This window comes from Desulfurobacterium indicum (assembly GCF_001968985.1).
Classification (GTDB): Bacteria; Aquificota; Aquificia; order Desulfurobacteriales; family Desulfurobacteriaceae; genus Desulfurobacterium_A; species Desulfurobacterium_A indicum.
Genome location: NZ_MOEN01000009.1, coordinates 1 through 57,671, shown reverse-complemented (window position 1 = coordinate 57,671; position 57,671 = coordinate 1). Strand labels below are relative to the sequence as shown.

Below are 57,671 nucleotides of genomic sequence, written 5' to 3'. Positions count from 1 at the left end.
CTCAAGGGCTATAGCCCTTGCTATTCCAACCTTTTGACGCATACCGCCGGAAAGTTCACGGGGATACGCTGTCTCAAAACCATCAAGTCCCACTCTATCAATCAACTCAAGGGCAATTGGAACTCTTATCTTTTTCGGAATACCGCGAGCTTTAAGGGCAATTTCAACATTTTCAAGAACTGTTAACCAGGGAAACAGGGCAAACGTCTGGAAAACAATTGTAGCATCAGGATTAACACCTTTAAGCGGCTTTCCCTTATATAAAACCTCACCTTCGGTAGGTTTCTGAAGGCCTGTTATAATCCTTAAAAGGGTACTTTTCCCACTACCAGAAGCCCCTACCAGACAAACAAATTCATCTTCATAAAGCTTAAGATTTATATTTTTTAATGCATAGAAAGATTTCTCCCTTCCTTTATACATATGGCTTATGTTTTTTAAATCTACCAGAACTCTTTTTTCTTTCTGCTTTTCCATATTCTTACTCCATTGAAAACTTTTCGTGTGCAAGGTCATACAGCTTTTTCCAGAACAACCTGTTTATCAAAACAACCGTAACGATCATAACCACAGTAGATGTTAAAAGAAGAGGATAGTTACCGTTAGCTGTTGAAAGGGCAATCAATTCTCCAAGACCATTTATTTTCAAAACCTTACCACCAAACTTAATATATTCGGCAACTATACTGGCATTCCAGGCTCCACCGGCAGCTGTTATCCCACCTGTAACAACATAGGGAAAAATTGCAGGAAGAATAAGAACTTTCCACTTTTCCCACTTTGATAGATGAAGTAGCTGCGTTGTATATTCCAGATCCTTAGGAATGGAAGAGGCTCCAGCTATAACATTAAACAAGATATACCACTGAGTTCCTGCCATCATTAGAACAATAGAAGCTACATTTAAACCTCCTGGAAGATTCAAAAAGATGAGAACAAAAACCGGGAAAAGGGCAGTTGCTGGAATAGAAGCTATGATCTGGACAAGCGGCTGAAGCCATCCGGCAAGCTTTTCATTTCTTCCAATAGCAACACCGACCGGAATAGTCCAGACAAGCGACAAAACTAAAGCTATGAAAACTCGCAAAGTTGTCGCCCCAAGAGCCCTAAATATCTCTTCCCATTCATAAGAAGGAATATCCATCATAACGCCAACAGCTTTAACAGCTTCATAAACAACAAAAATCACAAAAACATAAAATACGATTTTTGAAAAAAGACTCTCCTTCTCCTCTTCAGATCTGTCTCTAAAAGGCCACTTCTTTATTGACCACATATCTATCTTTTCAGAAATCATCTGCCACATTGCATCAAGTTTTTCAAGAATACCCGATGATTGAAGAAAGTTATAAAACCAGGAAGATGGTTCTTTATCAGATTCAACATACTCTATTTTGAACTTCACAGACCAGGCAAGAAGTGGCCTCCAAACAAGCTGATCAAGAATAACAATAATAAGAATCAAAGCGAAAAGTCCCATAAGAATTGCATGTATATCTTTTTTATCTGCCGCCGTTTGAAGATAAGAACCAAGCCCCGGGAGGCGAAAGTCTTTGTTCCCAACAGTAAACATCTCCGCTGCCATGAGGAAAAACCATCCCCCCGCCCAGCTCATCATGCTGTTCCATATAAGATTAATAGCCGCAAAGGGAAGCTCCAGAGTTTTTAAACGCAACAGCCTGTTAAATCTGAATACTCTGCTGGCTTCATCAAGATCTTTCGGAATCGTTATAAGAGATTGATACCAGGCAAAAGTGATGTTCCATGCCTGGCTTGTAAATATAAGGACAACAGATGCAAGCTCTGCTGCAATATTCTGAGACAAAAAAGTGCTGAAAGCTAGCAAAGTAACAGGCAAAAAAGAAAGTATAGGAACACTTTGAAGAACATCAAGAAGAGGCATAAGAATCATTTCGGCTTTCTTATTGTAAGCCGCAAAATATCCATAAACAAGGCTAAATATCAAAGACAACAAATACGCAGCTCCCATTCTTGAAAGGGAAAAGAAAGAATATTTAAAAAGAGCTGATGGTGACAAAGATATAGTTAAGGTTTCTCCCGAACTACCACCTTTACGGGCAAGCAAAAGCGCAAAATAAAGAAAAGCAAGTATGATGATAATTCCTATAACAAACCTGAAATCTTTTTTATTAAAGGATATTTTGAGTAATTTTCTCACTGTTGCCTCCAGCCCCTCTATAAATGGCCAGGCTTATTGTAAAACAAAGAAACTTAATTTCAAAATTACGCCAGAGGCAAAGATAAGATTTTAAGAGGAAATTTCAAGGGGAAATCCACCACAAGGGTGGAAAAAATCAAAGACCAAGGTATGCTTTTTTAACTTTCTCATTGTTGAGAAGATTTTCTGCTTTATCTTCCATCGTTATTCTGCCGCTTTCCATAACATAAGCCCTATCGGCAATTCTAAGAGCCTGATGAGCATTCTGCTCAACAAGAAGAATCGTAGTTTTATGCTCTCTGTTGATTTTAACTATGATTTCAAAAATCTGTTTTATAATCAAAGGGGCAAGGCCAAGGCTAGGCTCATCAAGCAACAACAGTTTGGGCCTTGCCATCAATGCTCGTGAAATAGCCAACATCTGCTGTTCTCCACCAGAAAGTGTACCGCCAAGTTGATTCTTCCTCTCTGCCAATCTCGGGAAAAGTTCGAAAATATACTCTAAATCTTTCTTAATTCCTTCTTTATCCTTCCTCAGATAGGCACCCATATCAAGGTTTTCCATTACTGTAAGTTCAGGAAAAATCATACGTCCTTCGGGAACCTGCACTATTCCTTTTGCTACTATCTTATGAGGAGGAAGCCTGTGAATCGGCTCGCTGTTAAAAATTATCTCTCCCGACCGGGGAGGAACAACACCACATATAGACATAAGCGTGGTTGTTTTACCTGCACCGTTAGCTCCGATAAGCGTTACAATTTCTCCTTCGTTAACCTTTAAAGAAACATTATGAAGAGCCTGTATATTACCGTAAAATGTATTTATATTTCTAACCTCAAGCATTGTGTTCCTCTCCAAGGTAAGCTTTTATAACCGCTGGATTATGCCTTATCTCTTCAGGTGTTCCTTCGGCAAGGAGCTTTCCGTATTCCATGACATAAACTTTCTCTGAAATATTCATGACAAGTTTCATATCATGTTCTATCAGCAGGATAGAGATATTTTCGTTATCTCTAATGTGATATATTAAATCCATAAGCTCGGTTGTCTCCTTAGGATTCATACCAGCAGCAGGCTCATCAAGCAAGAGAACAGACGGTTCTGTAGCAAGCGCCCTTGCAATCTCAAGACGTCTCTGAGCACCATAAGGAAGATTTTTTGCAAGCTCATTAACATACTTTTCAAGTCCAACAAGTTTAAGAAGCTCATAACTTTTCTCTATTGTTTCCTCTTCTTCTTTCCTTGTTCTTGGCCCTTTAAAGATTGCTCCCAATATCCAGGATTTTGTCCTACAATGCCTTCCAACCATAACATTTTCAAGTGCAGTCATATTAGGAAAAAGACGTATGTTCTGAAACGTTCTTGCAAGTCCCAGCTCTGTAATTTTATTTGGCTTCATACCATTTATTCTTACCTTTTTTCCATCTTTCGTTCTCAAATAGATATCACCGGCAGTAGGTTTATAAATACCCGTAACACAGTTAAAAAACGTAGTCTTTCCAGCACCGTTTGGTCCTATAAGAGCAACTATCTGCTCCGGATAAACCTGCAAACTTACATTATCTACTGCTTTAAGTCCTCCAAATTGCATCGTAAGATTTCTAACATCAAGAATAGGCTCACTCATTGCCACCCTCAGCCGACTCTTTTTTCTTGTAAACGAATCTACCACCTCTAAACGGAATCAAACCCTCCGGTTTAAACACCATTACCAGAACCAGCGCAAGTGCAAAAATCAACATTCTATAATCAGAAAACGCCCTCAAATATTCTGGAAGAAGGATCATAACAAGTGCTGCAAGAATAACACCAACGATAGAACCCATACCACCGAGAACAACAATGGAAAGGATAACAACAGATTCAAAGAACGTAAAACTTGCTGGGCTGACATAAGTTGTTTTTGCCGCAAAAATCACACCGGCAAATCCAGCCCAGGTCGCGCCAAGAGCAAAAGCTGTAAGTTTTGCAGTAACTCTATCTATTCCCATTGCCTGACAGGCTATATCATCTTCTTTCAACGCTAACCAGGCACGGCCAAGTCTGGAATTTTGTAATCTGTTAACAACAAAAATTGTGAAAATAACAAACGCCAGAGTTATGTAATAAATATAAATAAGAGATTGATTCACATTCATCTTAATGCCAAAGAGAGGTGGCCTTGGAACACCGGAAATACCACTTGGACCGAAAGTAACACTATCCCAGTTTTCAAGAACTATTCTGATAATTTCGCCAAATCCCAAAGTGACTATGGCAAGATAATCACCACGAAGTCTTAAAACCGGAAAACCTAAAAGAATACCGGCAAATGCTGCAAGAATACCGGCAATAGGTAGAACTTCCCAGAAATTAAGCCCAAAATGGTAATTCAGCAGTGCGTAAGCATAAGCACCTACGGCATAAAAAGCCACATATCCAAGATCAAGAAGACCTGCAAGCCCTACAACTATATTAAGTCCGAGTCCCAGCATAACATATATCAGTGCAGTTGCCATTATGTTTGTTTGATACGTTGAAAAAAGCCAAGGGAAAGCAATAGCAAAAGGTAAAACAGCCGCATAGAAGGGCCTGCTATACTTGGGATTAGAGAGAACCTTGTAAATTATTGAATCTTCATCACTACTTCCTTTTCTTTCTTTTCTTTCCAGAAAGTATCTCCATAGATAAGAAAGAATAAAAGCTGCAATCGCAACATATAAGATGTTTTTCCACCGAAAGATTATCTTATTATCGGCAGTATCCACCTTCATTACCATTATTGGAAATGTTAAAAACACAAACCAGAGAGCTGCTACTAGCGACTTTTTTGTCTCTTCTATAACTCCTTTCATCTCCTACCACCTGCTTAAACTTTTTCGGTATCAGTTTTGCCAAGAATGCCTGCAGGGCGGAAAATAAGGATCAAGACAAGAAGAATAAACGCAAAAACATCCTGATAATCACTTGATATATATCCCGCACCAAAACTTTCTGTTAAACCTAAGATAATTCCTCCAAGAGCCGCACCTGGAATACTTCCAATTCCACCTAAAACAGCAGCGGTAAATGCTTTAAGTCCAGCCATAAAACCTATGAAAAAGTTTATCTGGCCTACATAAGAACCGATTAAAACACCACCTATCGCAGCAAGAGCTGAACCTATAATAAACGTCATGGAAATTGTTTTATCAACATCAACACCACAGAGCATCGCCATCGTTTTATTCTGAGCAGTTGCTCTCATGGCTTTTCCTATTTTTGTCTTCTTAATAAAGAAATGGAGAGCAATCATAACAATGAAGGTAACAATGATTATTATCAAACCTACAGGGTCTATATAATCGCTTATTTTATCAAGAATACCTATATGGGGAATAAGATCTGGAAACGGAACGAAATCCGGTGTCTGTGCAAGCATAACATAGTTCTGTAAAAAGAGAGACATACCGATAGCACTGATAAGAGGCGAAAGCCTCGGAGCGTTCCTTAAAGGTTTGTAAGCTATTTTCTCAACAGTGTAACCATAAGCCGAAGCATAAATCACCGCTATCACAGTAACTATGAGAAAAATAAATCCCGTGCTCAAACCAAATTTCCCGAGCAGAACGGCAAATATAAGTGCAGTAAAAGCACCTATCATATAAATTTCGCCATGTGCAAAATTAATCAACTGGATAATACCGTAAACCATGGTGTAACCAAGAGCTATAAGGGCATAGATACTTCCCTTTGTCAGGCCACTAACGAAGAGGTCTGTAAAGTATCCCCAATCAATCATCTCACACACCTCTACTCATAGAATAGCGGCGGATAACTGAAAAAGCTACCCGCCGCCCTATAAAATTTACGAATAAATTATAAACCAATTACTGAACCTGGACAAACTTTCCGTTTCTAACCTGATAAATGGCAAAACCTACACCTTCAGCTTCGCCATTCTTATCAAACTTAATTTTACCAAGTGGAGTTTCAACATACTGCGTATGAAGAACTTTAACTATCTTATCGAAATCTGTTGAACCTGCTTTTTGAATAGCATTGAAAAGTGCCTGAGCAGCCGCATATCCGTTGAAGTAGAAAGCTCCAGGCTCTGTTCCGTATTTCTTTTTATGCTCTTCAAGAGCTACTTTGTAAAGGGGATTTCCTGAAATATCTTTAGGACCTGATGCATAAACACCTTCTGCATACTTTCCAGCAACCTGAATAAATTTATCGTTTTTAATACCATCACCTGAAATAAACGGAACTTTAACTCTCATTCTTCTCATAGCCATAACGATTTTGGATGCCTCAGGATGGTAGCCTCCAAACATTACAACATCCGGATGAACCCTTTTAATCCTCTGAACAATAGCAGAATAATCCATTGCACCTCTTGTAACACCAGCAAAAAGGACTACCTTTGCCTTTCCGCTCTTTTCTATGTAATCCTTAACATAAGTTGCAAGACCTTTTCCGTAATCCTCTTTGTCGTGAATAATTGCCACTCTTTTAGCGTGAAGTTTATTGATAATAAAATCAGCATCAAGCTTAGCCTGAGCATTATCTGGTGCAATAGTTCTAAAGAAAACAGGAGCACCAAGTTTTGTAAGAGATGGGTTTGTTGCAGACGGAGAAATAACAGGAATTCTGGCTTGCTTGTAAATAGGAAGCGCTGCTTTTGTAGCACCACTACAAATATGACCGATAACTCCAACAACTCCCTGTGTTACAAGGTTTGTAGCAACGTTTGTCGCTATTTCTGGCTTGCATTGATCATCAAGAACAATAACTTCAATCTTTTTGCCAAGAAGGCCACCTTTAGCATTATATTTTTCAGCAACTATTTTGACAGCATGGACAGTCGGAACCCCAAACGGTGCCAGATCTCCGGTGTGAGGACCGGCCACACCTATCTTGATAACATCTTCCGCGTGTGCAGGCGCAAAAATAGCCATCAACGCAAAAAGAGCCACGGAAAAGAAACTTAATACTCTCTTCATTCCTTCTACCTCCCTTTCCAGGATACTGAATTTAATCCTGTATTTTATCGCAAACCGAGTAACCTGTCCAGAACTATGGAGGCAGCGGAACGAACAGAAAGATGATTATAATCGGTAGGACCACATATAGGTTCAAGAATATAATCAGAAGAATGGATAAACTCTTCCGTCAACCCCCAACCTGTGCCAAAACATATCAAATAAGGATGCTCATTTTTAGTTATTTCTCTCCTTAAAAAATCAAAAGAAACTGTATGTTCATATCTTTTAGCCGAAGTCGAAACAATTTTAGGCTTTTTACCTTCTTTTTTTTCAATATCTGAAATCGCATCTTCTATATAAGGAACAGCCTTAACAAGTTTTAATGCTTCCCATCTTTTCGGATTATATTCTCTTCCGTGTCCCCCCTGCCAGAAAGAAAGCAACTTATTGGCAAGCCACAAATGATTCTCTATAGGTTGAACGATGTAATAGCCTTTAACTCCATAAGTTCGTGAAGATCTGGCAATATCGTGAATATCAAGTGTAGTAATAGATGTAGCAACAACTTTTTTCTCCTTGTTGTAAACAGGATAGTGAATCAGAGAAACATAAACACTCATTTAATCGTTTCCTCCCTTCAAAAACGGATAAAGAGCAGCAAGCAAAAGATAAACCGGCACCATTATGGGTTTTGTAGCAAGAATGATACTAAATCCCAGAATAAATGAGGATTCCAGAACAGGAATTTCCCTCTTTTCGTTTCTATTTTTTTTCAAGTTTTTTTCCAGAAGTTCTGGAAGATTCTCTATTAAAGACGCATAAGCTGCGGCTGCCCTCATTGTTCTGCGACGGAAATCCTCCAGCATAAATTTTGGTATCAATTTCTTTAAGTAAGGTTGAAGGACGGGAGGAAGCGTAAAGTCCGGACAGATTATTCTTGCAACGGATTCTGTGTGCGTCACCGTCTTTAATAAAACCAGTAACTCTTCTGGAAGAACAACATTGAACTGCCTTGTTATTGCAAGTTCCTCGTAAAAAAATTTTTCAGCATCTATTTTTGAAAGAGGTCTGTTGTAATATTTATCAAGAAAAATAAGAAGTTCCCTTTTTAAAAGCTGTTCATTAACATTATCGCCAACCGCTCCAACTTTTTTCAAAGCCTCGACTATCATATCAACATCTTTTTTCATAACGGCATACGAAAACATAAAAAACGCTGAAAATGTATCCGGTGAAAGCCTTCCAATAATTCCAAAATCAACAAAAGCAAGCCTTCCATCATCAAGGACAAAAATATTTCCTGGATGAAGATCCCCGTGAAAAACAGAAAGTTCAAAAATCTGCCTATTTACAAGAATCACGAAATCTTTGGCAAGCTTTCTTCTATCAAATTTTTCCAGGTTTTTAAGATCAGTAAGTTTCGTTCCATTTATAAACTCGGAAACCAAAACATTCCTGTTGGTGTATTCCCAGTAAACTGCAGGAACAACAAGCCTCGGCTCCTTTTCTTCTGCAAATTTTCTAAACATTTCCATATAAGAAGCCTCTTTTGTAAGATCAAACTCATCAAGCAACACCCTCTCAAATTCCTCAATAATTGAAGGAATTCGATAATCTCTTAAAGGCTTCACAAATCTCGATAATTTTTTTACCAGAAGTTTAAGAATAGCAACATCCTTTTTTATTTGACCTTCAACACCAGGCTTTATTACTTTTACGGCAACTTTTTTCCCATCTTTAAGAACAGCAGTATGAACCTGGGCTATGGATCCGGAACCTATAGGCTTTTCAGAAAATTCAATAAAAGCCTCTTTCATATTACCGAGAACTTTTAAAATATCATCAAGAGGAACGGGAGGAACATTATCCTGAAGCTTCTCAAGTTCTTTTATGTATTCCTCAGGGAAAACATCAACTCTCGTAGAAAGCATCTGCCCTATCTTTATATAGGTGGGCCCTAAAGTCTCAAGAGCAATCCTTAAACGAACAGGAGGAGGATAATCAAGCAAAAATTTCCACCTGCGAAATATCAATTTACCAAGACGTAAAAAAGAACCGGGAACCTTGGCCTTCAAATACTCATAACTACAAAAGAACAGAGCACCTGTTACATCCTTTACCCTTCTGTTTCTCTCTTTTATAGAAATCACTATTTATCACCCTTCAACTTACAAATTTCATCTTTCAACTCTTCAATTTCTTTCTCTAAACGCTTAACATCATCTTTAGTGGCAAGATTCATTTTTTTAATTATCTCTTCAATCTTCTCTTCAACCTCTTTCTTTTGATTCTCAAAAGTCTTTTTCAAATCTGCAAGAAGTTTAGTGCCTTCTTTTTCCGCAATCTTACCTTCCTCTTCCAGTTTCCTCACAAACTCTTCAACTTTCTTATTCACTACGGAAATGGCACCTATTTCTACAAGAGCAATCTTCCTTATAAAATCTGAAAGCCTTTCCATGACTCCACCTCCTCAGGAATTTACACATTTAAATCTATACCATTTTCTAAAAGAAAGAGAAACTTCCTATTTACTTTAGCTCTACTATGCCTTTCAACCAAACGATTTTAGTTTAAAATAAAAGCTAACAAAACAGGCGGAGTGTATTGGTGAAAAAATTTATAACTGCACTAATTCTTGTCATTTTCCAGATCTACAATGCTTTCGGTCAACTTCAGGGACCAATAACACTGACAGCCGACAAAATCAAAGGGAACGTTCAATCAAGAATAAAAGCGGTAGGAAATGTAACAGTGCACTTTGATAATGCAACCATTAAAGGGAATTTACTCTCCTACGACAACAAAACAAAAATTATAACTATCTCAGGAAACGTTTTTATAGAACAGCCGCCGATAAAATTGTGGTGTTCCAGCCTGAAATACAGCATTGCCACTAAAAAAGCAGAATTCTATAAGGTTGAAGGTGAAATATCTCCCACCGATTTTATAAAAGCCGAAAAACTGGTAAAAGTTTCCGACAAGCTCTGGTTTGCATATAACGGAACATATACTCCCTGTTGTTGCTGTTGTGAAAGACCGGATTGGTCAATAGAAGCAAAAGAGTTCAAGATAAAAACAGGGGAAAGCTTTAAAGGAAAGTGGGTGGCTTTTGACATCCTTTCTGTTCCCGTAATAATTTCACCTGCGATAAGTGGACCCATCGTCGAAAAAAGAACAACAGGTTTCTTAGTACCCAAATTCGGCTACATTAAAGATCAGGGTATAACGATAAAACAACCTTTTTATATAGTTCTGGGAAGAAGCGCCGATCTTACTCTAACCTACGAAAAACGCTTTAGAGACGGAAATGGTGAAAGTGCAAAGCTCAGATATGTCCTGTCACCATACAGTAAAGGTAATCTCTATTATTATCGAATAGATTCGGGAAATGAAACAAACTGGCAATTGGACTTCAAACACTCTTATTTTAAATCTGACTATTCCTACGGCAACATAAAAATAAACATCGTAAGCAGCAGAAATTTCTTTACTGAAAACGGAACCACAGACGTCGAAACAATCACTCAGCAATATACGAAATCAGACATAACTTACTCCCATCTATGGGATCACGCAATTCTAAATGCAAACCTCGTTTATCTGGATAGTCTTGACAATTCAACGGATTCTATCTTTCAAAAACTTCCAGAGGTTAACTTTTACTTAATGGACATTCCAATAATTAAAAGATTACCTCTAACCTTCAGCATTAACTCTGACTTTACATACTTTTACAGGAAAGTGGGATTTAGAGGAAGCAGATTCAACATTGAACCTTCGTTAAGATACACTATATTCACAGGAAGCCTGAAAAACAGTTTCAAGTTAAGTAACCTTATTTCTTATTACTCAATCAGTGAAAATGGAACAGAAAACATTTACAGAAGCCTGTGGAAATACGAAGAAAAGCACTTTTCCAATTACAGATTTTCAACGGACAACCTGACAGTTTCAATAAATCCCGAAATCTCCTTCAACTATGTTCAGAGTAAAAATCAAAACGATATCCCAGACTTTGACGGAACAGATGTGATAGAAAGAGAAAAGAAAATAACAGCTTCTTTGACTACTTACTTTTACAAGAAAGAAAAACAACTTGCAAAACTTAAAATTGAAAACGGATACAACTTCTACCTGGAAAAGGAACCTTGGGAAACATGGAATATGGACGTAGAAGTGACTCCAAATTCCAGATTAACATTAAGAGAGCACCTCGAATTAAACGGAAACACAAAGGAAATATCAAAAATTGATTCCTATGTAAACTTTGCTGGAAAAAAGATTTCCCTGTGGATAAATCATTATCGCTCTTTTGTAAAAGCAGAAAAAAATGACTACATTCGATGGGGAACAACCCTGCATATCAACCGCTATCTAACATTTTCATACTCTCAACGTTACGACTTACAATACAATTTTGACAGAGAAAGGCAATACACTTTGAGTATAAACAGAAACTGCTGGAAGGGCAACATCTCTTATCACTGGATAAAAAGTTTTGACGGAACAATAAGCTATCAAATTATGCTAAGAATAGATCTTCTAAAATTAGGAGGTTACCAGTATAAATACGAAGGTATAACTGCAGAATAGAGGAGGATAAAAATGGAATGCAAACGTGACAGAAACCTGGAATTCTGCGGTTGCACCTATATGGCATGCAACAAAAGAGGTGTATGCTGCGAATGCATTAAGTATCACAAAGACATGGGAGAAATCCCCGGATGCCTCTTTCCGCCGGAAGCTGAAAAGATGTATGATAGGAGCGTCGAATTTTTTGTAAAAGTCTGGGCAGAAAAGCTAGGTTATAAGCTTGTCAAAAAGAGAGGTATTGATACATGAGTGAAAGTATCAGAAGATTTAATACGTTCACCGGCGTTTTCGTTCCGACATTGCTATCAATTTTTGGCGTAATTCTATTTTTAAGAACAGGATGGGTAATAGGAAACACAGGCCTAATAGAAGGTATAATTCTTATAACTCTGGCAATGTCCATATCCTTTGTAACCGGCCTCTCTTTATCTTCTATTTCAACAAACAAAGAAGTAGGCGTTGGCGGTGTATATTACATAATTTCAAGAAGCTTAGGATTGGATGTAGGTGGAACAATAGGTATACCTTTATATATTTCTCAAGCAATTTCAGTAGCCTTCTATCTTATAGGTTTTGCTGAATCATTAAGAGGCATATTCCCAAACATCCCGATAACGATAGTAGCAACTGCCGTTCTAATCCTCTTCACCGTAATCGCTTATATCGGTGCAGATTTTGTAATGAAGCTTCAGATAGGTATATTTCTTGCTTTAATTGCCGGTATTTTATCTTTCATATTTAATCCTCACTTCTCTCTAATATCCCAAAATCTTGCTCCTCATTATATTAAGGGTCAAAACTTCTGGACAGTGTTTGCCGTCTTTTTCCCCGCTGTAACAGGAGTAACAGCAGGCATTGCCATGTCAGGAGAGCTTAAAAATCCGAAAAGAGCAATACCGATCGGAATCATATCGGCTCTCCTTGTATCCTATGTAACTTATATATTCATTGCTTATAAACTGGCATGCACCGCACCTTACACTGTTTTGCAAAAAGATACCCTTGTAATGGTTCACAACTCCATATTTCCGTTCCTGGTTTACATTGGCATCTGGATGGCAACTCTCTCCTCAGCTCTAACATTTATAGTGGGAGCACCAAGGACACTACAAGCTCTTGCATTTGACGGTGTTGTTCCTTCCTTTTTTGCAGCAACACTTGGTTCAAAGAAGGAAGAGCCCAGAGCTGGAATAATCATAACGTATATTATTGCCCAGGGCATTCTATTCCTTGGTTCACTTAACCTGGTGGCCTCTATAATTACCATGTTCTTCCTGATAACTTACGCAGTAACCAACCTGGCTGCAGCACTTTACGGACTTCTTAAACCTCCCACATACAGACCTTCTTTCAAAGTTCCCTGGTATATCTCTGCATATGGCGTTGCTGGATCATACATAGTCATGTTTTTAATCAACGCTGGAGCTACTGCTGTTGCTACAATACTTCTGCTTCTTCTATACGGATTCCTCAGACGAAAACAGTATAAACAGGCATGGGGCGATATAAAAACTGGAATTTTAATATCGATAGCAAAATTCGCACTTCTAAAGGTAAACGAAAAAGAGCAGGATCCTAAAGAGTGGAGACCAAACGTTCTTGTATTTTCAGGCAGACCGAAAGAGAGACCTTACCTTGTGGACTTTGCAAGATTTTTATCCTTCAACGATGGCTTAATAAGCCTTGTTAATATCATTTTCTCTTCAGAGGGTGAGAATATAGAAACAAAAAGGCAGGAAGAAACCAAAATTCTTGCAGATTTTATAAAGGAAAATAAGCTTGATTTCTTTCCCAAAGTCATAGTTGCAAAAAATGACAAAAATATATTCCCGATAGTTGCTCAGAGCTACGGATTCGGGACCGTAGAAGCAAATACAGCACTTTTCGGATGGGGTAAAAACTTCCAGAATCAATTAAGGCTTATCAAAAGCATAAAAGAGTTAACAAACCTGAAGAAAGATGTGCTCATTCTGAATTTCAATGAGTCAAAAGGCTGGGGCAGAAAAAGTACAATAGATATCTGGTGGGGCGGAAGAGGCGGAAATTTTGCCTTAATGACATTCATTGCCCACACTTTGAAAGAACACCATGAATGGAAAAAAGCAAACATACGTATAATGAAAGTGGTTAACTCTGAAAAAGAAGCTGCAATTTTTGAGGAAGCATATAAAAAACTTTTAAAAGCGGCAAGACTTGACACAGAGGTTAACATCATAGTTAACAAAGAGCAAGAAGACTTTCATACCTTAATAAAAGAAAATTCTATGTTTTCCGATCTGATAATACTTGGTCTTGGCATTCCTGAAGAAGGAAAAGAAGAAAAAACAGTTAAAAGGATAAACCAGATAACGGAAGACCTACCAACAACATTGTTTGTCAGAAGCATGACACCAAAAGATATATGGGATATAGGATAATAAACGTTGCAACAGGTTGTGGAAAATTATAGTTTTCCTCCAGCCAAAAATTCCTGTAACGGAGGAAAAAATGAAGAGATTACCGGTAATAGCAATTGTGGGAAGACCTAACGTTGGTAAATCTTCCCTTTTTAATAGACTTTTAGGCAAAAAAGCCGCAATCATTGACGACACCCCTGGCGTAACAAGAGATCGTATAGTTCAGGAAGCAGATATTGACGAGCATACTGTCCTATTGATAGATACAGGTGGTGTTGATACATCTGGCGAGGGATTTTCAAATTCTATAACAAAACAGGCACAAAGAGCTATGGACGAAGCCGACATCATCGTATTTGTAATAGACGGACAGGAGGGAGTTACTCCTCTTGATGAAGAGGTTGCAAGGATTTTAAGAAAATGGAAAAAACCCATAATAGTGGCAGTCAATAAAATAGATGAACCGTTTATGGACCATCTTGCCTATGATGCCTACAAGCTTGGATTTGAAGAAGTTATTCCAATGTCAACAATACATAAAATAGGTATTCCTACTTTAAAGGAAAAAATTATTGAAAAACTTCCGGAAGAATTAAAGAAAAACGCAAAGTCAAGATTCAGTGAGAAAGAAAGCGCAGAAAAAATAAACAAAATCATTACCGGAAACGATTTAGAAGGCCTTGAAAAAATAGCCGAATCTCTCGAAGAAAAAAAAGAGATTGAAATCCGGGAAAATACAGAACCACCGAAAATAGCAATAATTGGAAGACCAAATATGGGAAAATCCACCCTCTTAAATGCTCTCGTTGGAGAAGAGAGAGCTATTGTCTCTGATGTTCCCGGAACAACAAGAGACGCGATCGACAGTTACGTAAAAATAGACGGAAAGGAGTACATTTTCATAGATACAGCAGGCATCAGAAGAAGAGGAAAGATAAAAGATATCGAATACTACAGCTACCTTAGAGCTCTTGACGCTATAGATAGAGCTGACATTGTAGTTCTGCTTATAGACGCAGAAGAAGGACCTACAGAAAGGGATGCAAAAATAGCCGGTATAGCTCTTCAGAAATATAAACCGATCATCATAGCAGTTAACAAAATAGATAAGATAGAGAATCAAAAAGAATGGGAAAAAATACAGAACAAACTGGATATGGTGTTTGATTTTATTCCTTATGCACCAAAAGTTTTTATCTCAGCCAAAGAGAAGAAAAACCTGAAAGAATTACTCAAACAAATTGACGATATATATGAACAATATACCAGAAAAGTCAAAACTGGAGAATTTAACAGAGCATTAAAAGAGCTAATGGAAATTCATCAACCTCCCGTTTACAAAAACAGAATAGTTAAAATTTACTACGGAACACAAGTAAAAATAAAGCCACCAACTTTTCTTCTATTCGCAAACTATCCAGAAGGTATACCCCCAAATTTTCGTAGATTCCTTGAAAACAGAATTCGCCAACGCTTTGGTTTTACAAAAATACCTATAAGAATCGTATTTAAAAAGCGATAAACAGGAGGCGTCATGAACACAATAGAAATGACCGAGAAATATGTAATGAAAACCTACAATAGATATCCCATCTCATTTGTAAAAGGGCAGGGATGTTACCTTTACGACGAAAATGGCAGAGAGTATCTGGATATGCTAGCAGGAATTGCCGTATGCAACCTTGGACACTGCCATCCGGAAGTTTCCGAAACAATATGTAAGCAGGCCAGAGAACTTATCCATACATCAAACCTATTCCACATTAAGCCTCAGGCAGAGCTTGCAAAACTGATATGTGAAAACTCTTTCGGAGAAAAAGTATTTTTCTGCAATAGCGGAGCCGAAGCAAACGAAGGGGCAATAAAACTTGCAAGACGTTACGCTTTCGAAAAAGGCAAAAAAGGTTATGAAATCATTGCATTCAAAAATTCTTTCCACGGCAGAACATTTGCCAGCGTATCAGTAACAGGACAGGAAAAATATAACGAAGGTTTTGGCCCCATGCTATCGGATGTAAAATTTGCCGAATTTAACAACCTTGATTCAATGAAATCTCTTGTAAGCGAAAAAACCTGCGGAATTATTGTAGAACCGGTGCAGGGAGAAGGTGGAATAGTTCCTGCAACAAAAGAGTTTCTACAGGGACTACGAAAAATAGCCGATGAAATAGACGCAATTCTAATATTTGATGAAGTTCAAACAGGTATAGGAAGAACCGGTAAACTTTTTGCATACCAGCATTACAATGTTGAACCGGATGTAATGACACTTGCCAAAGCCCTCGGTAATGGTGTTCCGATAGGTGCCATTGTAACAAAAGGAAAAGCTGCCAATGTTTTAAAACCGGGACTTCACGCTTCAACGTTCGGCGGTAATTTCTTAGCAACAGCCGCCGGTAAAAAAGTAATAGAAATAGTATCTCAAAAGGCTTTTCTCGAAGAAGTAAATGATAAAGGAAACTACTTAAGAGAAAAACTTACAGTACTGCAAAATGAATTTCCTGAAGTAATAGAAAACATTAGAGGAAAAGGATTAATGATAGGTGCCGTGTGCAAAGTTACCTGTAGCGATATAGTTAAAAAAGCACTCGAAAAAGGATTAATAATAAACTGCACTGCAGGTAATGTTATCAGATTTGCTCCACCATTAATCATTGAAAAGACAGATATAGAAAAAGGGATAGAAATCCTCAGAAATGTTTTAAAAGAAATTTGATTGGGGAAATTCCCCAATCTCTTTTTAAGACAAAAACTCCTTTTTCTTTAAATTTTTATAAGCATCTAAAAATTCCTTAACTTTACCCATTGAAAATATGGATTGATAAAGAGAATACCCTGACAACAAATATCCCAGGAGCTGAACTTCCTCCACAGAAGAGAGCATAAATTCAGAACTTTTAATTCTGTATTCCATTTCTTCTGGAAAATCGCTAATTTCATCAACCTCTCTTATTACATCAAGAAACATAGTTTCAAAATCATCAATTTTAAACATCTCCTCTTTCTCTTTAGAAACTGTCTCAAAAGAAAAATCTTCAAAATCAAGCAAAAAAATAAAAATTGTTGTTCTTATAAATCTTTCTACCGGAACCTTTCCATTTTTAAAGTTAAAATCAAGCAATACCGCTTCTTTACAATCACACTCAAGAACCACAAGAGAACCATCTTTAAACGATAAAAAAAGTCTTTTCCCTTTCCTCTCATGAGTAAGACACAAATTAATCGTCATCTTCATCTGCGTTACAAGCTTTACAAGATCAAAAAACTCCTGATAGGAAGAAAATCTCCCTTTTAAAACCATCCAATCTCTCCAGCGGCGATTTAGCAAATATTATACTCTTTTTGTTTTAATATTAAAATCTCTACGGAAGAGCAAGAATAATGTATAATTACGCTTCAGAATATCCTGCGGAGGCTCCGTATGGAATTTATTTATAAAACTGCACTATCTGTGGCTGAAATGATGTGTTCTGCTGCAATCACTGCACCAAAAGGAAAAGGAATAAATCTCCTACACGTCGAAATATTTAAAGACCAAAGAAAAGATGAAGTAGCTGAATTTATGGCAACAATAGGAAGAGAAAAGAATATCTCTTTCTTTATAAGAGATGCAAAGAACGTTTACGAGTCAATATGTGTAGTATTTATAGGAACCATCGTAACTCCAAGAAAAGTTCCAAACTGTGGATTTTGCGGTGCAAAAAACTGCGAAGACGCACTTTCCAAAGGCATAAGCTGTGCCTTTGCAACAGGAGACCTAGGAATAGCTATAGGTTCTGCCATCTCCATAGCATCTTTACACCACATAGACAACAGAATCATGTTTTCATTTGGAAAAGCAGCAATAGAAGGAGGCTTCGTCCCCAACAATATAAAAATCGGATACGGTATTCCCTTATCAATAAGCGGAAAAAATATATTTTTTGATAGGAAATAATTATGGAAAAATGCTGGGCGGTATTCAAAACAAAAAACGGAATAAAAACAGAAACAATAAAAATTTCCGAACTACATATTGTAAAAGACAAAAAACCAATCTGGCTGCATTTTAGAAATCTTAACGAATCAATAGAAGATTTCCTGCTGGAGAACCTCAAGATAAATGAACTATCGTTGGAAGATGCTATACTTGAAGATAGACCAAAAGCAGAAACCTTTGAAAGCTATGTTTTTATACTCCTCATATATTTTGACGGAAGAATAAGCAGGAAAAGAAAATTCTCGATTTTCTGGACAAAAGATTTAATAATCACGGTAGGGAGTAGAAAACTTTTTGAAGAAACCAAAACAGAACTTTTTTTAGAAGAGCCAGAAACAATCACAACTGATAAAATATTCTGGCTCATATCCAGCAACATAGTGGATAAATGTAAAAAAGTGGCACTTAATCTGGAAAAACAGCTTGACGATATAGAAGTAAAAGTCTTTAGAGAACAAAATCCGGAGCTGCTTGAAGATATATCTGACCTAAGTTTTGAAATTATTTCGCTGAGAAGAACAGTAAAACAACTGAGAGATGTCTACCGCTCTTTCCTCTCTTCTCTAGCAGCTTTCGGATTCTCAAAAAGCATCCATTACTTAAGAGATCTGGTTGATGAGCTTGTCATATTGTATGACCACATAGATACACTTCATGAAATGTTACAGAACATATTCTCCGTGTTTTCATCCCTTGTTGAATTTAAACTCAATGACATCATGAAAACACTTACAATTATTATGACTGTCTTTGCCCCGATAACAATGATATCCGGCTATTACGGAATGAACATTGTTGACCTTCCGTTTGCCGATTCTCACGCAGGACTTTTAATAGTAACCGGCATGATGATACTGATGAGCATAGGCTTTATGCTATATTTCAAGAAAAAACAATGGATTTAAACCATCAGAAGGACTAAATTACCATACCATGGATATGATGATTCCCTTAGGCGGCGGAAATGAAATAGGAGCAAGTGCCTACCTTTACATGATAGGCGGTAAAAAAATACTTGTTGACTTCGGAATAAGGTTCAACCCGAAAGAATCTCATCCTGATCTTGAGTTCTTAAATGCCCTAGCTCCTGAGCTTGATGCCATAATAATAACACATGCTCACATAGACCACTGCGGCGCTTTTCACATAGTATCCGGTAAATATCCGGACACTCCTATATACACAACCTTCGAAACGGCAGAATTATTATCCGTAATGGTGGAAGACGCCATAAAAGTTAAATATATCGGAAGAGACGAAGAATCGACAACAGAATATAAACTCCTTGACGAAGCCTTTCTAAGAATAGAAAGAAAAAAATTTTTTTCCCGGATAAACATAGATAACATTGAAATTACCCTCTATCCAGCCGGACATATTCTTGGAGCAGCTTCTATCCTGATAAAGTGGAACGGAAAAACACTTTTCCACACAGGTGACATCTCTCTAAAAGATCAGATAACAGTAAAAGGAGCAGTTCTCCCTGAAGAAAAGGTTGATGTTTTAGTAATGGAAAGCACCTACTATTACACAAAGATAGAAAAAAGTCCTAAAGAAACGTTACCGGAAAGCATTAATCGGATAATTAAACGAGGTGGCAAAATACTAATTCCTGTATTCGCTCTCGGTAGAGCTCAAGAAATCATATCCATAATAAAAGAAGAGATGAAAAAGGGAAATATTCCGCCAGTCAACGTCTATGTTGATGGACTTGCAAGAGAAATATGCAACATATACGAACACAACATAGAAAAGGAGTTTTTTAACTTTTATATACAACCAGCTCCCAGATACGAAGGCCTATCTTTCGAAGAATCCTGCGAAGAAAACCTCAGAGAAGCAGACATTATCATTTCAACATCAGGAATGTTAATGGAAAACACTCCTTCTTACGCTTACGCAAAAATTATCGGTAAAAAGGCGAAAAATGGCATAATATTCAGCGGTTACCTGACAGAAGAAAGCTTCGGATTCAAACTGATCAATAATAGAAATCAGTTTAAACAATTTAAATGTGAAATATTAAAGCACCATCTTTCCGCTCATTCAAAAAGAGGAGACCTTGATAAAATTAAAGAACAATTAAATGCAGAAAAAACCGTTCTAATTCACGGCTATCCCGGCAAACATCGAAAAGAACACGCAGCCAACAGGGAGGTCATTTACCTTTGAAACTTTACATAGGTTATCCGGAATCCTGCACGGAAAACGAAAAATTTAAAATCAAAGATCTTTTCTTAAAAGAAGTAAACGTTTCTTACGACTCAATACCAATAGAAGTAAAAAAGAAACTTCTGAGTCTACTGGACTTTCTTAAAGAAAAGGACTACATATTTATCGATAATGTTCACTATGATGCTTCGGATATCTTAGAATTTGCCCTTTTCGGCATCAAAAACAGAAAAATCGAACACATAATTCTCCCAGGATACACTTATGGCAAACCTACATTTATCATAAGAGAAACACTAAAAACTATTTCAAACAATATAAAGAATAACATAAACATTTATTACGACTTTAATCTATTTTCAGAAGAAACTCTCGTAATAAATATAGGTTACAGGAAAACCTCAATATCCATTGGCGGTAAATTCTTATCTGTAATAGACATTGGAGAATTCAACTTTATAGATGTTTTTGGAAATTATCTATTCAACAGGTTCTTAAAAGATAAAGGAATGTCCAACGTCTATCTCAGAAAAACAGGAAAAAGAGGCAGATATCTTGATAGGTTCAGAGGAATAGGAGCAAGAATTTTACTTAAACGATGCAACAAAGTTATTCTAAAAGATGAAAACTACAATCGCACGGTAAATAAAGAAGAAATCAAACTTGGCCTTTCAATATTAACAGGCCAAACAAACTTCGGAGAATTCACTCTAAGCATAACAGATCTATCTTCTGCAATAGTTAATATTCTCTACAGTTACGAAGAGGTAGAAAGACAAAAACCTACCATTAAAAATATTGTAATAATAGGAAGAATTGCTCACCTTTACCAGGAACCGATAGAAAGAATTTTTGGGCTTCATACTGAAATAATAACACCTCAGGAACTCCTAAACAGATCAATTTCCAACTTTCGAAGCAGAATAATTTTCCAAAAGATCGAAACAAAATACAACACCGGGGATTATTCAGATATAGAAATGGAGATTGATGAAAAGGAAAATTTTAAAGATTACCTGTTTTCTCTCAGAAGATATTTCAGGGATAGAGATATCAAAGGTGTAAAAATCATAGAAAGATTAACAGAAACTAACCTCTCCAACTATGAAAAAGAAACTTTCATCAACGAACTGTTAACCATAGGAAGAATTACATCGTTTAAAGATACCAAAATGATTCCTTACATTGACTATATAATTTCTGCACTTTCAAAGATTAACATACCCGAACACTTACTTCCAGAAGTCGAAAACTACATTAAAAAAGTAGCTTTCCGATGGTCTTTACCATTAAAAACCCGAATGAACATAATCTATTTTTGCTATAAACACAAAGATGTCTTAAAAGACAGAGAATGGTTTAAAGTTCTTCTCCCATTAACAATAACATGGATAAGAGATAAAAAATTATCCGAGGGAGAAAGACAATTTATAAGAGCCGCCACGGGAATTAAATAAGATCAATAAGCACCTTCTCTCTTGAGAACAGCCTTTATTGTTTTAATAAGAATAATTATATCTAACCACAAAGACCAGTTTAAAACATACCACGTATCCAATCTTACACGTTTATCATAATCAGTATCACTTCTCCCACTTACCTGCCATAGACCAGTTATTCCCGGTTTCACAAGGTAGTAATATTGGGCAAATTCCTTATAGTACTTTTCTATCTCTTCCTTAATTACAGGCCTTGGACCAACAAAACTCATATCTCCTTTAAGAACATTAAAAATCTGAGGAAGCTCATCAAGAGATGTTTTTCTTAAAAATTTTCCTACTTTCGTGATTCTGGGATCATTTTTTAGTTTGAAATAGGTTTCCCATTCTTTTCTTATTTCTTCATTTTCTGTAAGCAATTTTTCCAATCTCTGCTGGGCATCTTTATACATAGTTCTAAACTTTATTACTCCTATTATCTTCCCATCTTTACCTATTCTATTGTGAACGAAAAACACTGGACCTTCAGAATCAAGCTTTATCAATATAGCAATAATGGCAATAATGGGTAGAAGAACAGGCAGTAGCAGAATGGAAAAAGTTAAGTCAAATAATCTTTTTAAAAATCTATTGGTAAAATATTTTAAATTGTTCTTTACGGACAATAGAAAGATTTCAGAAAAAAATAGAGGATAGAGCTCTGAGTTTAAAAAAGCCAGTCCCTTAATATCAGGAATAAAAAGAACATTTCTGGCAGATTTATGAATTTTAGCAAGAAACTTTTCAGTATCACCTTCAAAGCTGTCTGGAATGGCAACAATGAGTGTATCAGCTTCAAGTTCTGATAACTTCTTTTCGTACGAAAAGCTAAATGGAGGAATTTCTATCCCTCTGCTTATGTAATACCCCATAAAGTGATCTTTATCAAAAATCTCTTTAATTTTATTTATGAATTCTTTGTTACCAACAGCAATTGCTTCTTGCTTCCACAGGGAAAGTCTGTATAGTAAAGGTTTGAGAAATCTTCTACTAACAGCAAACATCGGAATAGAAATCATCCACAGAATAAGTACCGTTGTCCTGGAAACATGTTCACTTAACCTTCCAAGGGAAACTACAGAAAGTATTATTACCGTAGCAAAACTTACTGCTTTTACTATTCTTTTAACTTCCTCCCAGAAAGGCAATCTAGAAGTATAAAGGCCTTGAATCCAGAAAGAGAAGATATAGGCAACGGGAAACCACCATAAGGAAAGTAATTTCCTGAAAGTCATATAATAATGAGGAAGAATTTTATCTCCAAACCATAACCTTAAAAGATAAGCTAAAAACAAAGACACGTAAAAAATACATAAATCAGAAACCAACATAAGGAAAAACGACACATATTTACGCATCTTCAATCTCCAAACATTTTTTCTACGAATAAACCTTCTGCCAATAGAATTTTAAATAATCAAGCTTACGATTCACCCAATCTATATTTTCAATATACCATTTAACCGTTTTTTCTATACCTTCTTCGAATTTTACCTTTACCTTCCAACCAATTTCTCTTTCTATTTTTTCAGTATTCAAAGAATAGCGAAAATCATGCCCGGGTCTATCTTTCACAAAAGTTATCAAACCTTCAGGCTTGTTTAAAAGAGAAAGAATAGCCTTTACAACTTCTATATTTCTTCTCTCTTCTCCACTCCCAACATTATAAACTTCTCCGGGTTTTCCTTTCTCCAGTATGGAAAATACAGCATCTGCACAATCAGAAACGAAAAGCCATTCTCTTACATTCTGACCGGTCCCGTAAACAGGAATAGGCTCATTATTCAAGGCTTTTAGAATAACAACTGGTATAAGTTTTTCCGGATACTGCCAATAACCATAGTTATTTGAAGGACGAACAGTAACAACAGGCAATCCATATGTCCTAAAGTACGCCCTTCCAAGCATATCAGCAGAAGCCTTACTCACAGAGTATGGAGAATTTGGATTCAGAGGAGTTGTCTCAAAAAATTGACCTTCTTCTCCAAGTTCACCATACACTTCATCTGTAGCTATATTAATAAACAGTTCTACATCGTTATCTTTTGAAACATCAAGCAAAGTTTGTGTTCCCCTTACATTAGCCTCTATAAAAGGTGATGCATCCAGAATACTTCTATCAACATGACTCTCCGCCGCCCAGTGAATAACTGCTGTTGGCTTTTCCCTTTTAAATATATCTTCGAGAAATTCTCTATTATTAATATCACATTTGTAAAATGTAATTTTATCCTCAACTTCCTTTAATCTCTCAAGATCTCCGGCATAAGTAAGTTTATCAACAACAACCGTATCAATACCATACCTCACTGCTTGCCTGACAAATTCACTCCCTATAAAACCGGCTCCACCTGTTACAAGTAACTTCATAACTCCTCCTGCCACAGTTTTTTAAAGTAACTCAGCATCCTTCAGAAATGGTGCATTTTTATCCTTCTCTGAGAGAATAGGATTCCCCTGTATAGGCCATTTAATACCTATATCCGGATCATTCCATCTTATATTTCTATCATGTTCTGGAGAATATTCAGAACCAGAAACTTTATACACAATTTCTGCCTCTTCTGAAAGGGTCAAAAATCCGTGAGCAAACCCTTCTGGTATCCATAACATAAATTTGTTTTCTTCGGAAAGTTCAAAACCTATCCACTTTCCAAAAGTAGGGCTACCTTTCCTTATATCAACTGCCACATCAAAAATTTTTCCCCTTATACACCTAACCAGCTTCCCCTGCATCCTGGGTTTCGCCTGATAATGCAAGCCCCTCAAAACACCTTTTATCGATCTCGAATGATTATCCTGAACAAACTCAACATCTATACCCGCTTCAACAAAATCAGACTTTTTATAGATTTCCATAAAAAAGCCTCTATTATCTCCAAAAACTCTGGGCTTAACTAAAACAACTTCCGGTAACTCAGTTTTCAAAAATTCAAACGGCATGGATTTCCCCCACATGAAAGTTTTCATTATTAACCATTAAAGCGATAAATACATAAATAAGAAACACAGAAGACGAATACAAATATGGATTAAACCATCCTGCTACAATAAACAAGAAAAATATACTAACCGCTGTATAATCTTTTCTTGATATAAAAATTGCAAAAATAAATAAAACAACAGTTAAGAGGAAAAACATTCCTAATGTCCCAAACTTTACAAAAAAAGTAAGAATTTGCTCCTCGTAAGAAAAGCACATACTTCTAGATCGAACATATTCAAAACTAAACGCACCAATGCCATATCCAATCAGAGGTTTTTTTAAAAAAAGTTTCACAAGAGCAGGTGTCTGTTTAAATCTTATAGCATCAGAAGCTTTAACAGCTCCAGAGAAAAACCTAAGTTTTATAAAATCAACTATAAATTTTCTAAAAACAACAAAAAATGCCAGGAAAATTATACCAAAAATTTTCCAGTTTATTCCTGAAACTTTAAGCAAATAGATTAATCCAAGTGTAAAAACTAAAATAAGATACCTTGAAAATCCAAGCAAAACAATAAATATAGAAAAAAATAGCACAATAAAATCAATTTTATTCATGGAATATAGCTTGTTTCTAAGATACCACGCCAGTATCCATGGAAAAAAAGCAGGCAAAATATCTGCAGGGAAATTAATTCTATAAAGACCAAACAAAAATTTCATTGTAACAACTTTTGTGTTGAAATATTTTATAAAAAATTCTATCATCGAATCCACACCAGGATGTTTATAAACATATAACAAAGCTGCAAGTTTAACAAGAAAAACAACTGTAATGCTGATTTCCACCAAAGTAATAAAAAAACGCATCCCGAATACATTTGATAAAAGCAAATAGACCATAGAATATAAAACAAAAGTTATCAATATTAATTCACATTCTTTTAGAGAATAAACTCCGAATCTGAGGTAACCAATCAACAGATACACTAGCAAGAACCACAAAAATGCCAGCGAAAGTATGATAAAATTATTTGAAAAATAAACTTCCTTATTTGAAGAAATATATAGAAAAATACCAAAAATAGAAAAAGAAAAAAACAACTTAACAGGAATTGAAAATACATACCCCGAAGGAAGTCCTGCTACGAAAGATACAGATAATAAAAAAAGAACCTCTATCCATCTAAATTTATCTACAAAATTCACTTAAAACCTCAAAATCACGCTCTTTCTGCAAGTTCAATCAAATATTTACCGTAACCTGTCTTTCTAAGAGGCTTAGCAAGCTCAAGAAGCGTATCTTTATCTATCCAACCATTATTAAAAGCCACCTCTTCTATACATCCAACCATCAATCCTGTCTTCTTCTCTATAGTAGCCACAAATTCTCCAGCTTCAAGAAAACTATCATGTGTTCCTGCATCAAACCAGGCAAAACCCCGCCCTAAAAGCTTTACTTTCAATCTGCCATTTTTCAAATACTGTTCATTAACAGAAGTTATTTCCAGTTCTCCTCTATCAGAGGGTTTAACATTCTTCGCTATTTCAACAGCTCTATTATCGTAAAAATACATTCCTACAATAGCATAATTTGACTTAGGTTTCTGCGGTTTCTCTTCAATGGACTTAACATTCCCTTTTTCATCAAACTCCACTATTCCAAATCTCTCAGGATCTTTAACATAATACCCGAACACATAAGCTCCACCATTTATTTCTATCTCCCTTTTGGCATCTTTCATAATGTTAATTAGATCATGACCATAAAAAATGTTATCTCCCAACATATAACAAACATTATCATTACCTATAAAATCTTCCGCTAAAATAAGTCCCTCTGCCAATCCATTAGGTTTTTTCTGAATCTCATAACTAATATTCATACCAAGGTGAGAACCATCACCAAAAAGCTTTTTAAAAGAATCCATATCCTCTGGATTAACTATAAACATAACATCCTTTATTCCCAAAAGCATAACAAGAGACAGAGGATAATAAATCATCGGCTTGTTATATATAGGAAGAAAATGTTTATTAACAGAAATAGTTACAGGATAAAGTCTCGTGCCGCTTCCCCCCGCCAGAATAACCGCTTTCATAATTCCTCCTCGCGATAAAGTGAAATAAGACTTCAGATCTTAACTATTATACCAGGATAAATAAACAAAAAGGCCCGGAAAATCCGGGCCTTGAATTTTAAATTCAAAAATCAGTAAACAAGAATTTCACCGGCAACCAATTTCTTCCAGATATTTGAGATATCGGCAAGACATTCCTTTGCTATAGGTTCTATTTTATCCCTGTAAACATCTACTCTACCATCTTTAGTCCTAATCTTAACATCAAGTGCCAGTGGCTCTGTGATAGGTTTACCAATCTGGCTGACAATATAACAGTAAGCTTCTTCAATTTCTGGTATTTCTTTTACAACAGCCTCACATATCTGGTTGGCAGTAATGTTGTAAAGTTTTCCAACGTGAGTAATAGGGTTTTTCCCTGCCGCAGCTTCAAGACTCATAGGTCTGTAAGGTGTAATAAGTCCGTTTACCCTATTACCTCTTCCCACTTCACCGTCATCACCGGCTTCTGCAGATGTTCCTGTAACGGTTATATAAACATTTTCTCTCGCAACATCATCACCTGTATTTACGTGAATGACAACTTCTCTATTGGTATATTTTTTCGCTACCTCTTCAGCTATTTTCCTGACATTTTCCCTTTTCTCAACATAATCGTTAATATCTTTGATAAATCTATCTACAAAAGCACATGCTATAGTAATATCGATTGTATCTCCCTTACGAACACCCATTACTTTAATATCTTCTCCTATTTCCGGGTGTTTCTCTTTCATTTCCTTGCTGTTTAAAACTTTTTCAACATTGAAAGCAATGTTCTCCACCTCATCAAAAGGAGCAAAACCAACACCAAAAGATGTATCGTTTGCCAGAGGAACACCCGTTTCAAGCTGTCTCATGTAAATATCCACAAGATCAACAGAACCCGGCCTTACAAGACAGTGAATCCTAACATCTTTATCAGGATTTAGAGCATGTATATTTTCCTTAAGCCACTCCTTTGTGCCCTCTATGGCAAATTCTTCTACAGGAACCTTAACTCCTTTATACTCTTTTATAGCCCTACCAACAAGATAAATCTCAATAGGAGCAGTTATTTCTCCACCGCCGAAAGCCGGCGCCGCGCTTCCACCAAGAAGAAGACCTTTATCAACATTGTGATGAAGGACAAATCCGAATTTTTCTTTATAAAACTTACAAAGTTCTGCTGAAAGTTTCTCAGCGAGAGCATCACAAATAGTATCCGGGTGGCCTATACCCTTCCTTTCAACGATTTCTACGGCAAGCTCATTTGCCGGTTGAAAGTCAAGTGGAGTCACATTTAGGTTCATTTATTCTCCTCCTTAAAAAGGTAATAATTTGACAGAGTAATTATGGTATATTTTAACTCTAAAAGAAAGGGGAGGAAGGCAAATCACAATCGGAGGAAAATTGTGTGTGGAATTGTAGGATATATAGGAAAAGATAATGCTAAAAACATTGTCATAAACGGATTAAAACGATTGGAATATAGAGGATATGATTCTGCAGGAGTTGCTTTTATAGACTCCGGAGAACTCAAAATTTTCAAGAAAAGCGGAAAAATAAGAAATCTTGAATTTAAACTTAACAAAGACTTGTCTCTGCCTCACGTGGCTATAGGACACACAAGGTGGGCAACACATGGAGAACCAAATGATATCAATGCACACCCTCACACCGATTGCAGCGGAAAAATAGCCGTAGTTCACAACGGTATAATTGAAAATTTCACAGAACTTAAAAAATCTCTCGAAAACAGAGGTCATAAATTCAAGTCTCAAACCGACACAGAAGTTATAGCTCACCTTGTAGAGGAAGAAATCCAGAAGGGAAAAAATCTGCAAGAAGCGGTTCTATCTGCAGTAGCAAAACTTAAAGGCTCTTATGCTGCCGCTGTTATCTACGAAGGTGAACCCGATAAAATAGTATGTGTAAGGAAAGACAGCCCTTTAGTCATAGGAATAGGTGAAGGAGAGAATTTTATTGCCTCAGATGTACCTGCTTTTCTGTCTTATACCAACAAAGTGATTTTTCTTAACGACAATGAATGTGCCGTAGTAACTGCAGATAATGTTCAGATATTTGATTTAAACGGACACAAGGTTGAAAAGGAAATTAAAAAAATTCCCTGGTCAATAGCTCAAGCCGAAAAAGGCGGATATAAACACTTTATGTTAAAAGAAATCTACGAGCAACCTAAAGCCATTGCAGACACCATCTCAGGAAAACTGTCGATTTTTGAAAAAAAGAATGAAAAAATTTTGACAAATTTTGACAAAATCCAGATTGTAGCATGCGGAACATCTTTTCATGCAGGGCTTATAGGAAAGTTTTTCATAGAATCCATATCCCGAATACCCGTATCAGTGGATTACGCGTCTGAATACAGATATAGAAATCCAATAATAGATAAAAAAACACTAATAATTGCCATTTCTCAATCGGGAGAAACCGCCGATACGCTTGCTGCTGTTAGACTTGCCAGAAAGAAAAGTGCAAAGGTCGTTGCAATATGCAACGTAATAGGTTCAACCATAACAAGAGAGGCAGACTATACAATCTACACACACGCAGGACCGGAAATTAGCGTAGCATCTACAAAAGCTTTTACAACACAGCTGGCTGCTCTTTTTCTATTCGCCGTAGAAGTAGCAAAAGTCAGGAAAACCATCGACGAAGAAACTGAGAACAAACTATTAAACGAACTCTCAGAAATACCAAAAAAATTAAAAACTTTTCTTGACTCAGAAAACGAGAAGAAGCTGATAAGGAATATAGCCCTTGAGTTTTACAACTCACAGGATGCCCTCTATCTTGGAAGATTCGTAAACTATCCGATTGCTCTGGAAGGAGCACTGAAACTAAAAGAAATAAGTTATATACACGCAGAAGGTTACCCGGCCGGAGAGATGAAACACGGTCCCATAGCACTCATAGATGAAAAAATGCCTGTTGTTGTGATAGCTCCTAAAGATAGAGTCTACGAAAAAATAGTTTCAAACATCGAAGAAGTAAAAGCAAGAAAAGGAAAAGTCATAGCAGTAACAAATGCAAACTGTCCTGAAATCAAAAAACTTGCAGATTTCACCATAGAAATACCAACAACTGAAGAACTTTTATATCCCTTTCTTACGGTTGTGCCGCTTCAACTTTTTGCATATCATATAGCAGATTTTCTGGGATACGATGTGGACCAGCCGAGAAACCTTGCAAAAAGTGTTACTGTTGAATAAACTGGAGGACCAATGAAAGAAACTGCCACGCTTCTCATATCATGTCCTGACAGAAAAGGCATCTTAGCAGAAATAACGGGATTTATAGCCAGAAATGGTGGTAACATCATTCATGCCGATCAACATATCGATTTTCAAAAACATATTTTTTTCATGAGAATAGAGTGGGATCTTGAAAATTTTAAAATCCCAAAAGAAAAAATAGCGACTGCTTTTTCCTTTATAGCAGATAAATTTTCTATGAAATGGAATCTCAAGTTTAATACCGAAACACCAAACGTTGCCATATTTGTCTCAAAGTATGATCACTGTTTATACGACCTGCTTTACAGGTTTAAAACCGGAGAAATGAAGGGAAATCTAAAACTGGTAATAAGCAATCACCGTAACCTTGAAAATGGTGTAAAAATGTTTGGCGTGGATTTTTACCACTTCCCAAAGACAAAAGAGACCAAAAAAGAAGTCGAAGAGAAAGAGATAGAGCTACTTAAAAAAGAAAGCATTGACCTCATAATTCTTGCAAGATACATGCAGATACTCACGGACAACTTTGTCCGACAATTTCCAAATCGCATAATAAATATTCACCACTCATTCCTCCCGGCATTCGTGGGCGCTCGTCCATATCACAGAGCCTATGAAAGAGGAGTAAAAATAATCGGAGCAACCAGCCATTACGTAACAGAAGAACTTGACCAGGGCCCAATAATTGAACAGGATGTCGTTAGAGTCACCCACAGAGATACTGTTGAAGATATGATAAGAAAAGGAAGAGATCTTGAAAAAATCGTTCTTGCCAAAGCTGTAAGATGGCACCTTGAAAATAAAATACTTGTTTACGACAACAAAACGGTTATTTTTGATTAAGAGATGGCTAAGAAAAAAACTGTTTACGTTTGTCAATCGTGCGGGTATAAAAGCCCCACCTGGTCGGGAAGGTGTCCTGAATGCGGTGAATGGGGTACTTTTGTAGAAGAAGTAATATCCAAACATAGAAACAAAGTATCGGTTTCATGGATTAATGCTTCTTCTGAAAAACCAACACCTATTACAGAAATATGCGAAATAGAAAAAGAACGATATCTGTCCAGAATTGAGGAGTTTGACAGAGTTGCAGGCGGTGGTATCGTAAAAGGTTCCGTGTCCCTTCTATCCGGTGAACCTGGCATAGGTAAATCCACCTTTTTACTCCAGCTTTCCGAAAAGCTGTCAAATTACGGAAAAGTCTTTTACATTTCTTCCGAAGAATCTCCTCAACAGATATCCATGAGAGCAAGAAGACTTGAAATATCAAGTCCGAACATACTCGTTCTTGCAAATAACAACCTCGAAGAAATAAAAAATTTTATAGAGAAGGAAAAACCGGCGTTTTTAATAATAGATTCTATCCAAACGGTTTATCTTCCACACATTGAATCAGCTGCAGGGTCAGTATCTCAAGTAAGAGAAGGAACAGCCTTTATAACTAACTTATCAAAATCAAAAGGAATAACCACATTCATCGTAGGACATGTTAACAAAGAAGGCTCAATAGCAGGACCAAAGGTTCTCGAACACATTGTTGATGCAGTTTACCAGTTTGAGGGAGACAGAGGTCACAATTTTAGAATTTTAAAAGCGCTAAAAAACCGTTTTGGTTCAACGGGAGAGATAGCAGTTTTTCAAATGGAAGAAAAAGGATTGAAAGAGGTTAAGAATCCCTCCCTCTTTTTCTTATCAGAACGACCTGTCGGAAAACCCGGCTCTACTATCTACTGCGGTATAGAAGGAACAAGACCACTCCTTTTAGAAGTTCAAGCTCTCGTTTCAAGAGCTGTTTTCTCAACCCCTCAGAGAAGGGCAAAAGGAATAGATGCAAACCGACTTTCCATCATCATCGCCGTTCTTGAGAAAGAGTTGGGATATCCATTGAGAAATTTTGACATCTTTGTAAACATAGTCGGCGGTGTAAAAATAAAAGAACCAGCTGTTGACCTACCCGTAGCTCTGGCAATTGCATCAAGTTATCTCGGAAAACCTGTTAAGGAAAATATTGCCGTCTTTGGAGAAATAGGATTGTCCGGAGAGATAAGAAGTGTACGGCTTGAAGAAATGCGAATAAAAGAAATAGAAAAGAACGGATTCCAGGCTCTTTTCCCAGCTTTACAGAAAAAGAATAATAAGCTAAAATTATTAAAAGAGGCAGTTAAAATAGCTATAGAGGAACAACAAGATGGGGAATCTTACAAAAAGCCTCTTGAACCTTGATGAGCAAGCTTCTTCGATAGTTAAATCTGCAGAAGGCTCTGCTTCTCAGATTATCGAAGAAGCCAATAAAAGCTACTCCAGAATTATCAATTCCTACATAGAAAAAGCCGAAAAAGAAAAAGAGAAACTCTCTGAAAAGATCCGTCAGGAAGTTGAAAAATACAGAAGAGAAAAAGAATCTGAACTTGAAAAGATCATATTTGGATTCGAAAAGCTTTCCGAAGAAAACAGGGAAAAGTTTATTGAAAAGATATTTGAGGACCTTAGGGGGAGGATTTGTGGTTAACGAGACCTCTTAAATTTAGCTATACAAACGCCATGTGCCGGACGATAAAGTCAACGTTGCTGGAAAAAAGCACCTTTGAACAGCTAGTAACAGCAACCACAGTCGGTGATATACTCGTCACGATAAAAAGCACTCCCTATGAAAAGTTTATAAAATCCGCTCTGGAAAAATCTATGTCAAAAGGGCTTGACGCTTATTTTCAATACCTCTACAAAAAAGTTACCGACAAACTTTCAAAAAGGGAAAAAGAAGTCTTCTTTCTTTTCTTTATGGGAAGAAAAGAACTCAGAGAAAAGAAAAAGAAACTTAAAAGCAGAAAAGACGCCAGAAAGCTTTTCAGTAAAATGGACAAAGAATACGTAGAATCTCTAAAAAAAGCAATAAACAATCTTGACAGAGAAGACAGGAAAGATTTAAAAACCATTGCAGGAAGTTACTTTGACCTGATAAATATAATGACTGCTGTTCGGCTCAAATTTATCTACAAACTTGACGAAAAAAGCATACTCAACTTTATAATTCCATTTGGGAACGAAATAAATGACAAAAACATAAAAAAGCTACTGGAAGTAGATAAACTTTCAAATATAACCTATGCATTTCCGGAAATTTTTAAAAATCCGGTTAAAGATTTCACCGACTTAAGAAAAGAACTTTACAGATATCATATAAATACCGTAAACAAAGTATGGTTCGGTTATCCTTTTAAGCTTTCAATACCTTTCGCGCTGTTAAGACTAAAAGAAATTGAAATAAAAAATTTAAAAGCATGTATAGAGGGAATCTACTTCGGACTTCCAGAAAAAGAAATTAAAAGAATGTTGGTAGGTGTATAATGATTTTTCCGGAAAAGATGTATAGAGTAACAATCACAATACCAGAAGAATACCTTGACACGGAAATAGAATCTCTGGGAAAAATCGGAGCACTTCACATAGATGACAGAAACAAAAACAGAATCTTTGAAACAGAAATTAACCGTGTAGATACACTGCTTTCTCTTGCGAAAAGCAACCTTGATGCCCTTGGTGTTCAAGAAAAAATAGTAGAAGTCAGGGATATTCAGCTTGAGGAAATTCCAAGAGAAATAGACAAAATAGAGGTCATACTTAATGACATATCCAAAATCATAGATAAGTTATCTTCTGAAGGAAAAAAAGTAGAACAACGAACAAAAGATGTCCTTACAGCAGAAAAAGTAAAAGAAACACTTAGAGAAGACCTGGACATTGAAACTCTTGTCAAAAACCTGTCATTCATAAAATTAAAAGCCGTTCTTGTTCCTTCCGACACGGCAGAATCACTGCTACTAACAGCCAAAAGCTATAAAGCCTTTACTGTTCATGAACCGCTAAGCGAGGGCAGCGTCGCTGTTGCCATACTCTATACGGATGATCTAGAAGATGTTATTCAAAAAGGTATAGAAAAAACAGAAGGAAAGGTCTTAAACAATAATGACTTTCTAACCGAAACAAAAAACAAAGTTTTAGCTACAAGAGAACTATATCTAAAAGAGAAAGAAAAGGCGGTAAACGAATACGGAGAAAAACTGTTAGAAATAATAAGAAAACTAAATATCATGAAAAAAATACTTGAAACTGAAAATCTGGTTAAAAGAACGGCAGAAGGATACATCATCGAAGGATGGGTGCCGGAAGATAAAAAGGATGAAATAGTAAAAGCTTTAAAACATTCCAGAGTGATCTTCAGCGAACCTGAAGATGCCCCTGTGCTCCTTAAAACACCGAGATTACTGAAACCCTTTGAAGAACTTGTAACAGGTTTCGGATACCCTTCATACAAGGAACTTAATCCAACACCTTTTTTCGCCTTTATATTTGTTCTGCTCTTTGGCGTAATGTTCGGTGACGTTGGCCACGGAATAGTCCTTTCCATTGCGGGATACATACTCTCAAAGAAAACAGAAACCTTTAAAAGTTACGGTAAAGTTTTGATATTCTGCGGAATAAGCTCTGCAATTTTTGGTCTTCTCTATGGTTCAGTTTTCGGAGACGAACATCTGATCCATCCTCTACTCTTTAATCCAATGGAAAACATAGACAAACTTATCATATTCAGTATAGCAATAGGCATACTTGTGCTTTCAGTAGGATTTATACTTAACATAATCACACAATACAGAAAAAAAGAATTCGGAGAGATGCTAGCAGGAGAAGGTGGAATTTTGTGGTTTTTAATTTACTGGTTTTTAATAGGTATTGCCATAAAGGCAGTAGTATTTAAAGGAAATGTAAAAACCGAACTAATCATAGTTGCCGTGATGGTTATAATCACCGTAGGATATGAAATTTACAAGAAAAAGCAGGTTTTCGGCTCTTTCCTTGACGGTTTTATGTCACTACTTGAAAATATAACAGGGACTGTATCTTTCGTAAGACTTGGCGCATTTGCCCTTGCACATGCAGCTCTCATGCTTGCAATTTTCACAATTGCAAGAGCTATATCACCAGATGGACATCACGGAGCAGGATACTGGATTACCATGATAATAGGTAACATCATCGTCATTGTCCTTGAAGCTCTCGTAGTTTCAATTCAAACAATGAGACTCGAATACTACGAATTTTTCGGAAAGTTTTTCAAAGGTGGAGGAAAACCCTTCAAGCCATTCAAATTGGAGGAAGAGAAATGAGAAAAACAGCACTAAGAACGCTTCTTTTAGTAATGTTTCCGGCAATCGCTCTGGCCGGTGATGCAATGTGGGCATATCTGTCAGCTGCAATATCCGTAGCCTGCTCAACAATAGCAGCCGGAGCCGCTGTCGGTCTTGTCGGCTCAGCAGCAATGGGAGCAATAGGTGAAAAACCCGAAATTTCGGGAAAAGCAATCGTATTTTTAGGACTTGCTGAAGGTATTGCCATTTACGGACTAATCATAGCCATCTTAATACTGGGAAAAGTAGGATGAGAATCATATTTGTTGGAACGGAAGACGAATGCGTGGGTTTTAAGCTTGCAGGACTTGAAACAGCAACGGCAGAAGATGAAACTGCTTTCAAAAATGTTACTTCTGAAATCCTTTCCGATCCGGAAGTGGCAATTCTGGTAGTATCAGAAAAATTTGCCGACGCTTTCGACAAAGAGTTAAAGAAAAAACTTGGAAAGAAAGCTTTACCGGCAGTAGTATTTGTTCCGTCAATTGATGGAACAACATCTAAACAAAGCTTAAAGGAGTTTTTGGCAAGTGTTCTCGGAGTCAGACTTCAGTAAATTCAAAGATAAGGTTCTTGAAAGGGCAAAAGAGATAGCAAGGGACAGAGTAAATTCTGCGAAAGCCTTTGCTCAGGAAAAATTGATAGAAGCAGAGCGTGAAGGCAGAAGACTATATCAGGAAAAGCTAAAAGCCGCTCAAATAGAACTCGAATCATTCAAGTTCAACGCCATGGCAGAAATAGACGCAAAAATCAGAAAAGCCGTAGAAGACAAAGAAGTCCATGTCAGAGAAGAACTTGTTAAAGAGTTAAGGAAACGGCTGAAAGAACGTTTTCCCATGATGCTGGAATGCTTTATCGTCTGGATAAAGAACAATTTTAACGACGGCACGATAATAGTATCTCCCTCTTTCAAAGAACAGGTTAAAAAGGCAGTCGGCAACAAATATACCATCACAGAAAGCACCGACATAAACGGAGTCATTTTTAAACACGACAGAATGGTAATAGAGTTTTCTCTGGATAGTATTCTTGAAGAATTCAAAGGAGAAATAGATAGAGAAATCGCTTCTATTTTAGAGGGTTAATAAATGGCAAGAATAACTTACATATCAGGACCAATAGTAAAAGCAACCCTTGAAAATGAATCACCGAAACTACTTGAAGTGGCTTACGTCGGCAAAGACAAACTAATAGGTGAAATCGTTTCCGTAGAAAGAGATACTATTACCGTCCAAGTTTACGAAGCCACAGAAGGATTGAAACTCGGAGAACCGGTAATTCTCTCAGGAGAAATGCTTAAAGCAATATTAGGCCCTGGCCTTTTAGGTTCTATATACGACGGAATTGAAAGACCCCTCATGAAACTGGGAGAAAGAATAGAAAAAGGAGCTTCTGTATATCCATTATCTAAAGATAAAAAATGGCACTTTGTCCCTTTACTGAAAAAAGGAGATGAAGTAGAAGAAGGGGATATTTTTGGTTATGTCAAAGAAAGCTCGATTAAACATTTTCTTACAATTCCCAACGGCATAGAAGGAGTTATAGAAGAGATAAAAGAAGAAGGAGACTACACAATAAACGAGGAACTTCTCTGCTTTCATAATGGAAGAAAACTAACTATGATCCAGGAATGGCCGGTAAGATTCGGAAGGAAATACAGAAAAAGATTAAAGCCTGATACACCACTTATTACAGGTCAAAGAATCATTGATTTTCTCTTCCCAATAGCAAAAGGAGGAACGGCTTCCATTCCCGGTGGATTCGGAACTGGAAAAACAATTCTGCAACAGACGCTCGCAAAATGGTGTGATGCAGATATCATCGTTTACATAGGCTGTGGGGAACGCGGGAATGAAATGACAGAGGTTCTTGAAAAATTTCCGGAACTTGAAGATCCGAAAACGGGCAAAAAACTTATCGAAAGAACAATCCTTATAGCAAACACATCAAACATGCCCGTATCGGCAAGAGAAGCTTCTATATATCTCGGTATAACCATAGCCGAATATTTCAGAGACATGGGATACCACGTAGCCTTAATGGCAGATTCCACATCTCGATGGGCCGAAGCCATGAGGGAACTCTCCACGAGGATGGGGGAACTTCCTATAGAAGAAGGATTTCCTGCATACCTTTCATCCCGAATAGCCGGTGTTTATGAAAGAGCGGGCTTTGTAGAAACAATGTCAGGTAAAGTTGGCTCCCTATCAATAATAGGTGCCGTTTCACCGCCGGGAGGAGATTTCTCCGAACCTGTAACAAGACACACAAGACGTTTCACAAGTGTTTTCTGGGCACTTGACAAAGAACTTGCAAATGCAAGATTCTATCCTGCAATCAATTACACCCAAAGTTACAGTGCCTATGGTGAAACTGTAAGAGTCTGGTGGGAAGATATATACAAGGAGTGGTACGAACTCAGAAGCTGGATGATGAAACTCCTCCAGGAAGACGACAAACTTCAGCGAATTGTTAAACTTCTTGGATCCGAAGCACTTCCAGAAGAGCAAAAACTCACGGTTGAAATAGCAAATCTAGTTAAAGAAGTTTTCCTTCAGCAGAACGCATTTGACCCGATAGATGCCTACTGTCCGCCTGAAAAGCAGATAGCACTCGCGAAAGTCTTGAAAAGCCTGTATGACTGGTGGCAGGCCTGCTTAAAAGAAGCAGCAATTCCTATTAAAACGTTGAAGGGACAGAAAATCGTTGAAGAAATTGTAAAGTTAAGATTTTTAAAATCAGTGCCTGAAAACATTGAAGAAAAAATAGAATCCACCTACAAAAATCTCATAAAAATCTACGGTGAGCGGGAAAAATGATAATAGAGTATGAAGGTGCAACAGGTATAAAAGGCTCCCTTTTAGCGTTTGAAACAGTTGAAAATGTCTCCTACGGAGAAAAAGTTTATGTTCGGTGGAAGGATAAAAAACTTCCGGGAAGAGTCGTAGAACTTGGAGAAAAAGTAACACTCATAGAAATTCTCGGAGAAACTGAAGGAATAGAGGTAAATGCCATTCACGTTCGCTTCACCGGCAAACCGTTCAAAATCCCCGTCTCTGAAAGGATGTTAGGAAGGATATTCAACGCTTTCGGAGAACCTGCAGACAAACTTGGAAGTATCGTTTCTTCACGAGAAGAAGACATAAACGGAAAAGCCATAAATCCCGCCTGGAGGAACTTCCCTAATGAGTTCGTTCACACAGGCATATCAGCCATTGATGGACTTAACACACTTGTCAGAGGACAAAAACTCCCCATATTTGCCGTTTCAGGTGTCCCGACCGATAAATTGGTTGCACAGCTCGTTCGTCAGATTAAAATTCCCGGCGACAACAATAAAAATGCCATAGTTTTGGGACTTATAGGTATAAAGTATGAAATAGCAAGTAGTTTGATTGAAAATATAAAGGGAAGCGGTAATTTCTCCCAGACGGCCGTTTTTATGAGTTTGGCAAACGAATCCTGTGTTAATAATGTTCTCGTTCCGAGAGCTGCCCTTACACTTTCGGAGTTTTTAGCTTTTGAGAAGGGATATGATGTTGTAACGATCCTTTACGATATGACCAACTATTGTGATGCTCTGAGAGAAATGTCTTCAAGAAGGGATGAAATTCCCGGAAGAAAAGGATACCCCGGTTACATGTATAGCGATCTTGCAACAATATACGAAAGAGCAGGCCTTATAAAAGGGAGAAAAGGCTCTCTTACCCAAATTCCCGTCCTTACGATGCCTGACGACGACATAACCCATCCAATTCCCGACTTAACGGGATACATAACAGAGGGGCAAATAGTCCTCGACAGAGGGCTATTCAAAAAAGGAATATATCCGCCAATCAACGTTTTACCTTCCCTATCAAGGCTTATGAATCAAGGTATAACCAAACTACAGAGACGCTGGGCAAACCAGATCTATTCCGCTTACGCCCGCTCAAAGCGCGTTGAAATGTTAGCTGCAATCATAGGAGAATCTGAACTCAGCGATACCGACAGAAAATTCCTTGAATTCGGCAGAGCTTTTGAAAAGAAGTTCTTAACACAGTCCGAAACGGAGGACAGAACGCTTGAAGAAACGATAAAGATCGGCTGGCAGCTTCTTTCCATTCTTCCAAAAACCGAGCTCACACGCCTTACGGAAGAAGACATTGCGGAGCACATAAGATGAAATTTATAAAAAGCAAAACTCAACTTCTCGAACTTAAAAAAGACCTGCAGGTTATGGAAGAGGGAAAAGATATACTCCAGCACAAACGGAACGTGCTAATAAAAGAAATCTTAAAACACCTTGATAAAGTGGAAAAAGCCAGACAGGAGCTTAACATCTATGTTCAGAAAGCCTACGCAATGCTAAAAAAAGCCTACATGGAGGAGGGAAAAGACTCAGTAAAAGAAGAGGTCGAAACAACATCTTTACAGGGCACCGTAGAAGCTGTTGAAAAAAGCTTCATTGGTATTCCCGTTCCATCTATAAAATATCAACTAAACTTTGAAAAGTTTCCCATAGATGCCGTTTCCGAATCTATATTTATAGATCTTGCAAGAACCGCATTCATAGACGCAGTCAAAAAAGTTATGGAACTTTCAGAAATGGAGATAAAAGCCTGGCGATTGGCAGAAGAGCTTAAAAAAACAGTTATAAGGGTTAATGCTGTTGAGAAATACTATATCCCCATGTATAAAAAAGCTATCAAAGAGATAGAAACAGCTCTAGAAGAACAGGAGCTCGAATTTCTCTCGACAATAAAAAAACTGAAAGAGAGAAAAATAAGAACATTCTAAGCTTTTCCGTCAAATTCCATTTGCACAATCATCATGTAAAATCCATATTTATATAGCAAGGAATTCCAGGGAGAAACATGAAAGTTAACAGTTGCACTTACAGACCGATATATAAGGTTGAAACACTTTCTCAGACAAACATACTTGATGCTATCGATAATTTCATTTTCAGAACACGCAGACTCAACATAAAATTTAATGCCATCTATCCTGCTGACCCGTGTGCCTTCCCGTTTGCCATGTATATTTCGGGAAAAACCGGAACACCCATAAAGCAAGAAAAGTTTATAAAACCGGAAGAAAAGGTCCTGATGTTATTTTCCATATTTCCCGATCAGATCAAAAAACCTGGAATAAACTTTTTAACTCCGAAATACATAACAGAAAAAATAAAAGTTTTTCGAAAACAATTTCCTAAATCGCCGTCTATACTTATAGCATCGAACAAACATATAAATGATATAGACATTCAACTGATAATTCATAAAAAGCATGAGCGGGTCAACAGCTACAAATTCCTCATAGAAGCCTACAAAAACTTTTATTTTCCCGTTGAAGGAGAATTTCTGCACATAGAAGAAACTTTCTGGAAAATATCAAGACAGGAAATTGGACTTTTTGAAAAGGCAAAGAGAATAAGAGACAACGCAATGAAATTGGGCTATGATGATATCCACACAGATCTTGTTCCTCTCGAAGAAGACGTTGACATTCTATACTGGGAAAAGTTTGAAAAATTAAAACTATCCCAACCTGAAACCAGACAAAAAGAAACTGAAGAAAATTTCAAAATAAAGTATAAAAAACTACTGGACCTTAAAAATAAAGAAGACAGTTCCGTAATCGCTTCAATTCTGGAAACAATTTCACAAACGATAGAACCTCATTTCCCAGTAAGAGTTGCATACACCAATTACGAAATAGTTCACGACAGAAAAGTCCTGATCGTGCCAGTAGCAAGAGAAATTGTTGACGGCGTGGAACTTAAAATAGAAATAAGCCATATAAAAACCAAACCGTCAGAAGAAAAACTTCTAACAGAATTGGTTGAAAATGCCTTTAAAACACTTGTAAAAAATATTCTCAAACATAAAACATTTAGACCTTACGTTGAAATAGTCAAAGAAAAAGACCGTCTCTTCCTTTACATCAACTGGTTCCTTGATAGAGAGGTTTTAAACCTTCTCTCCGAAAGGATAAACAAGAAATGGCTTCTGGCAAGACTCTTTTATCGAAAAAAAGCCGTTTCAAGAAGAAACGAACTCATCAAGAATCTCCAGGATTTCAAATTTTCACTGGAAAATCTTACATATCTTTTCTCTACAATGGAATCGCTATATGCTGAAAGCCCTGTAATGTTTAAAGCCGTTGGAAACAAAACGAAAAAAATTCTTGAAGAAAAAAATCTCTGGTATCTTATAGGTATATACGCTTTAAAATGTTTTGGATATATTAAAATTGACGGCATCGCGGGGAACAAAGAGCTTCTCCAATTCTTACTTAAACTCAAAAACTATGAAAATTTTCACCAATTTTTCGCCATGGAAAACAGGTATATTTTCCCCGTAATAACAGAGAGAAAATACAGATCAAATTGGGAAAGAGTCATCAAAACTGACGAACCTATCGTTTTGACAAGAGAAGTTCTTAACCCGCAAACGCCAGTAACATACACGATAAAAGACAGTCACGGATTTCTCCTCGGAACTGTGCCAAAAGTGGTAGCTCACTACATTGCAGCAAAGGAAGAAACAGGCAAAAAGCCAACCTGTGAAAAATTTTTTCTTGACGAAACCATGTTTTCCGGAAGTTCATACTGGATAGAGGTAAAAATAGATGATTGAACTGGAAAATCTCTCCGTTCTCTATAAAAACAACACAATAGTAAAAGACGTCAACCTGACTGTAAAAAAAGGAGAAAAGGTAGGAATAGTAGGAGAGAGCGGAAGCGGAAAATCAATAACGGCACTTTCCATAGTGAAACTTTTGCCTGAAAGCTTTGAAATTCAAGGAACTGTGAAGGTTAACGATAAAAACATATACCTTTTAAGTGAAAAGGAACTTAACAAAGAGATAAGATGGAAAACCGTTTCTGTAATATTTCAGGACCCTTCATCTTCCCTGAATCCCCTTTTGAAAGTCGGTGATCAAATAGCAGAAGCCATAACTTACCATAGAGAAACCACGGGAAATATGAAAAAAACAGTAATTTCCCTGCTTAAAAAAGCTGCCATACCTGATGCAGAAATAAAATATGAAAGTTATCCCCACCAGCTTTCGGGAGGACTGAAGCAGAGAGTAATAATAGCCATGGCTATTGCATGCAATCCTGATTTTATAATAGCCGATGAACCAACGACAGCCCTCGATAAAAAAACAGAAAAGGAAATTATTTCTCTGCTTAACTCACTGGTCAACGAAAAAAACACCGGACTACTGTTCATATCACACGATTTTGATGTAATATCCAAAACAACGGACAGAGTTTACGTCATGTATGCAGGATACGTCATGGAATCAGGAAAAACAGGTGATGTTCTGAAAAATCCCTATCACCCCTACACGAAAGGACTGATAGCCTGCATTCCAAAAGTTGAAGGAAAAGGTAAAAGAAAACTCCCAGTTCTTCCCGGTAATGTTCCCGATATAAAATCAAGACCTTCAGGCTGCCCGTTTCACCCAAGATGCAAGAGAGCCAAGGAGATCTGCAAGAAGGAAATCCCCGAAATAGAAAAAATAAACGGCAGAGAAGTTCGCTGTTTTTTCCCGGTTATAAACTCATAAAAGCCTTATGGCGGACAATATTCTTTTTCCGTTTTCTCTTTTCTGTAAGAGTAAAAGCTATCGTTGTTACAAACGGTGCAGAGATTTAAATCCTCTATGAGGCTTACCCCTGCAGACTTTGCCTGAATGACATTTGCCTTTTTTAGATCAAATAGATATTTTTTACTTCCATAAGGTCTGAAAAGCCGGTCTCTCAAGTGAGGATTGAAAAGCCTGTAAACGTCCTCACCAACTTCGTAACACTTCCCGCAGATCCCGGGACCAATTACGATTTTCTGAACATTGGTAAATGTTTGAATGTATTTTAAAGTCTTAAACGTAATGCCTTTTAATGTTCCACGCCATCCGGCATGAATAGCCGCAACCATTCCCCTTGCCACAACGAGAATAGGAAGACAGTCAGCACTTAAAACGCCAACCCATACCTTTTTGTTGTCTGTAACAATTGCATCTCCCTTTCTTCCAGAATATCGCTTCCCGGCAAAAATTACTGTGCTGCTGTGGATCTGAACTGGCCTTATAACTGGAAATCTTTTTATCTCTTCTATTTCCCTTCCGTCTATCGGTTTTTCCGATATGAAAATCTCATACTTCATCACACCCCTGCTTGAAGGTTTGGTTTATAATTCTATCATTATGAAAGTTCAGCTTAAAATTAAACACGAAATAGAGATGACGCCTGTCTATGCGAAAAACCACGACGAGCTGTTTGAAGAGTTTGTCAAATTAACGGAAAGAGAAATCTCAAGCCTTGACATGAAAAAACTATCCAACCGCGTTTTCAGAAATGTATTCAGAAAAAAGAAAAAAGAACTCCTGAAAACCAGAAAAAATATAAAAAAAGCCGCAAATACCTTGAGAGAGAAAAAAATACTCTACGACATGTTTCACCACATATTCAGAAACTACCGCTGGGCTTGCGAGTCTGGAAGCGAAAGGGAAATAGAAATAAAAGTCTGGATAGCGTCTTCCATTGATAAAATTGAGATGATACTTAAAGTACTGGAGAAGAACATTGAAAGAGATTGAAAATATATGGCCGTTTCAGGAACTGTTCGTTGATCCAGAACTTGCCTTGAAAACAGAAAAAGTTAAAGCCACCGTTAACCTGAAAACGGCAGTCAGCATCAAAAAAATGGAAAACCTAACAGCGGTAATAGTTGAAATTTTCGGTTCCATAACAGAAGGAAAATGTCAGATTGCAAATATCCGGTTTGTTAACGTGACAATGGTGGAAAACCCAGTCAAAAATCGCGAAAAACTAAGAGAAAAATTCCTCAAAAAACGAGTGAAAGAATTACTTTCTTTTCTTCCAGATTATCTATCAAGAGCCGGTATAAGCATCGAAAAATATATTGAAAATGGGAACCTTACGGTTCCCGACAGAAATTAAAATTGATGATATTCTTGCAAAGGTTTAACATCAAAGCTCTTCTCTCTTACAGACTTGATGGCCATAACAACCGCTTCAGCACCTCTTATCGTTGTGTAGTAAGGGATCCCATAGTTAACGGCAAGTCTTCTTATGCTCATTGCGTCTCTCTTTGACTTTGAACCAGTCGGAGTGTTGATGATAAGGGCTATTTCGTTGTTTTTTATCATATCTGCAATGTTTGGCCTTCTTCCTTCTTGAATCTTGTAAACTATGGAAACAGGAAGCCCCTGCTCCTTTAAGAACCTGTAAGTTCCTTCGGTGGAGACAATCTCAAAACCGATGTTTATAAGCTCTCTAACAATATTCATGACCTTCGGTTTATCCTTATCCTTCACACTTACAAAAACCTTTCCTTTTGAAGGATCTATCGGAAGCCTTGAACCGGCTGCGAGCTGCGCTTTGTAAAACGCTATACCAATGTCTTCATCAATACCCATAACTTCACCGGTAGATTTCATCTCCGGCGACAGGACAGGATCAACCTTTGTGAATCTATTAAATGGGAAAACGGCCTCTTTTACGGAGTAATAAGAGGGTTCAACTTCCTTGACACCAAGCTCGTCAAGCGTTTTACCGAGGGCAACTTTTGTCGCTATCTTTGCAAGCGGAATACCGGTAGCCTTGCTAACAAACGGAACAGTTCTTGAAGCTCTAGGGTTAACTTCAATGATGTATATCTCACCATCCTTGACGGCAAACTGAATGTTTATCAAACCTTTAACTTTTAACTCAACCGCTATCTTCCTCGTTATCTCTTTCATCTTCTCAACAATCTGTTTCGTAACAGAAAAGGTCGGAAGAACACATGCACTGTCACCGGAATGAATACCGGCTTCCTCTATATGCTCCATTACACCGCCGATAACAACCCTTTCACCGTCACAAACCGCATCAACGTCAAACTCTACGGCATCCTCTAAAAACTTGTCTATAAGAACAGGCTTATCTTCTGAAACCTCAACGGCCTCATTCATGTAGTTTCTGAGTTCTTCCATGCTGTCAACAATTCTCATAGCCCTTCCGCCAAGCACATAGGAAGGTCTCATGAGAACCGGAAATCCTATCTCTTTGGCCACTCTCTCTGCCTCTTCAAGGGAGTGAGCAATACCGGAAGGAGGCTGCTTCAGTCCGAGACGATTTAAAAGCTCTCTGAATCTTTCTCTGTCTTCGGCTATGTCAATACTATCCGAGCTTGTTCCTAAAATCTTCACCCCTTCCCTTTCAAAAGGAACAGAAAGTTTAAGCGGTGTCTGTCCGCCAAATTGAACGATGACACCTTCGTGTCCCTCCTTTCTTATTATGTTTAGAGCATCTTCAAGTGTTAACGGCTCAAAGAAGAGCTTATCCGACGTGTCGTAATCTGTTGAAACTGTTTCGGGGTTACAGTTTACCATGTGGGCTTCGTAACCAAGTTCTCTTAATGCCCAGACAGAGTGAACGCAGCAATAGTCAAACTCCACCCCTTGACCTATACGGTTAGGACCTGAACCAAAAACGGCTACTTTCTTTTTATCGGAAGGCTTTGCCTCACACTCAACGCCATCATATGTTGAGTAGTAGTAAGGTGTGTAAGCCTCAAACTCACCTGCACAAGTATCAACACTTTTGTAAAGAACGGGAACAATCTTTTCTCTCTTTTCTCTTACAGCTTTCTGAGAAACGTTCCAGATTTTTGAAAGATATATATCTGAAAATCCCCACTTTTTGGCAAGTTTAAAAAGCTCTTCCGGAACGTCATCCAGCGTATAATTGCCAAGCTCTTTTTCAAGATCAACAAGCTGTTTTATATTGTGCAGAAACCATCTATCTATTTTTGAAAGTTCATATATCTCATCTATGGACATCCCCCTTCTAAATCCTTCTGCTATATACCATATTCTATCGGGAGTCGGGACGGCAATTTTTGATTCAAGCTCAGAACGGGAAACCTTATCCATATCTTTAAGGAGAAGACCGTATCTTCCATTTTCGAGGGAGCGAATAGCTTTCATGAGTGCTTCTTTAAACGTTCTACCGATAGCCATAACCTCACCAACCGACTTCATGGTGGTGGTTAAGACAGCATCGGCTTCCGGAAATTTCTCAAATGCCCATCTCGGGAACTTAACAACACAGTAATCAATTGCTGGTTCAAAAGATGCAGGTGTCTTTTTTGTAATATCATTCGGAAGCTCGTCAAGTGTATAGCCGACTGCAAGCTTTGCCGCAATTTTGGCAATAGGAAATCCTGTGGCCTTTGATGCAAGAGCCGAAGAACGGGAAACTCTCGGGTTCATCTCAATAACAATTACCCTTCCGTTTTCAGGATTCACCGCAAACTGAACGTTAGAACCACCGGTTTCAACGCCGATTTCTCTAATTATTTTGATAGCGCTGTCCCTTAAAATCTGATACTCTTTATCCGTAAGTGTCTGGGCAGGTGCAACGGTTATAGAATCACCGGTGTGAACCCCCATAGGATCAAGGTTCTCAATGGAACAGATAATAACAACATTATCGTTCAGGTCTCTCATAACTTCAAGTTCGTATTCTTTCCATCCTAAAACAGACTCTTCTATGAGGACTTCTGTAATAGGGCTTGCATCAAGTCCCTTTCTCACAATTTCTTTAAACTCTTCAACGTTGTATGCGACACCGCCGCCTTCTCCGCCGAGTGTAAAGGAAGGTCTTATAATCGCTGGAAGGCCGACCTTTTCAAGTATTTCCATTGCTTCTTCCATTGAACGGGCAAAACCGCTTTTTGGAACATCTAATCCTATTTTCAGCATTGCAGCTTTAAAAAGCTCTCTGTCTTCAGCCTTCTTGATGGCTTCCACATTCGCACCGATAAGTTCAACACCATGCTTTTCAAGGACGCCGGATTCATAAAGCTCCACGGCAAGGTTGAGGGCCGTCTGTCCGCCGACTGTAGGAAGCAGGGCGTCGGGTTTTTCTTTTCTGATTATCTTCTCAACAGCCTCAACGGTAAGTGGTTCAATGTAGGTTCTATCGGAAATGTCAGGATCGGTCATAATCGTTGCAGGATTTGAATTAACGAGAACAACTTCGTATCCTTCCTCTTTCAAAGCCTTACAGGCCTGAGTTCCAGAATAGTCAAACTCAGCAGCCTGTCCTATCACAATGGGACCAGAACCGATTATCATGATTTTTTTAAGATCCGTTCGTTTTGGCAAGGCAACCTCCGACATAGGGTGGATTTAATAGGAAATTTTACAACAATTTGGGGCTGTTTTGTTAAATGGAGGGAATTTTAGAACAAAATATTATAAGGGATTTAGATTTTTATTGATAATTTAGAACGGCAACTAACTTCAGTTTTAGAAGATATAAATAAACTTATTAAATCCTAACTGGAAGACACCACAACTGGAAGACACCACACCACTACCTTTTGGTTCATTCCCATTCATCTGGATTATCCTTTTCCTCTATATAGGAGCAATTCTGGTGTTGCAACGTTTCAAAAGGGCAAACTGTTGAAATGCACCTGACATAGATAGAGAAAAGACTATCTGAAATTGAAAACTTTTTTAGGAAGAAAAATGAAAAAAACAATTGTTGTCCCTGACAGAACCGAATGCATAGAGCCTGGAAGATGACGGGTAAATAGTTTAGTGTCTTGAAAACAGGTATAGAAGTAGGGAAAAAATGATACTCAGCAAGATGCTTGTAGTTATAGGAAAGTAAAATACAAAATTATCTCTCTTTATGTAAATATCGCCGGGGAACCTTCCGATTGGAAAACCTCCCGGTGCCTTTGAAACCAATATCAGTAAAACACCTGCTAATGCAAGAAAAAGTCCCATTACTATCAAAGATTTTCCGAATTCTTCCATCATTTTTTTGCACCCTCTTCTGGCTTTACATCTTCCGGATATTCCACTCTGTTATGATAAACACCTGATAAAACTTTTTTGAACACCTTTTCTATCAGGTTAATCTCTTTAAGGCTTAAACCACATTGATTTAACTGTCCATCCTCTATATCTTCCATTATCAATTTGTGAATCAAACTGTCAATGTCAACATCTTTTTTATCCTTAACCGACTTCACAGCGGCTTCTATAGTGTCAGCAAGCATAACAATACCGGCTTCTTTAAATTGAGGCTTTGGTCCCGGATATCTAAACTGTTTCTCATCAACATCAGGATTTTGCTCTTTCGCTTTTGCATAAAAGTATTTCATTAACTTCGTTCCGTGATGCTGACGAATTATGTCTATAATAGGCTCAGGCAGAACATACTTTCTTCCCAATTCAACACCGTATTCAACATGAGACCTCAGTATGGCAGCACTTTTTTCAGGAGGAATTGTATCATGCATGTTTATTCCGTTCTGCTGATTCTCAACAAAAGCCTGAGGATTTTTAAGCTTGCCTATATCGTGAAACAGACCTCCCGCCTTTGCAAGAAGAGAGTTTGCTCCAATAGTTTCTGCAGCAGCCTCAGCAAGAGTGCTTACCATGACTGAATGGCTGTATGTTCCTGGCGCTTTCAAAACAAGCTTTCTGAGTAACGGATGATTCAAATTTATCAATTCCATATAAACCATGTCGGTAGTGAATTTAAAGAGAGAACCAAACAGAGGAAGAAGCCCGATAACAATAATTGAAGCTATCCCCGAACCAATAATTGCAAACATAGGATAAAAAATAAATTCCTTTTTAAAATGGAATCCGTTGTAATAAAGAAGTAGCAGAATTTCGGAAACGGCAATACCGGCACCGGCAAAGAGGCTACTTTTGTATATAACGTTTCTGTCTTTATAGGTCCTCGAATCAAAACAGGAAAATACGGAACCTATAATTGTCGGAATTATGAAAAACGAAGGCTTTGAAAGGAGAAATGACGGTAGTATGGAAACGGGAATCGCATGTATTGCTGCAACTTTTTTTGTTAAAAACATTGATATAAAAATTGTCGATGTAATAACAGGAATAAAAATCAGATCTTCTCTTAGAGGAAGATTCATAGCCTCAACAACAAGTTTCGCGAAAAAGGTAAAAATTCTTATAAGAAAAACGTCAAGTGTTATTAGAAGAAAAGAAAATGTTATATTTTTTGTGACTTTTGCAGCAGATGGACTAACAAGAAAATAGAGCTTATAAATAAGATAAAACATAAGCATTGAGAGAAGGAAGACAGAAACATACTTATTAACTGTCTTGCTTTTTGCCTTCAAACTTTTAATTGCATTTATTTTCTGTATATCTTCTTTCGTAAGTTTTGTTCCTTTCTTTACTATAAGCTCACCTTTCTTTATTTCGTAAAGAACAGGCTTAACCTTCTCCTTTATCTGCTTCTGTTCTTTTAGCGTCTCTTCGCGACTATAGTATATATTCGGCTTTATTAACGGTTCTACAAACTTATAAATCTCCGTTCCCTTCTTCTTACCGTAAAAATTCAAAAGTTCTGAGCGGATCCTTTTTTTTACCTTCGAAACGGTATAAAACGTGGAAACCTCTTTCACCGTGACAGTAGAGGTAAGCGGATTTTTCACCTCAACAGCTTTACCTTTAAAATTAAGTGCTGTTTTGTCATCAATAACACCGCTGGAATAGTATCTCTCCAGTAAATCTACGATAAATCCCGGTTTTATTTCCTCCTTAGTTCCGTTAGTCGAAAAGTGTTTTTCCACAGAATTCTGAATATCCACAAAAACCTGAGGATTTACCTGAAAAACCGGCTTCAGATTTTGAAGAGCCTTTTCAACTTTAAGCCTGGTAGCTTCCTTATCCTCAATTATCAGGTTTGCAGGCGAACGAATATCAACAGGAGATATATCTCCCACCTTTAATTCAGGAATATGACTAAACCCGATAGGAAGCATTAAAAACGTAATAAATATTGAGCAAACAACTGCAAGGATAGGTAAACTTACTCTCTCAACAATCTTTTCAATATAACCTTTTAAATTTTTACTCTTCATTTTCCTCATAAGCCCTTATAATTTCCTGAACCAATCTGTGTCTTACAACATCATCTCTTTTAAATTCTACTATTTCTATTCCGTCAATATTTTTCAAGATTCTCGTAGCTTCAACAAGACCTGAATCTCTCTTTTTAGGAAGGTCTATCTGCGTAATATCACCGGTTATAACAACCTTTGAGTTAAAACCAAGTCTCGTTAAGAACATTTTCATCTGTTCTCTCGTTGTATTCTGAGCCTCATCAAGAATTATAAAAGCATCGTTAAGCGTTCTTCCTCTCATGTAAGCAAGGGGGGCTATTTCAATAATGTTTCTCTCTATCAAAAGATTAACCTTATCCGGTTCTATCATCTCAAAAAGAGCATCATAGAGAGGCTTCAAGTAAGGATCTATCTTTTCCTGTAACGTTCCCGGCAAAAATCCAAGCTTTTCCCCAGCTTCGACTGCAGGCCGTGTAAGTATAAGTCTGTTAACCTGTCCACTTTTAAAAGCCGCAACAGCAGCAGCAACGGCAAGGTAAGTTTTACCGGTCCCGGCAGGACCAACACCGAAAATAATCGTATTCTTCCTTATTGCATTGATATATCTTTTCTGTGTCGGTGTTTTAGCAACGATTTTCTTTCCTCTGTAAGTAGTGACTATGGCTTCATCCTTTACCACAACGCTATCTGAATTTCTCTGAAGCTGGTTTATATACATCTGAATGTCACTACCGGAAAGAGAATAACCAGAATGGAAAAGCTCTTCCATGTCTTTAAAGAAACGTTCTGCTTTAACTTCACTATCTCTGGTCCCTTTAACAATTATCTCCGTTCCACGGGAACCTATATCAAGGTCCAAAATTTTTGCAATTTTTTTAAGATTTTCTTCACCGTGTCCGACAAGGGTATAAAATTCTTCTGGTGTTAATTCAAGCGAAATTCTTATCAAGTTCTACAGTACCTCCTTGGATAGTCTATCCGCTAAAAAATTAGGAACTATATTTCCATTTGCAATAATATCACTTTCCGGGTATCTTTTAAGCTTGCAATTTGTTTAACCATGGAGGACAGAAATGGGCTTTAACTGCGGAATAGTAGGACTTCCTAATGTTGGAAAATCAACTCTTTTTAATGCATTAACAAACTCCGCAAAAGCGGCAGCAGCCAATTTTCCCTTTTGCACCATAGAACCAAATGTAGGTATAGTTGAAGTTCCCGATGAAAGGCTTCAAAAAATAGCCGAAATTGTCAAACCCAAAAGAATCGTCCCGACAACAATAGAATTTGTCGATATAGCAGGACTTGTGAAAGGGGCAAGCAAAGGGGAGGGCCTTGGAAACCAATTTTTAGGAAATATTAGGAGCGTTGATGCCATAGCTCACGTTGTAAGATGTTTTGAAGATCCGAACGTTGTTCACGTCGACGGTAGCGTTAATCCAGTAAGAGATATTGAAACGATAAACATGGAACTGATATTTAAAGACCTTGAAACCGTTGAAAAAAGACTCCAAAAGGTAGCAAAACAGGCAAAATCAGGTGACAAGGCTGCAAGGAAAGAAGCAGAAATACTGGAAAATCTGAAAGAGATACTGGAAAGAGGCGAAAGAATCCATCCGTATTTTGAAGAAGCAAGTGAAGATTTCAAAAAGCTCGTAAAAGAGCTTGGACTTTTAACTGCAAAACCTGTCCTTTACATAGCAAATGTTGACGAGGAAGGTCTCCTTGAAGATAACGAATTCGTAAAGCAGGTAAAAGAGCTGGCAGAAAAAGAAAAAGCTCCGGTTGTTAAAATATGCGCAAAGATAGAATCTGAACTTTCCGAACTTGAACCTGAAGAAAAAGAAGAATTCTTAAAAGAATTAGGATTAAAAGAACCGGGACTTAACAGCGTCATAAGGGAAGGCTACAGACTACTTGATCTTATAACGTTCTTTACCGCAGGAGAACAGGAAGTAAGAGCCTGGACTATTAAAAAAGGAACTAAAGCTCCGCAGGCTGCTGGGAAAATCCACTCAGATATAGAAAGGGGATTTATCCGTGCAGAAGTTGTAAGTTACGAGGATCTCATAAGAGAAGGCTCCATGCAAAAATGTAAAGAGAAAGGCCTCATTAGGCTTGAAGGAAAAGATTACGAAGTAAAAGACGGCGACATCATCTACTTCCGATTCAACGTTTAAAAGGAGAGAACTTGAAAGAGTTTGAAGTGATAGAAACGCTCTCTAAGTTTTTTATAAATCCCCCGGGGAACATAGGAATAGGTGACGATACCGCTGCAATAAAAATCGGGCATGAATACTATCTCATCACGGTTGATACGTTAGCAGAAGACACTCATTACAGAAAAAAGTGGAGAGAGGTCTTCCCGAATCTTTACAGAAGTATCGGCTGGAAACTGCTCGCTGTTTCTGTCAGCGATATAGCTTCAATGGGAGGAATACCTCACGTTGCCGTAACATCATTTACCCTTAAAAAAGGTTTTGAAGAAAAGGAAATAACTGAACTTGCTAAAGGGATGTCAGCTGCGTGCAGGCATTTTAATGTGCTTCTGGTGGGCGGCGATACGATAAGAGGAAACTGTGAAGTGTTTTCACTGACACTAACAGGAAAGACTGAAGAAATAATGACACGTAACTCTGCAAAACCCGGCGATTACATTGCTGTTACAGGTACTTGCGGCGATGCAGCCGCAGGTTTAAAGATACTTGAATCCGAGAAAATAGACACCCTGGAAAAGCGAAAACTGGTAGAAAAGTTTCTCTATCCTTATCCATCAATTGAAACAGGAGAAAAGTTAAAACTTGCGGGCGTGAAATGCTGTATGGATAATAGCGACGGCCTACTGTTTACCTGTTACGAAATAGGAAAACAAAGCAAAGTAGCGGTAAACCTTGAATCTGAAAAAATCCCCGTTTCCAAAGAAGTTAAAAAACTTTTCGGTGACAATGCCCTTAAACTTGCCCTTTCAGGAGGCGAGGATTTTAATCTTGTCTTTACATTTCCAAAATCATTAAAAGCTCTATTTGAAAAGGAGAAAAATATCTTTATAATTGGCAGAATCACGGAAGGTAGCGGAACATACATAGACGGAAAACCTGCAACCATTTCCTCGTTTGACCACTTTGGGGGCTGAAATGACAGTTATTGACTCGATAATACTCGGCATAATAGAAGGAATAACAGAGTTTCTTCCCATATCTTCAACAGGACACATGATAATAGCTTCCACATTTATGGGACTGAAACAGGATGCCTTCCAGCAAACCTTTGAAGTTGTAATCCAGCTTGGAGCAATACTGGCCGTTGTTCTTATCTACTTTGAAAAGCTCAAAGGTAATTTCACCCTCTGGAAAAAACTCATAACTGCATTTATCCCGACAGGTATTTTAGGACTTCTTCTTCACAAAATAATAGAAGAAAAACTGTTCAATCCCGTTGTAGTAAGTATTTCCCTTATCGTATGGGGTATTATCTTTATCGTCATTGAACTTCTTTATAAAGCGAAGGAACACACAATTCACAAACCGGAAGACATCAGCTATTCCAAATCTATTCTTATGGGACTCTTCCAGTCGTTAGCAATGGTTCCAGGAACATCCCGCTCAGGAGCAACAATAAGCGGCGGCCTTATACTCGGAATGGACAGAGTAACAGCAACAGAATTCTCATTCCTGCTGGCAATACCTACAATGGGAGCAGCAACGGGACTTGAGCTTTTTAAAAACTACCAGACACTCTCGTTTAACAATCTCACGACACTTATAATAGGTTTCGTTACCGCATTCATCTTCGCCTACATATCAGTAAAATGGCTATTAAAATTTATAAAAACCCACACATTTATACCATTTGGCATCTATCGTATTATTTTAGGCTTAGTTGTGCTTGCTTTGCTATTTAAAAAATAGTTGTTTTAACTTTCCAACTAATTTAAAATGTTAAGGCTAAAACTGAAAGTAAATCAGATGAGTATGGCAGGTGCAGAATGAACAAAATTTTAAAAGCGATGAAACCATATCCCATGGATGAACTTATAAAAGCAAAAGAAAACTTAAAGAAACAGGGTAAAAAGATATATGACTTCGGAACAGGCGATCCGAAAGAGCCAACCGCACCATTCATAAGGGAAGCCGTTAAAAACGCTATACCGGAAGTGTCTCAATATCCCACTGTTAAAGGCAGGAAGGACCTGCGGGAAGCCGTAAGTAGCTGGTTTGACAAACGTTTCGGAGTGAAACTTAACCCGGAAACAGAAATAATTCCCTCAGCAGGTTCAAAGGAGGCGATATTTCATTTCCCTCTTGTCTTTATTGAAGAAGAATCCTATAAAAAAAGAGTTATCTACGGAACCCCGGCATATCCGGTTTATGAACGAGGAACACTATTTGCAGGAGGAATTCCAAATCCGGTAACACTTAAATTCGAAAACAACTTTCTGCTAAGATTGGACAAAATATCCCCTTCTATACTCGAAGAAACCAGAATAGTCTGGATCAATTATCCTCACAATCCTACAGGTGCCGTGGCGCCAAAAAGTTACCTTGAAGACATATATGAAATATGCAAAGAATACGACATAATTCTATGTTCGGATGAATGCTACACAGAAATCTATTTTGAGGAGAAACCGCTATCGGCACTCCAAATTGGCAGAGAAAATGTTGTGGTCTTTCATTCACTATCAAAAAGAAGCGGAATGACAGGATATAGAAGTGGTTTTGTCGCAGGCGACGAAAAAATAATCAAAGAGTATCTTCGGTTTCGCTCATCTTTCGGAGTAGGCTCCCCGGAATTTGTTCAAATTGGAGCTAGAGAAGCGTGGAAGGATGAAAAGCACGTCCGTGAAAGAAGGGAAACTTTCAGAAAGAAAAAAGAAATTTTCGAAGAGTTTTTTAAAAACGAAGGCTTTAAATTTTTAGATGTTAAAGCAACCTTTTACTTCTGGGTGAAAGTTCCTGAAGGTATTTCATCAAAAGATTATGCTCTTCATCTGTTAAAATACGGCATAGTGGTTTCTCCGGGAGAGTTTTTCGGTAAAGGAGGAGAAGGCTTTTTCAGAATAGCCCTTGTCCCTTCAGTAGAAGAGTGTAAAGAAGCGGTAAAAGTATGGAAAGAAGCCCATAAAACTCTTATCAGGAGTAAAAATTGAACCTGAGAAGTAGCAAAAGAAAACCAATCGCGCAGATCATACTATCACCAATCCTGGACCTTACTCTTATGCTGGTTATCTTTCTTGCCGTAAGTACAGAATTTATGTCCGGCGGAGAAGTTAAAATACACGTTCCTAAAGGCGGAGCACCTATAAGCTACAAAGAAAACAAAATAGTAAATAAGATAATGGTGGACAAGTGGGGGAAAATATTTTACAAAGGCAAAACATACACAGACATAAATCAGGTTATCCCTCTTTTGAATAAAAACGCACGGGTATATATAAGAGCAGATAGAGAAACACCTTATATGTATGTATTCCGAATAATAGACGGACTTCGAAAGGCAAACTTCACAACCATCTCTCTTGTCGGTGAGAGGACAGAACGTTGACGATAAAAATCTTTTCACCTTCCACAGAACATACCTACCATTTAGGTAAAATCATAGGAAAAGTCGTTCCTGAAGGAACCGTTATTCTGCTTTCCGGAGATCTCGGTTGCGGGAAAACATGCATAACCCGGGGCATCGCCGAAGGTCTCGGCATTACACCGGAAGAAGTTTCAAGCCCCTCGTTCACAATAGTTCAGGAATATGGTGATAAACTGATACATGTTGATCTTTACAGATTATCTTCGGCAGAGGATCTAGAACCCATAGGCATAGAAGAATACCTGTTTGACAAAAGAGTAAAGGTAATAGAATGGCCTGAAATTGCAGAAAATTTGATAGACGAATGTCCTTTTGAAAAACTGAAAATAGAGTGCCAGTACGAAAAGAATGGTAGAATTTTCAAAATCCGGGGAAGCGAAAAAATATTGAAAAAGATAGAAAACCTGTGCGGAGGAGAGAGATGTCCAGAATAGTTGATGTAAGAGCAAGGGAAATCCTTGATTCAAGAGGAAATCCAACTGTTGAAGTAGAAGTTACTCTTGAAACGGGAGTTGTCGGAAGAGCAGCCGTTCCAAGCGGAGCATCAACAGGAGAAAGAGAAGCTCTGGAGCTCAGAGATAAAGATCCAAAAAGATACCTTGGAAAAGGCGTTTTAAAAGCAGTCAACAATGTAAACCAGGAAATAGCCCCTGCACTTATAGGACTTGAATCAACAGATCAAACAAACATTGACAGACTCATGATTGAACTTGATGGAACCGAAAATAAAAGCAGATTCGGAGCCAATGCAATACTTGGCGTTTCAATGGCTGTATGTAGAGCATCAGCCCTTGAACTTGATCTGCCTCTGTTCAAGTATATAGGTGGCGTTAACGCAAAAGAACTACCTGTTCCTATGATGAACATCCTTAACGGCGGCGTTCATGCCGACAACAACGTTGATATTCAGGAATTTATGATTATGCCCGTAGGCGGAGAAACATTCGCAGAATCTCTAAGAATGGGCGTTGAAATTTATCACACACTCAAAAAAGTTCTAAAAGAGATGGGACACTCAACCAATGTAGGTGATGAGGGCGGCTTTGCACCAAACCTTTCTTCTAACGAAGAAGCCATTCAAGTAATAATAAAAGCCATAGAGGATGCAGGATATGTTCCTGGAGAAGATGTAATGCTCGCACTTGATGCCGCATCTTCAGAATTTTACAAAGGTGAAGGCATATATGAACTTGCAGGTGAGGGGAAAACACTTAAAAGAGAAGAGCTTATTGACTTTTATAGAAATCTGGTTGATAAATATCCAATAATCAGCATAGAAGACGGTATGGCTGAAAATGACTATGAAGGCTGGAAACTATTAACTGCGGCTCTGGGAAACAGAGTCCAGCTTGTCGGTGATGACGTATTCGTAACAAACACCGAACTGCTCGCTCTCGGAATAAAAGATGGATTTGCAAATTCCATTTTGATAAAGCTCAATCAGATAGGAACGGTAACTGAAACACTGGACGCCATTGAAATGGCAAAAAGGGCAAATTATACAACAGTTATCTCTCACCGCTCCGGCGAAACAGAAGATCCATTTATAGCAGATCTTGCAGTTGCCGTTAATTCCGGCCAGATAAAAACAGGCGCACCAGCCAGAAGTGAGAGAAACGCTAAATACAACCAGCTTTTAAGAATAGAAGAAATTTTAAACGGCAATGCCGTATATAAAGGAATGGACGTTTTCTATAACCTTTAATCACCGGCCGGGCTTTCTGCCCGGCATCTCCCATTTCCAACCATAAGCTTTACCCATCAAAAAAATTTCAACCGCCCTTATTTTTAAATTAAGATTCTTGCATGCACAATTAATTTTACTATAATTTTTATTAGAATAACTTTATATTCAGGAGGATAGTATGAAAAAATTTCTTACACTCAGTCTGAGGTTGTGTCAATAATTTTGTGTAAACCATTAGGAGTACCTCCTGGAGAACATATCCTGAAGTTCTTCCTTAGCCTCA

Annotated in this window: 54 protein-coding genes (1 of these 54 running past the window's edge); 32 read left to right on the top strand and 22 right to left on the bottom strand. The window is 37.6% G+C overall.

Annotated features, from left to right (window positions below):
• From BLW93_RS03665 to BLW93_RS03620, 10 genes are all read right to left on the bottom strand, one after another.
• Positions 1–477, bottom strand: the start of a protein-coding gene (locus BLW93_RS03665; protein WP_076712758.1) for an ABC transporter ATP-binding protein. The gene continues 819 nt to the left of window position 1, outside the view; 477 of the gene's 1,296 nt are visible here — the first part of the coding sequence; its start codon is at positions 475–477; its stop codon lies beyond the left edge, outside the window.
• Between the two features lie 4 nt (positions 478–481).
• Positions 482–2,179 (bottom strand): ABC transporter permease, encoded by a 1,698-nt coding sequence (locus BLW93_RS03660; RefSeq protein WP_076712757.1) that lies wholly within the window; start codon positions 2,177–2,179, stop codon positions 482–484.
• Between the two features lie 136 nt (positions 2,180–2,315).
• Positions 2,316–3,023, bottom strand: a complete 708-nt coding sequence (locus BLW93_RS03655) for an ABC transporter ATP-binding protein (RefSeq protein WP_076712756.1) — start codon at positions 3,021–3,023, stop codon at positions 2,316–2,318.
• A complete protein-coding gene (locus tag BLW93_RS03650; RefSeq protein WP_076712755.1) occupies positions 3,016–3,807 on the bottom strand; it encodes an ABC transporter ATP-binding protein in 792 nt (263 codons plus the stop codon). The genes BLW93_RS03655 and BLW93_RS03650 overlap by 8 nt, the downstream gene beginning before the upstream one ends.
• Positions 3,800–5,014 (bottom strand): ABC transporter permease subunit, encoded by a 1,215-nt coding sequence (locus BLW93_RS03645; protein WP_076712754.1) that lies wholly within the window; start codon positions 5,012–5,014, stop codon positions 3,800–3,802. Before BLW93_RS03645 ends, BLW93_RS03650 begins: the two co-directional genes overlap by 8 nt.
• A gap of 14 nt (positions 5,015–5,028) precedes the next feature.
• On the bottom strand, positions 5,029–5,940 hold the full coding sequence (locus BLW93_RS03640) for a branched-chain amino acid ABC transporter permease (RefSeq protein ID WP_076712753.1): 912 nt from the start codon (positions 5,938–5,940) through the stop codon (positions 5,029–5,031).
• Positions 5,941–6,028: 88 nt separating this feature from the next.
• Positions 6,029–7,144 carry a branched-chain amino acid ABC transporter substrate-binding protein gene (locus BLW93_RS03635; RefSeq protein WP_076712752.1) on the bottom strand — a complete coding sequence of 372 codons (1,116 nt, stop codon included), beginning with the start codon at positions 7,142–7,144 and terminating at the stop codon, positions 6,029–6,031.
• 44 nt (positions 7,145–7,188) lie between these two features.
• The gene (locus tag BLW93_RS03630; RefSeq protein ID WP_076712751.1) at positions 7,189–7,746 is read right to left on the bottom strand and encodes an RNA methyltransferase; all 558 of its coding nucleotides are present in this window, start codon (positions 7,744–7,746) and stop codon (positions 7,189–7,191) included.
• Complete coding sequence (locus tag BLW93_RS03625) at positions 7,747–9,276, bottom strand: ABC1 kinase family protein (RefSeq protein WP_245791989.1); 1,530 nt, start codon at positions 9,274–9,276, stop codon at positions 7,747–7,749.
• Positions 9,276–9,584, bottom strand: coding sequence for a hypothetical protein (locus tag BLW93_RS03620; protein WP_076712750.1), 309 nt, complete (start codon positions 9,582–9,584; stop codon positions 9,276–9,278). The genes BLW93_RS03625 and BLW93_RS03620 overlap by 1 nt, the downstream gene beginning before the upstream one ends.
• Before the next feature lie 149 nt (positions 9,585–9,733).
• Between BLW93_RS03620 and BLW93_RS03615 the strand changes: the two genes are divergently transcribed.
• The 5 genes from BLW93_RS03615 to BLW93_RS03595 all read left to right on the top strand — a co-directional run bounded on the left by BLW93_RS03615 (position 9,734) and on the right by BLW93_RS03595 (position 16,831).
• Positions 9,734–11,719, top strand: a complete 1,986-nt coding sequence (locus BLW93_RS03615) for an LPS-assembly protein LptD (RefSeq protein ID WP_158025374.1) — start codon at positions 9,734–9,736, stop codon at positions 11,717–11,719.
• Positions 11,720–11,731: 12 nt separating this feature from the next.
• Positions 11,732–11,968, top strand: coding sequence for a DUF6485 family protein (locus BLW93_RS03610; protein WP_076712748.1), 237 nt, complete (start codon positions 11,732–11,734; stop codon positions 11,966–11,968).
• Positions 11,965–14,136: an amino acid permease gene (locus tag BLW93_RS03605; RefSeq protein WP_076712747.1), complete on the top strand. Its 2,172-nt coding sequence runs from the start codon at positions 11,965–11,967 to the stop codon at positions 14,134–14,136. Before BLW93_RS03610 ends, BLW93_RS03605 begins: the two co-directional genes overlap by 4 nt.
• 70 nt (positions 14,137–14,206) lie before the next feature.
• The gene (gene der, locus BLW93_RS03600) at positions 14,207–15,637 is read left to right on the top strand and encodes a ribosome biogenesis GTPase Der (RefSeq protein WP_076712746.1); all 1,431 of its coding nucleotides are present in this window, start codon (positions 14,207–14,209) and stop codon (positions 15,635–15,637) included.
• A gap of 12 nt (positions 15,638–15,649) precedes the next feature.
• Positions 15,650–16,831, top strand: coding sequence for an aspartate aminotransferase family protein (locus BLW93_RS03595; RefSeq protein WP_076712745.1), 1,182 nt, complete (start codon positions 15,650–15,652; stop codon positions 16,829–16,831).
• 24 nt (positions 16,832–16,855) lie between these two features.
• Here the strand turns inward: BLW93_RS03595 and BLW93_RS03590 are convergent, their stop codons facing one another.
• The gene (locus BLW93_RS03590) at positions 16,856–17,416 is read right to left on the bottom strand and encodes a hypothetical protein (RefSeq protein ID WP_076712744.1); all 561 of its coding nucleotides are present in this window, start codon (positions 17,414–17,416) and stop codon (positions 16,856–16,858) included.
• Positions 17,417–17,536: 120 nt separating this feature from the next.
• On the opposite strand from BLW93_RS03590, the gene BLW93_RS03585 reads away from it, so the two are divergent.
• Genes BLW93_RS03585 through BLW93_RS03570 form a run of 4 tightly spaced genes read left to right on the top strand, consistent with a single transcriptional unit; the run spans position 17,537 to position 21,723 of the window.
• Positions 17,537–18,052: a ferredoxin domain-containing protein gene (locus BLW93_RS03585; protein WP_076712743.1), complete on the top strand. Its 516-nt coding sequence runs from the start codon at positions 17,537–17,539 to the stop codon at positions 18,050–18,052.
• 2 nt (positions 18,053–18,054) lie between these two features.
• Positions 18,055–18,999 (top strand): magnesium transporter CorA family protein, encoded by a 945-nt coding sequence (locus tag BLW93_RS03580; RefSeq protein ID WP_076712742.1) that lies wholly within the window; start codon positions 18,055–18,057, stop codon positions 18,997–18,999.
• A 28-nt stretch (positions 19,000–19,027) separates the two neighbouring features.
• Positions 19,028–20,266, top strand: a complete 1,239-nt coding sequence (locus BLW93_RS03575) for an MBL fold metallo-hydrolase (protein ID WP_076712741.1) — start codon at positions 19,028–19,030, stop codon at positions 20,264–20,266.
• Positions 20,263–21,723, top strand: coding sequence for a hypothetical protein (locus tag BLW93_RS03570; RefSeq protein ID WP_076712740.1), 1,461 nt, complete (start codon positions 20,263–20,265; stop codon positions 21,721–21,723). Before BLW93_RS03575 ends, BLW93_RS03570 begins: the two co-directional genes overlap by 4 nt.
• A gap of 2 nt (positions 21,724–21,725) precedes the next feature.
• Here BLW93_RS03570 and wbaP read toward each other — a convergent pair whose 3' ends face one another.
• The 6 genes from wbaP to BLW93_RS03540 form a co-directional block, all read right to left on the bottom strand.
• Positions 21,726–23,102: an undecaprenyl-phosphate galactose phosphotransferase WbaP gene (wbaP, locus tag BLW93_RS03565; RefSeq protein WP_076712739.1), complete on the bottom strand. Its 1,377-nt coding sequence runs from the start codon at positions 23,100–23,102 to the stop codon at positions 21,726–21,728.
• A gap of 22 nt (positions 23,103–23,124) precedes the next feature.
• The gene (gene rfbB, locus BLW93_RS03560; RefSeq protein ID WP_076712738.1) at positions 23,125–24,114 is read right to left on the bottom strand and encodes a dTDP-glucose 4,6-dehydratase; all 990 of its coding nucleotides are present in this window, start codon (positions 24,112–24,114) and stop codon (positions 23,125–23,127) included.
• Between the two features lie 21 nt (positions 24,115–24,135).
• Entirely contained in the window at positions 24,136–24,687 is a 552-nt protein-coding gene (gene rfbC, locus BLW93_RS03555) for a dTDP-4-dehydrorhamnose 3,5-epimerase (protein WP_076712737.1), read from the bottom strand.
• Positions 24,677–25,879 (bottom strand): hypothetical protein, encoded by a 1,203-nt coding sequence (locus tag BLW93_RS03550; RefSeq protein ID WP_076712736.1) that lies wholly within the window; start codon positions 25,877–25,879, stop codon positions 24,677–24,679. The genes rfbC and BLW93_RS03550 overlap by 11 nt, the downstream gene beginning before the upstream one ends.
• 14 nt (positions 25,880–25,893) lie before the next feature.
• The gene (gene rfbA / locus BLW93_RS03545) at positions 25,894–26,772 is read right to left on the bottom strand and encodes a glucose-1-phosphate thymidylyltransferase RfbA (RefSeq protein WP_076712735.1); all 879 of its coding nucleotides are present in this window, start codon (positions 26,770–26,772) and stop codon (positions 25,894–25,896) included.
• Between the two features lie 110 nt (positions 26,773–26,882).
• On the bottom strand, positions 26,883–28,082 hold the full coding sequence (locus tag BLW93_RS03540) for a methionine adenosyltransferase (RefSeq protein WP_076712734.1): 1,200 nt from the start codon (positions 28,080–28,082) through the stop codon (positions 26,883–26,885).
• Positions 28,083–28,184: 102 nt separating this feature from the next.
• Between BLW93_RS03540 and glmS the strand changes: the two genes are divergently transcribed.
• The 14 genes from glmS (at position 28,185) to BLW93_RS03470 (ending at position 42,775) form a co-directional block, all read left to right on the top strand.
• Positions 28,185–30,005, top strand: a complete 1,821-nt coding sequence (gene glmS / locus BLW93_RS03535) for a glutamine--fructose-6-phosphate transaminase (isomerizing) (RefSeq protein WP_076712733.1) — start codon at positions 28,185–28,187, stop codon at positions 30,003–30,005.
• A gap of 12 nt (positions 30,006–30,017) precedes the next feature.
• Entirely contained in the window at positions 30,018–30,872 is an 855-nt protein-coding gene (purU, locus tag BLW93_RS03530) for a formyltetrahydrofolate deformylase (protein WP_076712732.1), read from the top strand.
• A gap of 3 nt (positions 30,873–30,875) precedes the next feature.
• Positions 30,876–32,252 carry a DNA repair protein RadA gene (gene radA / locus BLW93_RS03525; protein ID WP_076712731.1) on the top strand — a complete coding sequence of 459 codons (1,377 nt, stop codon included), beginning with the start codon at positions 30,876–30,878 and terminating at the stop codon, positions 32,250–32,252.
• Positions 32,218–32,538: a hypothetical protein gene (locus tag BLW93_RS03520; protein WP_076712730.1), complete on the top strand. Its 321-nt coding sequence runs from the start codon at positions 32,218–32,220 to the stop codon at positions 32,536–32,538. Before radA ends, BLW93_RS03520 begins: the two co-directional genes overlap by 35 nt.
• Positions 32,529–33,374: a V0D/AC39 family V-type ATPase subunit gene (locus BLW93_RS03515; protein WP_076712729.1), complete on the top strand. Its 846-nt coding sequence runs from the start codon at positions 32,529–32,531 to the stop codon at positions 33,372–33,374. The genes BLW93_RS03520 and BLW93_RS03515 overlap by 10 nt, the downstream gene beginning before the upstream one ends.
• Positions 33,374–35,191 carry a V-type ATP synthase subunit I gene (locus BLW93_RS03510; RefSeq protein ID WP_076712728.1) on the top strand — a complete coding sequence of 606 codons (1,818 nt, stop codon included), beginning with the start codon at positions 33,374–33,376 and terminating at the stop codon, positions 35,189–35,191. Before BLW93_RS03515 ends, BLW93_RS03510 begins: the two co-directional genes overlap by 1 nt.
• Positions 35,188–35,466 carry an ATP synthase subunit C gene (locus BLW93_RS03505; RefSeq protein ID WP_076712727.1) on the top strand — a complete coding sequence of 93 codons (279 nt, stop codon included), beginning with the start codon at positions 35,188–35,190 and terminating at the stop codon, positions 35,464–35,466. Before BLW93_RS03510 ends, BLW93_RS03505 begins: the two co-directional genes overlap by 4 nt.
• Positions 35,463–35,768 (top strand): V-type ATP synthase subunit F, encoded by a 306-nt coding sequence (locus BLW93_RS03500; RefSeq protein ID WP_076712726.1) that lies wholly within the window; start codon positions 35,463–35,465, stop codon positions 35,766–35,768. Before BLW93_RS03505 ends, BLW93_RS03500 begins: the two co-directional genes overlap by 4 nt.
• Positions 35,743–36,297: a hypothetical protein gene (locus BLW93_RS03495; RefSeq protein WP_076712725.1), complete on the top strand. Its 555-nt coding sequence runs from the start codon at positions 35,743–35,745 to the stop codon at positions 36,295–36,297. Before BLW93_RS03500 ends, BLW93_RS03495 begins: the two co-directional genes overlap by 26 nt.
• A gap of 3 nt (positions 36,298–36,300) precedes the next feature.
• Positions 36,301–38,031: a V-type ATP synthase subunit A gene (locus tag BLW93_RS03490; RefSeq protein WP_076712724.1), complete on the top strand. Its 1,731-nt coding sequence runs from the start codon at positions 36,301–36,303 to the stop codon at positions 38,029–38,031.
• Complete coding sequence (locus BLW93_RS03485; protein ID WP_076712723.1) at positions 38,028–39,377, top strand: V-type ATP synthase subunit B; 1,350 nt, start codon at positions 38,028–38,030, stop codon at positions 39,375–39,377. Before BLW93_RS03490 ends, BLW93_RS03485 begins: the two co-directional genes overlap by 4 nt.
• Entirely contained in the window at positions 39,374–39,991 is a 618-nt protein-coding gene (locus tag BLW93_RS03480) for a V-type ATP synthase subunit D (protein ID WP_076712722.1), read from the top strand. Before BLW93_RS03485 ends, BLW93_RS03480 begins: the two co-directional genes overlap by 4 nt.
• A 77-nt stretch (positions 39,992–40,068) precedes the next feature.
• Positions 40,069–41,835: a hypothetical protein gene (locus tag BLW93_RS03475; RefSeq protein WP_076712721.1), complete on the top strand. Its 1,767-nt coding sequence runs from the start codon at positions 40,069–40,071 to the stop codon at positions 41,833–41,835.
• Positions 41,828–42,775, top strand: coding sequence for an ABC transporter ATP-binding protein (locus BLW93_RS03470; RefSeq protein WP_076712720.1), 948 nt, complete (start codon positions 41,828–41,830; stop codon positions 42,773–42,775). The genes BLW93_RS03475 and BLW93_RS03470 overlap by 8 nt, the downstream gene beginning before the upstream one ends.
• A gap of 5 nt (positions 42,776–42,780) precedes the next feature.
• On the opposite strand, the gene BLW93_RS03465 is transcribed toward BLW93_RS03470, so the two are convergent.
• Positions 42,781–43,371, bottom strand: a complete 591-nt coding sequence (locus BLW93_RS03465) for a purine nucleoside phosphorylase YfiH/LACC1 family protein (RefSeq protein ID WP_245791988.1) — start codon at positions 43,369–43,371, stop codon at positions 42,781–42,783.
• Between BLW93_RS03465 and BLW93_RS03460 the strand changes: the two genes are divergently transcribed.
• Positions 43,352–43,804 carry a hypothetical protein gene (locus BLW93_RS03460; RefSeq protein WP_144443997.1) on the top strand — a complete coding sequence of 151 codons (453 nt, stop codon included), beginning with the start codon at positions 43,352–43,354 and terminating at the stop codon, positions 43,802–43,804. The genes BLW93_RS03465 and BLW93_RS03460 overlap by 20 nt on opposite strands.
• A complete protein-coding gene (locus BLW93_RS03455) occupies positions 43,791–44,168 on the top strand; it encodes a hypothetical protein (RefSeq protein ID WP_076712718.1) in 378 nt (125 codons plus the stop codon). The genes BLW93_RS03460 and BLW93_RS03455 overlap by 14 nt, the downstream gene beginning before the upstream one ends.
• Here BLW93_RS03455 and carB read toward each other — a convergent pair.
• The 4 genes from carB to BLW93_RS03435 all read right to left on the bottom strand — a co-directional run bounded on the left by carB (position 44,165) and on the right by BLW93_RS03435 (position 51,070).
• Positions 44,165–47,383, bottom strand: a complete 3,219-nt coding sequence (carB, locus tag BLW93_RS03450) for a carbamoyl-phosphate synthase large subunit (RefSeq protein ID WP_076712717.1) — start codon at positions 47,381–47,383, stop codon at positions 44,165–44,167. The genes BLW93_RS03455 and carB overlap by 4 nt on opposite strands.
• 438 nt (positions 47,384–47,821) lie before the next feature.
• Positions 47,822–48,046, bottom strand: coding sequence for a DUF2905 domain-containing protein (locus BLW93_RS03445; protein WP_076712760.1), 225 nt, complete (start codon positions 48,044–48,046; stop codon positions 47,822–47,824).
• Positions 48,046–50,139 (bottom strand): HD family phosphohydrolase, encoded by a 2,094-nt coding sequence (locus BLW93_RS03440; protein WP_076712716.1) that lies wholly within the window; start codon positions 50,137–50,139, stop codon positions 48,046–48,048. Before BLW93_RS03440 ends, BLW93_RS03445 begins: the two co-directional genes overlap by 1 nt.
• Positions 50,129–51,070, bottom strand: a complete 942-nt coding sequence (locus tag BLW93_RS03435; RefSeq protein ID WP_076712715.1) for a PhoH family protein — start codon at positions 51,068–51,070, stop codon at positions 50,129–50,131. The genes BLW93_RS03440 and BLW93_RS03435 overlap by 11 nt, the downstream gene beginning before the upstream one ends.
• A gap of 124 nt (positions 51,071–51,194) precedes the next feature.
• On the opposite strand from BLW93_RS03435, the gene ychF reads away from it, so the two are divergent.
• From ychF to eno, 7 genes are all read left to right on the top strand, one after another.
• Positions 51,195–52,298 carry a redox-regulated ATPase YchF gene (gene ychF / locus BLW93_RS03430; RefSeq protein ID WP_076712714.1) on the top strand — a complete coding sequence of 368 codons (1,104 nt, stop codon included), beginning with the start codon at positions 51,195–51,197 and terminating at the stop codon, positions 52,296–52,298.
• An 11-nt stretch (positions 52,299–52,309) separates the two neighbouring features.
• On the top strand, positions 52,310–53,251 hold the full coding sequence (gene thiL, locus BLW93_RS03425; RefSeq protein WP_076712713.1) for a thiamine-phosphate kinase: 942 nt from the start codon (positions 52,310–52,312) through the stop codon (positions 53,249–53,251).
• A 1-nt stretch (position 53,252) separates the two neighbouring features.
• Entirely contained in the window at positions 53,253–54,026 is a 774-nt protein-coding gene (locus tag BLW93_RS03420) for an undecaprenyl-diphosphate phosphatase (protein WP_076712712.1), read from the top strand.
• Between the two features lie 77 nt (positions 54,027–54,103).
• Positions 54,104–55,267 carry a succinyldiaminopimelate transaminase gene (dapC, locus tag BLW93_RS03415; protein WP_076712711.1) on the top strand — a complete coding sequence of 388 codons (1,164 nt, stop codon included), beginning with the start codon at positions 54,104–54,106 and terminating at the stop codon, positions 55,265–55,267.
• On the top strand, positions 55,264–55,662 hold the full coding sequence (locus BLW93_RS03410) for an ExbD/TolR family protein (RefSeq protein WP_076712710.1): 399 nt from the start codon (positions 55,264–55,266) through the stop codon (positions 55,660–55,662). Before dapC ends, BLW93_RS03410 begins: the two co-directional genes overlap by 4 nt.
• Positions 55,659–56,135: a tRNA (adenosine(37)-N6)-threonylcarbamoyltransferase complex ATPase subunit type 1 TsaE gene (gene tsaE / locus BLW93_RS03405; protein ID WP_078058116.1), complete on the top strand. Its 477-nt coding sequence runs from the start codon at positions 55,659–55,661 to the stop codon at positions 56,133–56,135. Before BLW93_RS03410 ends, tsaE begins: the two co-directional genes overlap by 4 nt.
• Positions 56,123–57,406 carry a phosphopyruvate hydratase gene (gene eno / locus BLW93_RS03400; protein ID WP_076712709.1) on the top strand — a complete coding sequence of 428 codons (1,284 nt, stop codon included), beginning with the start codon at positions 56,123–56,125 and terminating at the stop codon, positions 57,404–57,406. The genes tsaE and eno overlap by 13 nt, the downstream gene beginning before the upstream one ends.
• Positions 57,407–57,671: the final 265 nt, after the last annotated feature.

What these genes read in the sequence shown, in the direction of transcription:
- BLW93_RS03445 (WP_076712760.1), bottom strand. Translation starts at nt 48,046, where the DNA reads ATGGAAGAATTCGGAAAATCTTTGATAGTAATGGGACTTTTTCTTGCA.
- BLW93_RS03605 (WP_076712747.1), top strand. Translation starts at nt 11,965, where the DNA reads ATGAGTGAAAGTATCAGAAGATTTAATACGTTCACCGGCGTTTTCGTT.
- BLW93_RS03645 (WP_076712754.1), bottom strand. Translation starts at nt 5,014, where the DNA reads ATGAAAGGAGTTATAGAAGAGACAAAAAAGTCGCTAGTAGCAGCTCTC.
- BLW93_RS03575 (WP_076712741.1), top strand. Translation starts at nt 19,028, where the DNA reads ATGGATATGATGATTCCCTTAGGCGGCGGAAATGAAATAGGAGCAAGT.
- BLW93_RS03480 (WP_076712722.1), top strand. Translation starts at nt 39,374, where the DNA reads ATGAAATTTATAAAAAGCAAAACTCAACTTCTCGAACTTAAAAAAGAC.
- BLW93_RS03635 (WP_076712752.1), bottom strand. Translation starts at nt 7,144, where the DNA reads ATGAAGAGAGTATTAAGTTTCTTTTCCGTGGCTCTTTTTGCGTTGATG.
- BLW93_RS03655 (WP_076712756.1), bottom strand. Translation starts at nt 3,023, where the DNA reads ATGCTTGAGGTTAGAAATATAAATACATTTTACGGTAATATACAGGCT.
- BLW93_RS03595 (WP_076712745.1), top strand. Translation starts at nt 15,650, where the DNA reads ATGAACACAATAGAAATGACCGAGAAATATGTAATGAAAACCTACAAT.
- BLW93_RS03485 (WP_076712723.1), top strand. Translation starts at nt 38,028, where the DNA reads ATGATAATAGAGTATGAAGGTGCAACAGGTATAAAAGGCTCCCTTTTA.
- eno (WP_076712709.1), top strand. Translation starts at nt 56,123, where the DNA reads ATGTCCAGAATAGTTGATGTAAGAGCAAGGGAAATCCTTGATTCAAGA.
- ychF (WP_076712714.1), top strand. Translation starts at nt 51,195, where the DNA reads ATGGGCTTTAACTGCGGAATAGTAGGACTTCCTAATGTTGGAAAATCA.
- rfbC (WP_076712737.1), bottom strand. Translation starts at nt 24,687, where the DNA reads ATGCCGTTTGAATTTTTGAAAACTGAGTTACCGGAAGTTGTTTTAGTT.
- BLW93_RS03505 (WP_076712727.1), top strand. Translation starts at nt 35,188, where the DNA reads ATGAGAAAAACAGCACTAAGAACGCTTCTTTTAGTAATGTTTCCGGCA.
- BLW93_RS03500 (WP_076712726.1), top strand. Translation starts at nt 35,463, where the DNA reads ATGAGAATCATATTTGTTGGAACGGAAGACGAATGCGTGGGTTTTAAG.
- radA (WP_076712731.1), top strand. Translation starts at nt 30,876, where the DNA reads ATGGCTAAGAAAAAAACTGTTTACGTTTGTCAATCGTGCGGGTATAAA.
- BLW93_RS03470 (WP_076712720.1), top strand. Translation starts at nt 41,828, where the DNA reads ATGATTGAACTGGAAAATCTCTCCGTTCTCTATAAAAACAACACAATA.
- BLW93_RS03510 (WP_076712728.1), top strand. Translation starts at nt 33,374, where the DNA reads ATGATTTTTCCGGAAAAGATGTATAGAGTAACAATCACAATACCAGAA.
- BLW93_RS03585 (WP_076712743.1), top strand. Translation starts at nt 17,537, where the DNA reads ATGGAATTTATTTATAAAACTGCACTATCTGTGGCTGAAATGATGTGT.
- BLW93_RS03475 (WP_076712721.1), top strand. Translation starts at nt 40,069, where the DNA reads ATGAAAGTTAACAGTTGCACTTACAGACCGATATATAAGGTTGAAACA.
- rfbB (WP_076712738.1), bottom strand. Translation starts at nt 24,114, where the DNA reads ATGAAGTTACTTGTAACAGGTGGAGCCGGTTTTATAGGGAGTGAATTT.
- BLW93_RS03630 (WP_076712751.1), bottom strand. Translation starts at nt 7,746, where the DNA reads ATGAGTGTTTATGTTTCTCTGATTCACTATCCTGTTTACAACAAGGAG.
- dapC (WP_076712711.1), top strand. Translation starts at nt 54,104, where the DNA reads ATGAACAAAATTTTAAAAGCGATGAAACCATATCCCATGGATGAACTT.
- wbaP (WP_076712739.1), bottom strand. Translation starts at nt 23,102, where the DNA reads ATGCGTAAATATGTGTCGTTTTTCCTTATGTTGGTTTCTGATTTATGT.
- BLW93_RS03520 (WP_076712730.1), top strand. Translation starts at nt 32,218, where the DNA reads ATGGGGAATCTTACAAAAAGCCTCTTGAACCTTGATGAGCAAGCTTCT.
- BLW93_RS03460 (WP_144443997.1), top strand. Translation starts at nt 43,352, where the DNA reads ATGAAAATCTCATACTTCATCACACCCCTGCTTGAAGGTTTGGTTTAT.
- rfbA (WP_076712735.1), bottom strand. Translation starts at nt 26,772, where the DNA reads ATGAAAGCGGTTATTCTGGCGGGGGGAAGCGGCACGAGACTTTATCCT.
- BLW93_RS03580 (WP_076712742.1), top strand. Translation starts at nt 18,055, where the DNA reads ATGGAAAAATGCTGGGCGGTATTCAAAACAAAAAACGGAATAAAAACA.
- BLW93_RS03650 (WP_076712755.1), bottom strand. Translation starts at nt 3,807, where the DNA reads ATGAGTGAGCCTATTCTTGATGTTAGAAATCTTACGATGCAATTTGGA.
- BLW93_RS03420 (WP_076712712.1), top strand. Translation starts at nt 53,253, where the DNA reads ATGACAGTTATTGACTCGATAATACTCGGCATAATAGAAGGAATAACA.
- BLW93_RS03465 (WP_245791988.1), bottom strand. Translation starts at nt 43,371, where the DNA reads ATGAAGTATGAGATTTTCATATCGGAAAAACCGATAGACGGAAGGGAA.
- BLW93_RS03490 (WP_076712724.1), top strand. Translation starts at nt 36,301, where the DNA reads ATGGCAAGAATAACTTACATATCAGGACCAATAGTAAAAGCAACCCTT.
- purU (WP_076712732.1), top strand. Translation starts at nt 30,018, where the DNA reads ATGAAAGAAACTGCCACGCTTCTCATATCATGTCCTGACAGAAAAGGC.
- BLW93_RS03590 (WP_076712744.1), bottom strand. Translation starts at nt 17,416, where the DNA reads ATGGTTTTAAAAGGGAGATTTTCTTCCTATCAGGAGTTTTTTGATCTT.
- BLW93_RS03610 (WP_076712748.1), top strand. Translation starts at nt 11,732, where the DNA reads ATGGAATGCAAACGTGACAGAAACCTGGAATTCTGCGGTTGCACCTAT.
- BLW93_RS03540 (WP_076712734.1), bottom strand. Translation starts at nt 28,082, where the DNA reads ATGAACCTAAATGTGACTCCACTTGACTTTCAACCGGCAAATGAGCTT.
- BLW93_RS03620 (WP_076712750.1), bottom strand. Translation starts at nt 9,584, where the DNA reads ATGGAAAGGCTTTCAGATTTTATAAGGAAGATTGCTCTTGTAGAAATA.
- BLW93_RS03640 (WP_076712753.1), bottom strand. Translation starts at nt 5,940, where the DNA reads ATGATTGATTGGGGATACTTTACAGACCTCTTCGTTAGTGGCCTGACA.
- BLW93_RS03440 (WP_076712716.1), bottom strand. Translation starts at nt 50,139, where the DNA reads ATGAAGAGTAAAAATTTAAAAGGTTATATTGAAAAGATTGTTGAGAGA.
- der (WP_076712746.1), top strand. Translation starts at nt 14,207, where the DNA reads ATGAAGAGATTACCGGTAATAGCAATTGTGGGAAGACCTAACGTTGGT.